Below are 43,870 nucleotides of genomic sequence, written 5' to 3'. Positions count from 1 at the left end.
TTGTCGGCCTCGCGGAGGATCTTGACCATCTGGTCTTCGGTGAATCGGGACTTGCGCATGGGCTCCTCGCTCTGTCGGGAGCCATCCTCTCAACTTTCAACTGGTCCGAAAATCACCCGGCAGGTCAGGGCCACGATATCCAATACGAGGGCGTCGGCCCTGCCCCCCCTCGCTCCCGACCCTTTGCATCTCCCGCCCCACCAGCAAGAATCAGGGCATGCAGCCCGGCCCCCGCCGGGACGGAGCCCGGACCATGGCCAGCGTGCCCGCCACCTTCCCCGCCTTCCGCATCCACAGCGATGACGCCGGCTACCGCGGCGGCATCGAGCCGGTGTCGCTCGACGACCTCGCCCCCGGCGAGGTGGTGGTCAAGGCCGCCTGGTCCTCGGTCAACTACAAGGACGCGCTGGCCGGGACCGGCAAGGGCAAGATCCTGCGCCGCTTCCCGCTGGTCGGCGGGATCGACGTCGCCGGGCACGTGGTCGCCTCCACCGATCCGAAGTTCCGCGAAGGCGATCCGGTGCTGGTCACCGGCTGCGGCCTGAGCGAGACCCGCGACGGCGGCTACGCAGCCTATGCGCGACTGCCGGCCGAGTGGGTGGTCGCGCTGCCGCGCGGGCTGGACCTGCGCCAGGCCATGGTCCTGGGCACCGCCGGCTTCACCGCGGCGCTTGCCCTGTACCGCATGCGCGAGAACCGGCAGCGCCCGGAGCTGGGGCCGCTGGCGGTCACCGGCGCCACCGGCGGCGTCGGCTCGCTGGCGGTGGCGATCTTCAGCCGCGCCGGCTACGAGGTGCATGCGGTCAGCGGCAAGGCCGACCAGGCCGCGTACCTGAAGTCGCTGGGCGCGCGCGAAGTGCTCGGCCGCGATGCGCTGCAGGCCAGCCGCCCGCTCGAGTCGATCCGCTTCGGCGGCGGCCTGGACAACGTCGGCGGGCCGATGCTGGTCAGCCTGCTCGCCCAGACCGCGCCCTACGGCAACGTCGCCGCCGCTGGCCTGGCCGCCACGCCCTCGCTCGACGCGCTGACGGTGATGCCCTTCATCCTGCGCGGGGTGTCGCTGCTCGGCATCGGTTCGGCCGGCACCGCGCGCGACATCCGCGACGACATCTGGGCGCTGCTGGCGGACGAGTGGAAGCCGGCGCAGCTGGACGCGATCTGCACCCGCGAGGCGACCCTGGCCGAGCTGCCGGACGTGTTCGACACGATGCTCGCTGGCGGCTCGCTGGGGCGGACGGTGGTGCGGCTGGACTGAGGGGGCCGCACGCCGGAATCCCGGTCGCGGATGCGGGGTTCCGGGGCCAGCAATCGGCGCCTGGAGCCTCGCGGGCGATGCGCTCCGGCTTATGCGCGACGCTCCGGGGCTTGCGCGCAAGGTTCCGAGGTCTGCGCGCAAGGCAAAAAGCTCCAGCCGCAAGGCTCCCGGCCTTGCGCGCAAGCCTGGAAGCCCGGGCGCAAAGGCTGGAGCCTTGCGATCGCAAGGCAAAAAGCCTCGCGCGCAGGGCTCGACGGCTTGCGCGCAAGGCAGAAAGCCTTGCGGTCGCCCCCGTGGCGGTGCGCGCAAGGCTCCAGGCATTGCAATCGCAAGGCTCCGCGGCTTGTGCGCAAGGGCGCGAGCCTTGTGAATGGGGATTTTTGGCTTGCGCGCCCCCTTCCGGACCTTGCGCGCAAGGCTTTTCGGCTTGCGCGCAACCCTTCCGACATTGCGCGCAAGACTTTCCGGTCTGCGCGCAAGGCTCTGGGGCTTGCGCGCAAGCCACGCAGCCTTGCGTCCGGGGCGGTGACCGGCTGGGTCGGGTTACCGACGACGGTGGCGTTTGCAGGAGCCCCGGCTTGCTGGCGACACGGGGGTCGGAATTCCGGGGGTGTCGCCTGTGCCGACGGCGTCGTGTCGCGGGCGAGCCCGGCTCCTACAAGTGCAGACCCGGGCGTCGGGATTCCGGGGCGTCGCCTGTGCCGAGGGCGTCGTGTCGCGGGCGAGCCCGGCTCCTACAAGGGCCGAGCCGCGATGGGACACGCAGGGGACGCCATCAGGGCTGCAGCAGCGGGTACACCCGCACGTAGTCGACTTCCATCCAGGCCGGAAACGCGGCGTCGTCCACGCCCTGCGCGCCGCCCCAGGTGCCGCCCACGGCGAGGTTCATCAGCAGGTGGAACGGCTGGTCGAACGGCCAGGCATCCGGGCCGGTGCCTTCGTTGGCGAACTCGAACACCGGCGCGTCGTCGATGTAGCCGCGGATCCAGTCCGGGGTCCAGTCCACGCGGTAGCGGTGGAACTTCGTGGCGTGGTCGGCGACGTGCGCCTGCTTGCCGCGCTGGGTCTTGATCGTGTGGTTGTAGGCCTGGGTATGCACGGTCACGTGCACCTGGCCGGGGTCGTGGCCGACGTGCTCCATGATGTCGATCTCGCCCGAATGCGGCCAGCCGCCGTGGCGGTTCTCGGTCGGCAGCATCCACAGTGCGCCCCAGGTGCCGCGCCCGACCGGTAGCCGCGCGCGGAACTCGATGCGCCCGTACTGGAAGTCGCCCTTGCCGCGCGAGACCAGCCGCGCGGAGGTGTAGGTGGTCTTGCCGGCGCGCTTGAAGCGGCGCGCGACGATCGCCAGCACGCCGTCCTCGACGAAGGCGTTGGCCAGCTGGTCGGTGTAGTGCTGCAGCTCCTGGTTGCCCCAGCCCTTGCCGCCGAGGTCGTAGCCCCACTTCGTCGGATCGGGCAGGCCGGGCTGGTCGAACTCGTCCTGCCACGACGGCGTGTCCGCGAACGTCCACGTCCGACCCTGCGTGGGGCGCGCCTCCGCTTCGCCGGCATGGGCCAGCGGCACCGCCAGCGCCAGGAGCGCGACCAGCACCGCCGTGGCCTTGCCCCGGCCCCATCCCGATCCCTCCTCCATCGCGTCCCCCTCCCCTGCCGCGACGATGCGGCGGACCGATTCTAGGCAGCGCGCGCGCCGGTGTCGCCGCGGCGGGGCGAAGCGGGACGGCCCGGCCACGTGCGCCGCCGATCCCGCACCAGCGCCGCGCACACGGGTCCGTCTGGAGAACGCAGCGTGGGCGACTTACCCTGACGGCATGACACGCCTGCATCTTCGCCTGAGCGCCCTCGCCTGCGCCGCCCTGCTCCTCGCCGCCGCCGTGCCCGGCACCGCCACTCCCGTCTCGCCTGCCGCTTCCGCTGCGCCTGCCCCGGCACAATCCGGCTCCGCGTCGCCGCACCCGGCCGCCATCACCCCGCCGCAGGCGATCCTCGTGTTCACCCGCACCCGCGGATGGCGCCATGACTCGATCCCGCAGGCGGTGGACACGCTGCGCGCGCTCGCCGCGCAGGCGGGACTGGATGTGGTCCACAGCGAAGACCCGGAGCTGTTCGAGGACGCCTCGCTGGCGCGCTTCGACGCGGTGGTGTTCGCCAACACCACCGGCGACGTGCTCGATGCCGCGCAGCAGGCGGCATTCCAGCGCTACATCGCCGGCGGCGGCGGCTTCATGGGCGTGCATTCGGCCGCCGACACCCACAAGCAGTGGCCGTGGTACGGCGACCTAGTCGGCGCCTGGTTCAAGAACCATCCGCCGGGGCTGCAGACGGCGCCGGTCCGCTTCGAATCCGGCCGCGGCCCCGGCGGGCTGCAGCGCTGGCAGGTCACCGACGAGCTGTACAACTACCGGCGCAACCCGCGCCCGGCGGTGGAGGTGATCGCCACGGTGGACGAATCGGGCTATGCCGGCGGCACGATGGGCAGCGACCATCCGATCGCCTGGTGCCAAGCCGCGGCAGGTGGGCGCGCCTGGTACACCGGCCTGGGCCACGACCCGGCCCTGTACGCGGACCCCGTGTTCCGCGAGCACCTGCTGCGCGGCCTGCGTTACGCCACCGGCCGGTCGGACGACTGCTAGGCCCCACCCGCCCGCGCAATGTGCGCGCGGTCAAGCTTCGCGGCCACGCGGCAAGGGAGGCTTCCAGCGCCTTCACACAGGCACTACACTCCGGCGTAGGGGAAAACACCGGGGACGCACCATGGCACGCATCCTGATCGTGGACGATTCGCCATCCCAGCTCATGGGGATCCAGCGCATCGTCGAAAAACTGGGGCACCAGACCCTCACCGCCGAAGACGGCGCCGCAGGCGTCGAGGTGGCCAAGGCCGAACTGCCCGACCTGATCCTGATGGACGTGGTGATGCCCAACCTCAACGGGTTCCAGGCCACGCGCACGCTCAGCCGCGAAAGCACCACGCGCGACATCCCGGTGGTGCTGGTCACCACCAAGGACCAGGACACCGACCGCATGTGGGGCATGCGCCAGGGCGCCCGCGCCTACCTGACCAAGCCGTTCTCCGAATCGGACCTGTCGGACGTGATCGGCCGGCTGCTCGGCGACAAAGCGGCCGTGCAGCCGGACGCCTGAGCCACGCTCAGGCGTCGTCGCCGAACGCTTCGGCCAGTTCCCGGTAGGCCTGCCGCTGCGCCTCGCTGGCCGGCGCCGGCGCCTGCACTTCCAGCTCCACGATCTGGTCGCCCGGCTGCGCGCCGGGCAGGCCGCGCCCACGCAGGCGCAGCTTGCGCCCGGCATCGGAACCGGCCGGGATCTTCAGCTCCACCGCGCCGCCCAGGGTGGGCACGCTGACCGTGGTCCCCAGCGCCGCCTGCCAGGCCGGCAGCGGCAGGGTGTAGAGGATGTTGCGGCCGTCCACCTCGAACTGCGGATGGGCCAGGTACTCGATCTCGAGCAGGAGGTTGCCTCCGCCCTGGCCCTGCCCGCCCAGCCGGATCGCCTGGCCGGCGCGGATGCCCTTGGGCACCTTCACCTCGAGCTGGCGGCCGTTGAGGTTGATCCGCACGCTGTCGCCGCGGTAGACCGCTTCCAGCGGCACCGCCAGCTTGGCGCGGGTATCGCCGCGCGGCTGCGGGCCGGCGCCCGGGCGCGGGCCGGCGCCGCGCTGGCGCGCGAACAGGCTCTCGAAGAAGTCGCTGAAGCCGCCGCCCTGGGCGCCGCCGCGGCCGCCCATGTCGCCGAAGATCTCGTCGAAGTCGAAGCCGCCGCCACCGAAACCCTCGGGCGGCGGGTGGAACTCCTGGCCGGGCCGGTAGCCGCGCGCGCGCAGCTGGTCGTAGGCCGCGCGCTTCTGCGGGTCGCGCAGCGCCTCGTAGGCCTCGCCGATCGCCTTGAAGCGGTCCTCGGCGTCGGCCTCCTTGCTCACGTCCGGGTGGTACTTGCGCGCCAGCCGGCGGTAGGCCGACTTGATCTCGGCTTCGCCGGCGCTGGGCTCGACGCCGAGGATCGCGTAATAGTCCTTGAATTCCATCGATTCACCACTGCCAGGCTGCGCCGCCACGCAGGCGTGGCGGCGGAAAGAAAGACGGCCCGCGGCGCAGGCGCCACGGGCCGGATTCTAGGCCTTCGACCGTCGCCGGCGCTAACGCGCCGCGGCGAAGGGGTCCGTCCCGCGTGCGGGACGGACCGGGCGATCGCTGCTCCCGCGGCGCTTACTGCACCTGGATGCGGCGCGGCGTGGCCTGCGGCCGCTTGGGGATGTCGATGCGCAGCACGCCGTGGCGGCCGCTGGCGGTGATGCCGTCGGCGTCGGCGCTGTCGGGCAATGCGAAGCGGCGGTGGAAGGCGCCCCACGCGCGCTCGCGGCGCGAATAGCCCTTGCCTTCCTCGGTTTCCTCGCCGGCGCGCTCGCCCTTGAGGGTGAGGATGCCCTTGTCCATCTGCACCTCGATGTCCTGCGGGTCCACGCCCGGGATGTCGGCGAAGATGACGAAGCGGTCGGACTCCTCGCGGATGTCCACGCGCGGCGCCCACTGGCTGGTCACCACGTCGGACGGATCGGCGCCGGTCTCGCCGAAGAAGCGCTCGAACACCTGGCGGAACTCATCCTGCAGGTGGCGGCCGGAAACGGGGTTGTAGCGGACGATGGCCATGGAGGTCTCCTTGCTCGGGAAAGCCGCGGCGGAACGCGCGGCGATGACCGGGAGATAGGCGCGGCCCGGCGGCTTTCAAGCGCCGCCACGCGGCGGCAACGCGCCGGCGGCTAGACTGTGTTCAGCCACCGGGCGACGCCCGGCCCCCTTCCTTCCAGGAGTACCCCGATGACCATCCAGACCGGCGACCGCATCCCCGAGGTCGTGCTCAAGCGCATCCGCAACGGGGTGGAGAGCGTGGACACGCCGACCCTGTTCGAGGGCCGCAAGGTGCTGCTGTTCGCCGTGCCCGGCGCGTTCACCCCGACCTGCTCGGAGAAGCACCTGCCCGGGTTCATCGCGCGCTTCGAGGATTTCCGCAATCGCGGCATCGAGGTGGTCTGCATGGCGGTCAACGACCCGTTCGTGATGCAGGCCTGGGGCAAGTCGCTGGACGCGCCCGAGGGCCTGCAGCTGGTCTCCGACGGCAACGCCGACCTGGCCAGGGCGCTGGGCCTGGAGATGGACGCCAGCGGCTACGGCATGGGCATCCGCGCGCGCCGCTTCGCACTGTACGCCGAGGACGGCGTCGTGCGCCAGCTGTTCGTCGAGGCCCCGGGCGAGTTCAAGGTGTCCTCGGCCGACTACGTGCTCGAGCACCTCGACTGATCCGGGGCTGCACGGCGCTCAACGCGCGCGCGGCGAATCCACCTGCGGACGCGGCGCGACTCCCGCGCCGCTGGCGACCACGCCGCCACCGGCCTCGCCGGCAGCGGCTTCGGCCACCCCGTCCTGCCCGCCGGCATCGACACCCGCGATGCGGAAGCGGACCTGCGCCCAGGCGCCGCTGTCGGCCAGCGCGGTGAGCACGTGCCCGCCGCGACCGGCGCGGGCGTAGTCGTGCCCGAAGCCGCGCCCGCCCTCGGTGCGCGCGATCGCGCGGCCATCCAGCAGCCACTGCACCGGCTGGCCGGTGCCCAGCGCGCGCACCTGCAGGCGCAGTCCGCGCCGGCTGCCGGGCGGCGGCGCCAGGGTCGCGCCTTCTTCGATGCCGTCGATGCGCAGTGATTCCACCGCCTCGCGCCCGTCGGCGACGCAGTCCGGCGACAGCGGCGGCGGCCGCGAGGCGAGCCGGTCCTCCCGCGGCAGCCAGGGCGAAAGCAGCGCCGGCCAGCGCGCGATCTCGACGTCATGCACGGCATGCGTGCGCGCGCAGTCCGCGGACAGCCGCAAGCCGCTGCCGGCATCGACCTGGAACCGCTCGCGCCCGGCATGCCACAGGCGCGCATCACGCTCGGCGAAGGTCGGCGGCACGTTGCCGTCCAGCCGCCAGGCATCGAGCCGGCGACGGCACAGCGGCGCGGGCGTGTCGTCGGCCGCCAGGCCCAGCGGCCAGCACACGGCCACCGCGTCGACCGTGGCCGGTCGCGGCAGCGGATCGGCATCGCCCGGCGCGCGCGGCAGGCCATCGATGGTTTCCAGCAGCAACGGCAGCGCGGTGAGCGCGCCGTACTGGCCCGGCAGGGGCGTGCCGTCCGGACGCCCGATCCAGACCCCGACCGTGTAGCGTCGGGTGCCACCGACCGCCCAGGCGTCGCGGAAGCCGTAGCTGGTGCCGGTCTTCCAGGCCACCGCCGGGCGCGACCCGGTGTCGAACACGCCACCGGCCTGGCCGGGTCGCGGATTGGACTGCAGGATCTCGCGCACGATCCAGGCCGCGCCCGGCGACAGCAGGCGCCGTTCGACCAGCGGCTCGGCGGGCGTGTAACGCACCTGCGCCGCCACGCCCTGGCGCTGGAAGGCGGCGTAGGCGCCGACCAAGTCCTCCAGGCGCACGCCGGTGCCACCGAGGATCAGCGCCAGGTTCGGCCGTGCCCCGCGCGGGAAGCGCAGCGAGATCCCGGCGTGGTCGAGCCGCGCGGCGAAGCGCGCCGGTCCGACCCGGTCGAGCAGGTCCACCGCCGGCACGTTCAGCGACAGCTGCAGCGCGCTGGCCGCGCTCACCGGACCGTTGAACGCTTCGCCGAAGTTGCCCGGCCGGTAGCCGCCGAAATCCTGCGGCGCATCCACCAGCAGGCTGCCGGAATGGACCAGGCCGTCGTCCAGGGCCATGCCATAGAGGAACGGCTTGAGCGTCGAGCCCGGCGAGCGCCACGCCCGGACCATGTCGACATGCCCCAGCCGTTCGCGGTCGCCGAACTCGACCGAGCCGACATAGGCGCGCGCCTGCATGGTGGCGTTGTCCACCACCAGCAGCGCGGCCGAGGTCCGCGGTGGCAGCGCGGCGAAGTAGGCGGAGACGCGCTCTTCCAGGGCGCGCTGCAGCGGGGCGTCGAGCGTGGTGTCGATCCGCTGCGCACGCGGGTGCGCCTGGCGCAGGCGCTGCGCCAGCAGCGCGGCGTGCACCGGTGGCCGCAGCGAGCGCGCGACCACCGGCTCGATCCGCGCATCGGCGACCGCGTCGTCGGTCCAGTGGCCCAGCGCCTGCATCCGCGCCAGCACCTTGTCGCGCGCCCGCCGCGCCGCCTGCGGATGCCGGTCCGGTCGCAGGCGGCTCGGTGCCTGCGGCAGCACCGCCAGCAGCGCGGCCTCGGCATGCGAGAGCCGCGCGGCGGGCTTGCCCAGGTAGGCCCAGCTGGCGGCCTCGACGCCTTCGATGGTGCCGCCGAACGGTGCGCGCTCCAGGTACAGCTGCAGGATCTGCGCTTTCGACAGCCGCGCCTCCAGCTGCAGTGCGCGCGCCATCTGCAGCAGCTTGCCGCCGGCACTGCGGGTGTCGCGCCCGTCCAGGATGCGCGCGACCTGCATGGTCAGGGTCGAGCCGCCGGAGACGATATCGCCGCTGCGCAGCCACTGGCCGGCGGCGCGCGCCAGGGCGAACGGATTGACGCCTGGGTGGTAATCGAACCAGCGGTCTTCGTAGCCGGTCAACGCCTGCACGTACAGCGGCGAGACGGTGTCGGCCGAAGCCGGATACCGCCACACGCCCTCGCCGTCGGCGAACGCACGCAAGGGGGTACCGTCGGCCGCGGTCACGACGGTGGCGACGCCCCGGCCCGCCCGTGGCAGCGGCGGGGGAAAGGCCAGGTCCAGGGCGAGCACCGCCAGCAACACGGCCACCGTGCCCCAGCGCAGCCACGGCCACGCGCGAGCCAGCGCCACGCGCATGCGTTGCAACCTTGTTGCCCGCCCTGGCACCACCGTCCCTGCTCCACCCTGCGACCGGCCCATTTGAAGCGATTGCGCGCCGGAGCAAAAGCGCCGCGTCGCGCGGACCGCCGGGCCCATGGAGCATGACCCGCGTCCTCGTTCGACCCGCGTCGGTTGCCGCTCCCTGTAGGAGCCCATCCTCATGGGCGACCGGGCGCGAAAACCACGAAGGCGTCGCTTGTGCCGACGACGTCGGGTCGCCGATGAATCGGCTCCTACATGAAGAGCCCCAATGACCCGGCGACCTCGGGCGACCTGGATGGCTGTCGCTTCGTCTGTCAGGCACGCGATGACCCGCGTCGTTTGTCGCTCCCTGTAGGAGCCCATCCTCATGGGCGACCGGGCGCGAAAACCATGAAGGCGTCGCCTGCGCCCACGACGTCGGGTCGCCGATGAATCGGCTCCTACATGAAGAGCGCCCATGACCCGACGTCCTCGGGCGACCTGGATGGCTGCAGAACTCATGAAGGTGTCGCCTGTGCCGGCGGAGTCGGGTCGCCGATGAATCGGCTCCTACATCGAGAACGAACCGACGACCTCGAAGCACTCCGAAGACGCGGTGGGCCGGGGGTGTCGCGGGAGCGGACAGGGATGTCCGCGCCGGATCGTCGGCACAGGGATGTGCCGCCGATCCGGCCGCGACACCCCCGGCCCATCGCGGCTCCCGCCGAAGCCGACCCCCACCGGCGCTCCTGCGGTTGCGGTTGCGGTTGCGGAAAAAAGAAACGGGGCCATGCGGCCCCGTTCCAGGATGCCTCCAGCCGCCGCGCCTCAGCGCAGGCCGGTCTCGCTGCGGGCGATGACCAGGCGCTGGATTTCCGAGGTGCCCTCGTAGATCTCGGTGATCTTGGCGTCGCGGAAATAGCGCTCCAGCGGCATCTCCTTGGAATAGCCCATGCCGCCATGGATCTGCACCGCCTGGTGGGTGATCCACATCGCCGCTTCCGACGCGGTGAGCTTGGCGATCGCCGCCTCGGCCGAGAACGGCTTGCCCTGCCCCTTCAGCCAGGCCGCCCGCAGCGTCAGCAGCAGCGAGGCGTCCAGCTTGCACTTCATGTCGGCGATCTTGGCCTGGGTCATCTGGAAGGTGCCGATCGCCGCGCCGAACGCCTTGCGCTCCTTCACGTAGGCGATCGTGGCCTCGTAGGCGGCCCGGGCGATGCCGATGGCCTGCGAGGCGATGCCGATGCGGCCCGAGTCCAGCACGCCCATGGCGATCTTGAAGCCCTCGCCCTCGGCGCCGAGCACGTCGGCCGGCTGGGCGACGTAGTCGGCGAACTCGATCTCGCAGGTGGCCGAGGCGCGGATGCCGAGCTTGGGCTCGGTCTTGCCGCGATGGAAGCCGGCGCGCGTGGTGTCGACGATGAACGCCGTGATGCCGCGTGCTCCCTTGTCCGGGTCGGTCATCGCGAACAGCACGATGTAGCGGGCGACCGGACCGGAGGTGATCCAGCTCTTCTTGCCATTGATCACGAAGCTGCCGTCGGCCTGCCTGACCGCGCGGCAGCGCATGGCCGTGGCGTCGGAGCCGGACTGCGGCTCGGTCAGGGCGAACGCGCCGATCTCGCGGCCTTCGGCGATCGCGCGCACGTAGGTCTGCTTCTGCTCCTCGGTGCCGTGCTTGAGGATGCCGGCGCTGAACAGCGAGTTGTTGACCGACATGATCGTGGAGTGGGCGGCGTCGCCAGCGGCGATCTCGACCATCGCCAGCACGTAGCTGACCGGGTCCATCCCGGCGCCGCCGTATTCGTCCGGCACCTCGATGCCCATCAGGCCGTTCTCGCCCAGCACCTTGATGTTGTCCAGCGGGAATTCGCCGCTGCGATCGTAATGCTCAGCGCTCGGCGCGATCACATCCTGGGCGATGCGGCGCGCGACGTCCTGGAGCATCAATTGTTCTTCGGTGAAGCTGAGATCCACGGCTGACCCCTCCGGTCATGGGCGATATCGCCAATTGTAACTGTTGCAACCATGCCATTCGCAGGCGTATGTAGCTTGACCGGTCCGACCGCGCGCCGCCACAATATCTCTATATCGCGATGGGAAGATATTTATGGACCTGGAGGACTGGTCGACCCGGCTGAAGGTGTTCGCCGACGCCACCCGCGTGCGCCTGCTGGCCCTGCTGGAACTGGAGGAGCTCACCGTGGCCGAGCTGTCCTCGGTCACCCGCCTGGCCCAGCCGCGCGTCTCCACCCACCTGGCCAAGCTGAAGGAAGCCGGGCTGGTCCGCGATCGCCGCGCCGGCGTGTCGGCCTACTACCGCTTCGACGAGGCCGCGCTGGACCCGGCCCAGCGCGCGTTGTGGCAGGCCCTGAGCACCGGCAGCGACGACCCCCTCCTGCGCCAGGACGCCGAGCGGCTGCCGGCGGTGCTGGCCTCGCGGGCGGCGGACCAGAACTGGGCCGACAGCGTGGCCGGCGACATGGAGCGCCACTATTCCCCCGGACGCACCTGGGAAGCGCTGGCGCGCAGCGCCCTGCCGCTGCTGGAAACCGGCGACGTGCTGGACATCGCCTCCGGCGACGGCGTGCTGGCCGAGCTGCTGGCCCCGCATTCGCACCGCTACGTCTGCATCGACACCAGCGCGCGGGTGGTCGCCGCCGCCAGCGAGCGCCTGCGCCGCCTGGAGAACGTGGAGGTGCGCGAGGCCGACATGCACGCCCTGCCGTTCAAGGAAGGCAGCTTCGACCTGGTCGTCCTGATGCATGCACTGACCTACGCGGCCCGGCCGGCGCAGGCGGTGGCCGAAGGCGCGCGGGTGCTGCGCAAGGGCGGCCGCCTGCTGCTGAGCAGCCTGGCCCGGCACGAGCACAAGGCGGTGGTGGAGACCTACGGCCACGTCAACCTGGGCTTTGCCGCCAAGGAGCTGCGCCGCTTCGCCGAGAAGGCCGGGCTGGAGGTGACCAGCCTGGAAACCGTGACCCGCGAACGCCGCCCGCCGCATTTCGAAGTGATCTCGCTGATCGCCGTCAAGCCCTGAGGCCGCCATGACCCACTCCCTGCCCTGGCTGCATCCCGAGCGCGTCGCCCTGCTCGAACAGGCCCTGCGCGAGCGCATCCTGGTCATCGACGGCGCGATGGGCACCATGATCCAGCGCCACGACCTGCAGGAGGCCGACTACCGGGGCGAGCGCTTCGCCGGTGGCTACGACCACATGCACCACACCGGCCACGAGGGCCATGGCCCCCAGTGCGGCCACGACCTCAAGGGCAACAACGACCTGTTGCTGCTGACCCGGCCGGAGATCATCGCCGCCATCCACCGCGCCTACCTGGAAGCCGGCGCGGACCTGGTGGAAACCAACACGTTCAATGCCACCTCGGTCAGCCAGGCCGACTACCACCTCCAGCACCTGGTCTACGAGCTCAACAAGGCCGGCGCGCGCGTGGCCCGCGAGCAATGCGACGCGGTCGAGGCGACCACGCCCGGCCAGCCCCGGTTCGTGATCGGCGTACTCGGCCCCACCAGCCGCACCGCCTCGATCAGCCCGGACGTCAACGACCCCGGCTTCCGCAACACCAGCTTCGACGAGCTCCGTGCCACTTATGCCGAAGCGGTGGAAGGCCTGATCGACGGCGGCAGCGACACGATCATGGTCGAGACCATCTTCGACACGCTCAACGCCAAGGCCGCGCTGTATGCGATCGAGGAGGTGTTCGACGCACGAGGCGGGCGCCTGCCGGTGATGATCTCCGGCACGATCACCGATGCCTCCGGCCGCACCCTGTCCGGGCAGACCGCCGAGGCGTTCCACGCCTCGCTCGCCCATGCCAGGCCACTGTCGATCGGCCTGAACTGCGCGCTCGGCGCCCGGGACCTGCGCCCGCACGTGGAAGCGCTGTCGGACGTCTCGCCGTTCTACGTCAGCGCCCATCCCAACGCCGGCCTGCCCAACGCCTTCGGCGGTTACGACGAAACCCCGGAGGAAATGGCCGAGGTGCTGCGCGAGTTCGCCCAGTCCGGCCTGCTCAACCTGGTCGGCGGCTGCTGCGGTACCTCGCCCGACCACATCCGCGCGATCGCCGAGGCGGTGCGCGGGTTGCCGCCGCGCGCGCCGCGCGCCGCGCTGGAGCACGCCGCTTGAACGTCGCTGCGCCCCGCTACACCCGCCTGTCGGGACTGGAACCGCTGGTCCTGACGCCGGAGCTGCTGTTCGTCAACGTCGGCGAACGCACCAACGTCACCGGCAGCGCGCAGTTCCGCAAGCTGGTCAAGGAAGAGCGCTACGCCGAGGCGGTCGAGGTGGCGCGCCAGCAGGTGGACAGCGGCGCGCAGATCCTCGACGTCAACATGGACGAAGGCCTGATCGATTCCGAGAAGGCGATGGTCCGTTTCCTCAACCTGATCGCCTCCGAGCCGGACATCGCGAAGATCCCGGTGATGGTCGACTCCTCGAAGTGGGAGGTGATCGAGGCCGGGCTGAAGTGCCTGCAGGGCAAGGGCGTGGTCAACTCGATCTCGCTCAAGGAAGGCGAGGAAGTCTTCGTCGAGCACGCGCGCAAGGTGCTGCGCTACGGCGCCGCCGCCGTGGTGATGGCCTTCGACGAGACCGGCCAGGCCGACACCTGCGCGCGCAAGGTCGAGATCTGCACCCGTGCCTACCGGATCCTGGTCGACCAGGTCGGCTTCCCGCCCGAAGACATCATCTTCGATCCGAACATCTTCGCCATCGCCACCGGCATCGAGGAGCACGACAACTACGCGGTCGACTTCATCGAGGCCACCCGGATCATCCGCCAGACCCTGCCGCACTGCCATGTATCCGGCGGCGTGTCGAACGTGTCGTTCTCCTTCCGCGGCAACGAGCCGGTGCGCGCGGCGATCCATTCGGTGTTCCTGTACCACGCGATCAAGGCCGGCATGGACATGGGCATCGTCAACGCCGGCGCGCTGCCGGTGTACGACGACCTGGACCCGGAGCTGCGCGAGCGGGTCGAGGACGTGGTCCTCAACCGCCGCCCGGACGGCACCGAGCGGCTGCTGGAAATCGCCGAGCAGTACAAGGGGAAGAAGGGCGAGAAGAAGACCGAGGACCTGGCCTGGCGGCAGAAGCCGGTGCGCGAACGCCTGGCCCATGCGCTGGTCCATGGCATCGACGCCTTCGTCGAGGAGGACACCGAGCAGGCACGGCAGCAGGCCAGCCGGCCACTGGACGTGATCGAAGGCCCGCTGATGGACGGCATGAACGTGGTCGGCGACCTGTTCGGCGCCGGCAAGATGTTCCTGCCGCAGGTGGTCAAGTCGGCGCGGGTGATGAAGAAGGCGGTGGCCTACCTGCTGCCGTACATCGAGGCCGAGAAGGCCCGCACCGGCGATGCCGGCAAGTCCAATGGCCGGATCGTGATGGCCACGGTCAAGGGCGACGTGCACGACATCGGCAAGAACATCGTCGGCGTGGTCCTGGCCTGCAACAACTTCGAGGTCGTCGACCTGGGCGTGATGGTCCCCGCCCAGGTCATCCTGGACAAGGCGCGCGAGGTCGACGCCGACCTGATCGGGCTGTCCGGCCTGATCACGCCCTCGCTGGAAGAGATGAGCCACGTCGCCCGCGAGATGCAGCGCCAGGGCTTCACCATGCCGCTGATGATCGGCGGGGCCACCACCTCGCGCGCGCACACCGCACTGAAGATCGACCCGCACTACAAGGCGCCGACGATCTGGGTGAAGGACGCCTCGCGCGCGGTCGGCGTGGCCCAGTCGCTGATCAGCCCCGAGTTGCGCAACCGGTTCGTCGCCGCCAACGACGCCGACTACGCCGACATCCGCACCCGCCATCGCAATCGCGGCGACGCCAAGCGGCTGGTGCCGCTGGACAAGGCGCGCGGGCAGAAGTTCGGCGGCGGCTGGGACGCGTATGCGCCGCCCGCGCCGAACCAGCCCGGCGTGCATGCGTTCGAGGACTGGCCGCTGGAAGACCTGCTGCCGGTGATCGACTGGACTCCGTTCTTCCAGGCCTGGGAACTGGCCGGCAAGTTCCCGGCGATCCTCACCGACGAGGTCGTCGGAACGCAGGCCAGCGAGGTGTACCGCGACGCGCAGGCGATGCTGGAGAAGATCGTCGCCGAGAAATGGCTCACGGCGCGCGCGGTGTACGGGATCTGGCCGGCACACAGCCATGGCGACGACGTGGTGCTGCGGCACGACGGCGGCGAGGCCACCCTGCACTTCCTGCGCCAGCAGGTCGACAAGCCGGTCGAGCGACCGGACTTCTGCCTGGCCGACTTCATCGCCCCGCAGGGCAGCGGCGTGCAGGACTGGATCGGCGCGTTCGCGGTCACCGCCGGCATCGGCATCGAGCCGCACGTGGCGCGCTTCGAGGCCGCGCACGACGACTACAACGCGATCCTGCTCAAAGCCCTGGCCGACCGCCTGGCCGAGGCCCTGGCCGAGCGCCTGCACCAGCGGGTGCGCACCGAGTACTGGGGCTACGCCGAGGGCGAGGCGCTGGACAACGACGCCCTGATCGCCGAGCGCTATCGCGGCATCCGGCCGGCGCCGGGATACCCGGCCTGCCCGGACCACAGCGAGAAGGGCACGCTGTTCGCCCTGCTCGACGCGGGCAGGCACGCGGGCATGTCCCTGACCGAAAGCTTCGCGATGCTGCCCACCGCGGCGGTGTCGGGCTACTACTTCAGCCATCCGGCCAGCCAGTACTTCGTCGTCGGCCGGCTGGGCAAGGACCAGGTCGCCGACTACGCAAAGCGCAAGGGCGTCGACCTGGCGCAGGCCGAGCGCTGGCTCGCCTCGAACCTGGATTACGACCCGGAGTAACGGAACCGGCAAGGCGGGGCCTGCCCCGCTGTCGTGGAACCGGGCTTGCCCGGCTGCTGCGCTGTCGTAGGGCCGGGCTTGCCCGGCTGCCCACGCCTGCGCCGGCGACGGGCTTGAAGCAGCGGGGCAAGCCCCGCTCTACGACATACTCTCGACCACATCGCAGCGGGGCAAGCCCCGCTCTACGGCAGGCTCCGCGCGTCGCAGCGGGGCAGGCCCCGCTCTACGGGTGAATCGGCTCCCCTACAATAGGCGCCTCTCCTTATCCCGGAACCTGCGCATGCAGCCCACTTCCGTCCGCGCCGTCATCACCGGTGGCGTCTCCGGCCTCGGCCTGGCCGTGGCCCGGCGCCTGGTCGCCGATGGCGGCAAGGTCGCCCTGCTGGACGTCAACGACGCCAAGGGCGCCGAAGCCGTCGCCGCCCTCGGCGAGGCCAACGCCCGCTACTTCCGCACCGACGTCACCGACGAGGCCGGCGTGGCCGCCACGCTCGAGGCTGCGCGCGATTTCCTGGGCGGCCTGAACGTCGCGGTGAACTGCGCCGGCATCCTCGGCTCGGGCCGCGTGCTGGGCAAGGAAGGCCCGATGCCGCTGGACGGCTTCGCCCGCACGGTCATGGTCAACCTGGTGGGCAGCTTCAACGTGGCCAAGGCCGCCGCGGCGCTGATCCAGCACAACGAGCCGGGCGAGGACGGCGAGCGCGGGGTGATCGTCAACACCGCCTCGGTGGCCGCCTACGAGGGCCAGATCGGCCAGGCCGCCTATTCGGCATCCAAGGGCGGCGTGGTCGGCATGACCCTGCCGATGGCGCGCGAGCTCTCGCGCTTCGGCATCCGGGTGATGACCATCGCCCCAGGCGTGTTCTGGACGCCGATGGTCGACGGCATGCCGCAGGCCGTGCAGGACTCGCTGGCCGCGACCATCCCGTTCCCCTCGCGCCTGGGCCGGCCGGAGGAATTCGCCGACACCGTCGCCTTCATCCTGCGCACGCGCTACCTCAACGGCGAGACGATCCGCCTGGATGGCGCGACCCGCTTGGCGCCCAAGTGAGGCCGTGATTCGCAATTCGCGATTCGTGGCTGGGGGGCGCGAGCCGCCGCCCTTCCGCGGATCGTCGAATCACGAGTCACGGTTGCGAATCACCCGTCACGAATCACCAATCACGGATTTCCCATGAGAGCCAGCGAAATCAAGAAGGGCAACGTCGTCGAGTACAACAACGGCGTCTACCAGGTCCGCGACATCGAGCGCAGCTCGCCGCAGGGCCGCGGCGGCAACGTCCGCTTCCGTTTCATCATGTACAGCGTGCCCGGGGGCACCAAGCTGGACGCCAGCTTCGACGCCGACGACAACCTGGTCGAGGTCGAGCTGCTGCGCCGCCAGGCGACGTTCTCGTACAAGGACGGCGATGCCTTCGTGTTCATGGACGACGAGGACTACACCCCGTACACCCTGGATCCCGATGCGATCGGCGATGCCGCCGGCTACATCACCGACGGGCTCGCCGGCATCTACGTGCAGGTGATCGACGAGCAGCCGGTGGCGATCCAGCTGCCGCAGCACGTGACCCTGGAAGTGGTCGAAACCCCGCCGGAGCTGAAGGGCGGCACCGCGACCAAGCGCCCGAAGCCGGCCACGCTCAACACCGGCATCGAGATCATGGTCCCGGAGTACATCTCCACCGGCGAACGGATCCTGGTCAACACCACCACCGGCGAGTTCGGCGGCCGCGCCGACTGAGCAAGCCGACCCGAATCGATGCACGCGTAGAGCCGGGCTTGCCCGGTTTTCGCCGCGCCGGATGCGGCCTCGCAGCGGGGCAAGCCCCGCTCTACGGCAACACCCTCCGACGCGCCTCGTAGAGCCGGGCTTGCCCGGCTTCCGCGGCGCCGGATGCGGCGTCGCAGCGGGGCAAGCCCCGCTCTACGGCAAGCCCCTCCGACGCGCCTCGTAGAGCCGGGCTTGCCCGGCTTGCGCGGTACCGGATGCGGCGTCGCAGCGGGGCAAGCCCCGCTCTACGGCAACACCCTCCGACGCGCCTCGTAGAGCCGGGCTTGCCCGGCTTCCGCGGCGCCGGATGCGACCTCGCAGCGGGGCGAGCCCCGCTCTACGGCAACACCCTCCGACGCGACGCCTCGTAGAGCCGGGCTTGCCCGGCTTCCGCAATACCGGATGCGGCGTCGCAGCGGGGCAAGCCCCGCTCTACCGGGCGGCGGCCAGCTCGCGCAGGCGTCCGCTGACCAGGGCGAGATTGGCCTGCGTGCCCTCCAGCGCCGCCCGGCGCGCCGGCGACAGCAGCGGACGGATCGCCGTTTCCAGCGCCGCGACCTGCGCCTGGCGCGAACGGGCGTCGGCACGCACGCGCCCGGCCAGCACCTCGCGCTCGGCCGCTTGCGGCAGGCCGTAGCCGGGTACGTCCTGCAGCCATGTCGCCGGCCGGCTGAAAGCGCCCCCCAGGCGCAGGAAGTCCTGCAGCGGCCCGGCGATGCCAGCGGCGGCGTCGATCGAACGCGCATCGCGCAGCCAGCGGCGCTTGAGCTCGTCGCGCACCAGCACTTCCTGCCGGCGCAACGCCGCCGCTTCCAGCACCAGCAGCGCCGCGGCGCCCTTCAGCCCGGCCTGGCGCAACGCCGGCTCGCGTGCGGCCGGCGGCAGCGCCAGCCACCCCGCCGCATCGTCCGCCGGCAGGTCCAGCTCCCGGCGCGCGACCGCGTACATCTCCTCGAAGCGGGCATTGGCCGGCTCGAACCAGTAGCCGCCCCGCGCCTGCCCTTCCGCATCGGCCGGCACGCCCGCCTCGTCGGTGACGCCGGCCTCGCGCAGACGCGCGAGCAGGCCGTTGGGGCGGATGCTGGCCAGCGGCAGCGCCGCCAGCCGCGGGCTGGCATCGTGCAGCAGCTTGAAGGTCTCCACCGCGCAGTTGTTGCTGATGAAGTAGTAGCGGCCGTCGTAGTTCCAGTGCAGTTGCGCAGCGCGCGCGGCCAGCGCGTCGATCTCCTGGCGCGACAGGGCCAGCGGTACCGAGCGCAGGCCACGCAGTTCGACCCGCGTGTACTCGTCGATCACCTGCCCCATCGGCAGCGCGAACAGGCGCGAGGGATAGGAACCGGTGAGACCCCGCCAGCTGGAGACCTGCACGTCGCCGACGAACGCCCGGAACGACAGCACCAGGTGGTGCTGCAGGTCCAGCCGGCAATCAGGCCCCACGGGCCTGTCCGGGGCGCACACCACCAGGCGCAGCATGCTGTGGCCCCAGGCGCTCATCGGCCGGTCGTTGCCCTCGGCCAGCAGGTAGTCGACCTGGTAGATGCGCGCCGGATCCAGCAGGCGTTGGGGATCGTCCGAGCGCAGGTCGTCGCCGACGAACAGCAGGCCGTCGGCGCAGGCCGGCCGCGCCTGCACGGGCAGGCCGAAACGCGCATCCAGGTGCGCGGCCAAGGCCGGGCGCCGGCAGGCGTAGTCCGGATCGAGCAGGTAGTGCTCGAGGTTGACCGCCACGTATTCCTTCGGCGATTCCAGCTCGTACGGATCGGGCGAACGGTCGCGGAAGTCGTTGCGCGCGCGGCGCCCCGGACCGGCGGCCGCGACCTGCCAGCCGGCCAGGTCGAGCAGCCGCGGATCCCGCGACAGGCCACCGGCGGCGGTACGGTCGTAAAGGTGGGCCAGCTCGTGGAGCAGCGCCGCCAGTGCGGCACGCGTGGCCGGATCGTCGTCGCCCGCGCCCGGCGCGCGCGCCATCCAGGCCTCGAGCAGGCGCCGGTCCAACGCGATCGACCAGTGCCTGGCGCGACCGTGCACGCCATCGGGCAGGTCGTCGCGCCAGGACACGGCGATGGGCCGGTCCAGCGCCGCCGACCACGCTGGCGGCAACTTGCCCGCCGCCTGCGCCAGCAACTGCCCGGTGGCCTGGCGCGCCTCGGCGGACAGGCCATCGGCCAGCCGGAATTGCGGCGTGCCGGCGACGGCCTGGGTGCACGCCAGGCCTATGGCCGCCAGTGCGGCGAGGAGGCGGATCATGGCGTCCTGGCCAACGCGGACGCCCCGCGTGGCCATGCGATCACTCGCTGGCGAGGATCGTCCGCGCCAGTTCCAGGTCGCTGGCCTGGCGCGCCTGCGCGTCGCGCTCGCGCATCACCCGCAGCGCCGCTTCGAGGCGCGCGCTGCGCACCTGGCCTTCGCTGGCGACGAACCCGGCCGCATCCTCGCGCGCCTCGCGCACCAGCTTGTCGTCGCCGCCGGAGGTGCTGTTGGACGAGGCCGAGCTGCCGGCCGAAGACGCACCGGCCGAACTGCCGGCCGAGGTGCCGGCGAAACTGCCGGCCAGGGCGGACGGGGCGAGCACGCAAAGCAGGACCAGCGAAGCGGGAATGGCGAAGGATTTCATCGTTATTCGGTCGTGGATGGCCGCACCTGCGGCGATGGGCGGAAGACTAACCCGGCGGACGCCGGTTCCGGCGGTACTGGATCACCGATCAGGCGTCGAACAGCTTGCCCGGGTTCAGGATCCCGTTGGGGTCGAATACCCGCCGGATGCCGCGCATCAGCTCGATCTCGGCCGCGCTGCGCGTGCTGGACAGGTACGGCTTCTTGACCAGGCCGATGCCGTGCTCGGCCGAGATGCTGCCACCGTGCGCCAGCAGCGCCTGCGCCAGCAGCTTGGTGACCTGCTCGCACTGGGTGACGAACTCGGCGTCGGACGTACCGTCGGGCTTGAGCACGTTGATGTGCAGGTTGCCGTCGCCGATGTGGCCGAACCAGACGACCTCGAAATGCGGGTAGGCCTCCCCCAGCAGGGCCTGGGTCTGGGCCAGGAACGCGGGCATCGCCGAGATCCGCACCGAGATGTCGTTCTTGTACGGCTTGTAGCGGGCCACCGCCTCGGTGATGCCTTCGCGCAGGCGCCAGATCTGCTGCGCCTGTGCATCGCTCTGGCTGATCACGCCGTCGGCGACCCAGCCCTGCTCCATGCAGTGCTCGAACGCGGCCATCGCCGCGGCCTCGGTGGCTTCGTCGTCGCTGGCGAACTCGGTGACCACGTAGTACGGGTACTCGTCCTCGAGCGGCTTCTGCGCGCCGTGCGCCAGCACGTGGCGCAACGCGAGGTCGGTGAAGAACTCGAACGCCTCCAGCCGCAGGCGGCCGCGGAACTCGGCGAACACCTGCATCAGCACCTCGAACGAGGGCAGCGCCAGCAGCATCACGTTGGTCGGCGGCGGCGGGTCGGCCAGGCGCAGGATCGCCTCCACGACGATGCCGAGGGTGCCTTCCGAGCCGATCAACAACTGGCGCAGGTCGTAGCCGCTGGAGTTCTTGACCAGCGCGCGGTTGAGCTCGAGCACCTCGCCGGCGCCGGTGACCACGGTCAGCCCGGCGATCCATTCGCGGGTGTTGCCGTAGCGGATCACGCGGATGCCGCCGGCGTTGGTGGCGATGTTGCCGCCGATCGAGCACGAGCCGCGGGCGCCGAAATCCACCGGATAGACCAGGCCGTGCTCGCGGGCGGCGTTCTGCACGGCCTCCAGCGCCATGCCCGCCTGGACGGTCAGGGTGCGGTCGACGGCATCGAAGTCGAGCACCTTGTTCATGCGCTCCAGGCTCAGCACCAGCTCGCCGTTGGCCGCCACCGCGCCGCCGGACAGGCCGGTGCGACCACCGGACGGCACCACCGCCACGCCGTGGCGGTTGGCCCAGCGCACCACCGCCTGCACTTCGTCGACCGTGGCCGGCAGCGCGATCGCCAGCGGCGCCGGGGTCCAGCGCCGGGTCCAGTCGCGGCCGTAATGTTCCAGGTCGGCGGCGTCGGTCTTCAGGCGCAGGTCGGGCAGCGATTGCTGGAGGTCGGCCAGGCGGGGATCGGTCATGGGGGGGTGGCTGCGATGCATCGCGGAGGGAGCTCTGAAGCGTGCCAGCGGCCGGGCTTTGCGTCCAGCTTGATAAGGGAATTTCGGCTATGAACGTAGCCGCGCGCACCCGGCTTCGGATCGAGTCCGTCGCTGCCCAGGGGCATTGCCCACCCTTCGGGACGACGTCCTGTCTTTACGAAGGGCCGTGGCACATCCTTGTGCCACTTGGGCCATGCCCCTAGGCAACGACGGCCTTCGGGAAACGTCCGGGTCCGTGCCTTCGGCTGCCATCGGTCTGCAGCCATCAAGGCGGAGCGTTTCGCGGGTAACTTTTCGCGTGCTTATTGGTCCGCAGCGCCGCACACGGTGTTCCGCGAGGCGGGCGAAAACACCATGCCGCAGTGCGGAAAAACCGCACCGCATCTGGCATAGTTCGCGGCTCCCGCCACGATTGCAGGAAGCCGACGCGAATGTCGCCCAAGAAGACCTCGTACCCGAAGCAGGACATCCGCGTATTGCTGCTGGAGGGCGTCAGCCAGACGGCGGTGGAGACCTTCAGGGCGGCCGGCTACAGCCAGATCGAGTTCCACGAAAAGTCGCTGCCCGAGGACGAGCTCAAGGCCCGCATCGCCGAGGCGCACATCGTCGGCATCCGTTCGCGCAGCCACCTGACCGCCGAGGTGCTGGCCGAGGCCAAGCGCCTGATCGCGGTGGGCTGCTTCTGCATCGGCACCAACCAGGTCGACCTCGACGCGGCCGAGCTGGCCGGCATCCCGGTGTTCAACGCGCCCTACTCCAATACCCGTTCGGTGGCCGAACTGGTGGTCGCGCAGGCGGTGCTGCTGATGCGCGGCATTCCGCAGAAGAACGCCGAATGCCACCGCGGCGGCTGGTCCAAGTCGGCGGCCGGCAGCCACGAGGTGCGCGGCAAGACCCTGGGTATCGTCGGCTACGGCCACATCGGCACCCAGGTCGGCGTGCTGGCCGAGGCGCTGGGCATGCAGGTAGTGTTCCACGACATCGAGACCAAGCTGTCGCTGGGCAACGCGCGCTCGGCCGGCAGCCTGGACGACCTGCTGGCGCGCTCGGACGTGGTCACCCTGCACGTGCCGGAGACGCCATCGACGAAGAACATGTTCGGCGCCGCGCAGATCTCGGCGATGAAGCGCGGCGCGCACCTGATCAACGCCTCGCGCGGCACCGTGGTCGACATCGACGCGCTGGCCGCGGCGCTGGAATCGGGGCATGTCGGCGGCGCGGCGGTGGACGTGTTCCCGGTCGAACCCAAGGGCAATGCGGAGGCGTTCGTCTCGCCGCTGACCCGCTTCGACAACGTGATCCTGACCCCGCACGTGGGTGGCAGCACGCTGGAGGCGCAGGACAACATCGGCGTGGAAGTGGCGGCCAAGCTGGTGCGCTACAGCGACAACGGCAGCACCCTGTCGGCGGTGAACTTCCCGGAAGTGACCCTGCCCGAGCACGAGGACAGCCTGCGCCTGCTGCACATCCACCGCAACGTGCCGGGCGTGCTGTCGAAGATCAACGAGATCTTCAGCCGCCACGCGCTCAACATCGACGGCCAGTTCCTGCGCACCGACCCCAAGGTCGGCTACGTGGTGATCGACGTGGCCGCCGACGAGGCCCAGGGCGCGGCCTTGCGCGAGGAGCTGGCGGCGATCCCGGGAACGCTGCGCACGCGCGTTCTGTATTGAGCCACGGCGCCGGGCAGGCCGGCATTGCGGAAGCAGCCGGGCAAGCCCGGCTCTACGAGAGATGACGCCGCCGGACTGGGCATGACGTTCCGGCAACCGTCGCATATGGCGACATGTCGCCTGGCGGCACCTGGCCTGCTGACGACACGCCGGGTGATTCGTAGAGCGGGGCTCGCCCCGCTGTCGCTCCGACCGATACTTCAATCGGCTGGGCCTGGCCCTACCCGCCCCAGCCACTTGCCGGCCATCCGCCGCATCGATTCGTCGCTGGCTGGGTCGTCGGCCACGGCGGTGATCTCGCGCCAGGCCAGGTCGTGCGACTCCTCGCTGACCACGAAGCGCTCGTCCGCACCGGCCCGCACGACGTAGCGCACGTCGAAATGCCAATGGCCCGGCACCGCGCCCCGCTCCGGGATCCAGTGCCGGTCCAGGTCGAAGATCGCGCCGTCCTCCAGGTGCAGGCCGTGCACGCCGGTCTCCTCCTGCGCCTCGCGCAGCGCCACCTGAGCCAGGTCGCGGTCGCCGTCGGCATGGCCGCCCGGCTGCAGCCAGCGGTCCAGCTTGCGATGGTGGGTGAGCAGGGTCCGGCGCCCGTCGGCGCTGACCACCCAGGCCGAGCCGGTGAAATGGCCGGACAGCCGGTCACGGACGAAGGGGTCCTGCGGGTCCGACAGCAGCGCCAGGAAAGCCTCCGCCACCATCGCTTCGTCCGGCCACAGACCGGCGTATCGCGCCAACGCGCTGCGAACATCCACGTACTGCATCGATCCTTCCAGTCAGGCGCCCGCCGGAAGCGGCGGCCACGCCGTCCTCCGTTTACGCCGCGGCACAGCTTGTGATCACTCGGGCCGTTTGGCAAGGTACGGCGCTTGGGCCGTCCGCCGGGGGCGACAGCGGCAACCATCCAACTCAGGCGCATCGGACGGCCGCTCTTCCGGGGAAACCACACCTAATGTCCAAGGGACTATTCATCATCAAGCCGGTAGCGCCGGCCGGCCACGTCGACGCGGGCGAGCCGGTCGAGGGCAGCCTGCAGGGCGAGGCCACGCTCAAGCGCACCCTGACCGCGCGCCACCTGGTGCTGCTGGGCATCGGCGCGGTGATCGGCGCGGGCATCTTCGTCCTGACCGGCCAGGCCGCCGCCAACCACGCCGGCCCGGCGATCATGCTCAGCTTCGTGCTGGCCGGCATCGCCTGTGCACTGGCCGGCCTGTGCTACGCCGAGTTCTCCGCACTGCTGCCGGTATCGGGCAGCGCCTACTCCTTCTCGTACGCGACCCTGGGCGAGTTCACCGCCTGGTTCATCGGCTGGTGCCTGGTCCTGGAATACCTGTTCGCCTCCTCGACGGTCGCGGTCGGCTGGTCGAGCTACCTGGTCAGCTTCCTGACCAGCACCCTCGGACTGCCCTTCCCGGCCGCACTGGCGCAAGCGCCGATCGACTGGAACGGCACCGAATTCGTCCGCACCGGGGCGATGTTCAACCTGCCGGCGATCGCGATCGTCGCCGCCGTCAGCGGCCTGTGCTACGTCGGCATCACCCAGTCGGCCACGGTCAACGCGGTGGTGGTGGCGATCAAGGTCGCGGTCATCGCCGCCTTCCTGGGCTTCGGCATCCAGTATGTGGACCCGGCCAACTGGGTCCCCTTCATCCCCGAGAACCAGGGCCCGGGCAAGTTCGGCTTCGAAGGCGTGACCCGCGCGGCGGCGATCGTGTTCTTCGCCTACATCGGTTTCGACGCGGTATCCACCGCCGCCGGCGAAGCCAAGAACCCGCAGCGCGACATGCCGATCGGCATCCTCGGCTCGCTGGCGATCTGCACGGTCATCTACATCGCCGTGTGCGCGGTGCTGACCGGCATGACCCACTACTCGCTGCTGGGCACGGCCAAGCCGGTGGTCACCGCGATCGAGCCGTTCCCCACCCTGTCCTGGCTCAAGACCGCCACCGAGGTCGGCGCCATCGCCGGCCTGTCCTCGGTGATCCTGGTGATGCTGATGGCGCAGCCGCGCATCTTCTATTCGATGTCGCAGGACGGCCTGCTGCCGGGCCTGTTCGGCAAGGTCCACCCGAAGTACCAGACCCCTTACGTGGGCACGATCATCGTCGGCGTGGCGGCCTGCGCGCTGGCCGGGCTGATGCCGCTGAACGTGCTCGGCGAGCTCGTGTCGATGGGCACCCTGCTGGCCTTCGCCACGGTCTGCGCCGGCGTGCTGATCCTGCGCTACACCCGCCCCGAGCTGCCGCGGCCATTCCGCGTTCCGGTCGCCGTCGTGCTCTGCCCGCTCGGCGTGCTCGCGTGCCTGTACCTGTTCTGGCAGCCGTTCACCGAGCACTGGAAGATCTTCGTCGGCTGGACCGTGCTGGGCATGCTGGTCTATTTCGGCTACGGCTACCGGCACAGCAAGCTACGCAACGGCGGCTGAGCCCGCCCACTGCGATGCGGCCGGCCCAGCGCCGGCCGCGTCGCTTCCACCATCCGCATCCCCCGGCCGGGGCCCTCCACTCCAGAGCAGGCGCAGATGAGCGCAACCACCGCACGCAAGATCGGCCCGGTCCTGGCGACCTTCGTCGTCGCCAACAACATGATCGGTTCGGGCTTCTTCCTGTTGCCGGCGACGCTGGCCAAGTCCGGCGGCGTGACCGCGCTGGCCTGGCTGATGTGCACGGTGCTGGCGATGATGCTCGGCGGCGCCTTCGCCCGGCTGGCCAGGCACCACCCGGACCTGCAGTCGCCCGACGACTACGTGCGGCCGTCGCTGGGTCGCGACGCCAGCTTCCTGGCCACCACGATGTACTGGGTGTCCTCCTGGATCGGCAACAACGCGATCGCGGTGGCCGCGTTCGGCTACCTGGTGATCCTGCTGCCGATCGACGACAGCCCTGGCGTGCGCCTGGGCGGCCAGATCGCGCTGATCTGGCTGATGTTCGCGCTGAACCTGCTCGGGCCGCGCCCGATCGCGCGCTTCCAGTCGATGTGCGTGGTGCTGGGCCTGCTGCCGGTGGCGGTGATCCTCACCGCCGGCTGGGCCTACTTCGACCCGGCGCTCTACCGCGCGGCATGGAACGTGTCGGGCCAGTCGGACGTGGCGGTGGTGATGCACTCGCTGGCGCCGATCTTCTGGGCGTTCGTCGGCCTGGAAACCGGGGCGATGGTCGCCGGCGTGGTCGACGACCCCGACCGCAACGTGCCCCGCGCGACCCTGGGCGGCATCGCCATCGCCGGCGTGGTCTACCTGGTGTCCTCGGTGCTGATGATGGGCATCGTGCCGGTGGCCGAGCTGGCCGAGTCCGGCGCCCCGTTCGCGCTGGTGGCCGGCAAGATGTTCGGCGCCTGGGCGATACCGCTGATCGCCGCCGCCGCCGCGCTGAAAGCCACCGGCACCCTGGGCGGCTGGATGCTGGTGACCGGCGAATCCGGCGCGCGTGCCGCCCAGCGCGGGTTCCTGCCCTCGGTGTTCGGCCGGCTGCGCAGCAACGGTTCGGCCGGCACCGGGCTGTTCATCATCGCCACGCTGATGACGCTGCTGGCGGTGGTGACCATGTCGCCGACGGTGTCCGGCCAGTTCGAAACCCTGATCGAGATGGTGGTGATCCTGGTGGTGATGGCCTACGCGGCCGCCGGCCTGAGCCTGCTGCTGGGCACGCCGGAGCGCCCGGCGACGCGGCGCGAACGCGTACTGGGCATGGGCGCGCTGGTGGCCTGCGGGCTGCTGGTCTACTCCACGCCGGGCAAGACCCTGGTCGGCGGCCTGGTGATCGCACTGCTGGCCTGGGCCGCCTACCGCGGGTTCGCGCGCAGGCCAGCTCCGCCGGCGCGGTAGACTGCGCGCCATGAACAAGCCCCTGCCTTACGACCCGGCGGTCCTGCGCAAGCGCGCCGAGTCGATCATCTCCAACGTGCGCGAGCTGGCCCAGCTGGGCTGGACCCCGGCCACCAGCAGCAACTTCTCGCTGCGGCTGGACGGCGCCCATGCGGCGATCACGGTGTCCGGGCGCGACAAGGGGCGGCTGGTCGAGGACGACATCATGGTCGTGGACTTCGACGGCCGCGCCGTCGGCCGGCCGCTGCGCCCGTCGGCCGAGACCCTGCTGCATACCCAGCTGTACCGCCGCTTCCCGGAAGTGGGCTGCGTGCTGCATACCCATTCGCTGGTGCAGACGGTGGCTTCGCGCCTGTATGCCGGCGCCGGGCATATCCGCCTGGAAGGCTACGAGCTGCTCAAGGCTTTCGAAGGCAACAGCACCCACGAGATGGCCATCGACGTGCCGGTCTTCGCCAACACCCAGGACATGAAGATGCTGGCCGCCCAGGTCGACGCCCTGCTGGACCGCCAACCGCTGTGGGGCTACCTGATCGACGGGCATGGCCTGTACGCCTGGGGGCGGACCATGGCCGAGGCGCGCCGGCACCTGGAGGCGTTCGAATTCCTGTTCGCCAGCGAGCTGGAGCTGCGCAAGCTGGGTGCGCGCGGCTGAGTCCCGCCCTGCGGCAGGCGCCTGCCGTTGCGCCGGCGTTGGCGGAGGCGTCGTCCGCAGCTGGTAACCTTTGCGGTCCCCCGGCGCCTCGCGCGCCAACGCAAGCGAGACCCTCCATGAGCCGACTGCGCATCTTCGACGAGAACGACCCGGGCCAGCCCCTGTTCGCCAGCAGCGACGGGCCGGCCATTGCCGCCGAACTGGAGAAGATCGGCGTGACCTTCGAGCGCTGGCAGGCCAACCAGCCGATCGCGCCGGGCGCCACCCCCGAGCAGGTGATGGACGCCTACCGCGCCGACATCGACCGGCTGGTGGCCGAGCGCGGCTTCAGGACCGTGGACGTGGTCAGCATCGCCCCGGACAACCCGAACCGCGGCGAGATGCGCAGGAAGTTCCTCGACGAGCACTTCCACAAGGAAGACGAAGTCCGCTTCTTCGTCGCCGGCTCGGGCCTGTTCACCCTGCACGTGGACGGGAAGGTCTACGAGATCGAGTGCGTGAAGGACGACCTGATCGCGGTGCCGGACGGCACCAGGCACTGGTTCGACATGGGCGAGGAACCGAACTTCGTGGCGATCCGCTTCTTCACCGAACCGGATGGCTGGGTCGGCCACTTCACCGGCACCGACATCGCGCAGAAGTTTCCGCGCTACGCACCCGGCGCGGCCTGAGCCCGCACCGGCACGCCCATCCACGCCCCTCGTCGCCGAGGGGCGCTTCACGCCAGCCGACCCATGACCCAGGCCATCCTCACCGACATCGAAGGCACCACCAGCTCCATCTCCTTCGTGCGCGACGTGCTGTTCCCGTACGCGCGCCGCGCCCTGCCCGGCTTCGTCCGCGAGCACGGGCACGAACCGCAGGTGCGGCAATGGCTGGACGCGGTGGCCACCGAGGCCGGCGGCCTGTGCCAGGACGGGATGATCGTGGAGACGCTGCAGGGCTGGATCGACCAGGACCGCAAGCACACCGCGCTCAAGGCCCTGCAGGGCCTGGTCTGGGAGGCCGGCTACCGCAACGCCGACTTCACCGCGCCAATCTATCCCGACGCGGCGCAGACGCTGCAGCGCTGGCATGCGCTCGGCCTGCCGCTGTACGTGTACTCCTCCGGCTCGGTGCCGGCACAGAAGTTGTTCTTCGGCCACAGCGACGCCGGCGACCTGACCGGGCTGTTCTCCGGCTGGTTCGACACCGAGACCGGTGGCAAGCGCGAGGCCGACAGCTACGCGCGCATCGCCGGCGCCATCGGCGTGAAGGCGCACGACATCCTGTTCCTGTCCGACGTGGTCGAGGAGCTGGACGCGGCGCGCGCGGCCGGCATGCAGACGGTGCTGGTCGATCGTCCCGAGGACTACCCGCAGCCGCGCGCCGGCGACGCCGCGCACGGGCACACCCACGTGGCCAGCTTCCTCGAAGTCGAACTGCCGCTCTAACCGCGGTGGACGCCTCCCGCAACGCGACCCTGGCCGGACTGCTGGCGATCCTGCTGTGGTCGTCGCTGGCCCTGTTGACGGTGGCCACCGACGGCCTGCCGCCGTTCCAGGTGCTGGCGATCGCCTTCGCGGTCGCCGGCGCGCTGGGCCTAGTGCGCGCGGGCCTGCGCGGGAAGACGGGATGGTCCGAGCTGCGCCAGCCGGTGTCGGCGCTGGCGCTGTCCACCGGCGCGCTGTTCGGCTACCACGCGCTTTACTTCGTCGCGCTCAAGCGCGCGCCGGCGGTGGAAGCCAACCTGCTCAACTACCTGTGGCCGCTGCTGATCGTGGTCTTCGCCGGCTTCCTGCCGGGCGTGCGGATCCGCCCGTTGCAGTGGATCGGCACCGGGCTGGGCCTGGCCGCGGCGATCCTGCTGGTGACCGGCGGCCAGCGCCTGGCCGTCAGCGCCAGCCACCTGCCCGGCTACCTGGCCGCGATCACCGCGGCGGTGGTCTGGGCCGCCTATTCGGTGCTCAACCGGCGCCATGCGCAGGTGCCCAGCGCGGCGATCACGGTGGCCTGCGTCGGCGTGGCCGTGCTCGGCGCGTTGGCGCACCTGGCCATCGAGACCCCCGTGGTGCCCACGCCGCTGCAGTGGGGCGCGCTGCTGTTGATGGGCATCGGCCCGACCGGCGCGGCCTTCTGGCTGTGGGATACCGGAACCAAGCGCGGCGACATCGCCCTGCTGGGCAGCCTGTCCTATCTCGCGCCGCTGCTGTCCACGGCGTTGCTGGTGCTGTCCGGCCGCGTGCAGCCGCATCCGGTCCAGGCCATGGCCCTGGCATTGCTGCTGGCCGGCGCCTGGCTGAGCACGCGCTCGCGCCGACAGGGTTGAGATCGCCTCGCGTTCGAACAAGGGCCGGCGTGGCTCGCCAGACTGCGCGCCACGCAGCCAGCCCGCCTTCGCGGACACGCCACGCCAACCCCTTGCCAGCCAGCCTTTCGCCAGCCAGCCGCGCGGATACGCCAGGAGCGCCCCTTCCGGGGCGTTTTGCATGTCAGGGCGCTGCGTCCTGCAGCGAGTACGTGGTGCTCGCCGCCGTCTCGCCCTTCCAGCGGTCGAGCGCCCGCACCTCCACCCGGTGCTCGCCTGCGGACAGGTCGGTCGGCAATGCGCCGCGCCACAGGTGGGTGGATGGCACCGCCTCGGGTGAGCGATCGAAGCCACGCAGCGTCGTGGCCAGGTCGTCGGCCACGTTCTCCACCAGCAGCCGCGGATCGGTGCGCTCCACGCGCCGCATCGGCTTCCACGGCCCACCGTCCACCCGGTACTCCACGCGCGTGTCGGCATCGCCCATGAACACGTTGGCGAACACGCCCCACGCCGGATACGCGCCACGCCGCAGCGCACGCGGCGCGTGCAATGCGATGGCCTGGGTGAACGCGGGCCGGTCGACCGGCGCGCGAGCCGGATGGTAGGCCAGCGAATAGCCGCCGCCCCCGCCCACCGACAGCACCGCGTAGCCGTTCGGCGTGCCATCGGCCATGGTCGCATCGGGAATACCCTGCGCATCCGGCGCGCCGGACCAGAACGCGCCGCAGGCGGCGCCGACGTTGTATTCGTGCAACGGCGCGGCGCCCTGCCAGCCATCCCTGGCCGCATGCCAGTAGTGCTGCTGGACGTGGCTGTGCCCGCTGAGCAGCAGCACGTGCGGCCGGTCCTTGAGCAGCGCGAACAGGCGCGCGCGGTCGGCGGCGCGGAAGGTCTCGCGGCCACCGGCGTCGAACACCGGGATATGCATGCCCAGCACCAGCAGCCGTTCGCGCGGCAGTTGCGCCAGGTAGCGGGCCAGGAACTGGAACTGGTCCTCGCGCAATCCGCCGATGTAGCCCTGGCCCTGCCCGCGCTGCACGATCACGTCATCGAGGAACACGAAGGCCGCATCGCCCTCCTCCACCGCGTAGGTATCCGGACCATAGGTCGCGCTCCAGCTGGCCAGCGAACCGGCATCGGTGGTCGAGCCCGGATCGACGTCATGGTTGCCGGGCACGTGGAACCACGGCACGCCCAGCTGCACGGTGACCGCGTTGAGTGCCGGGTACAGCTGCACCTCGTCGTCGACCAGGTCGCCCAGGCTCACGCCCAGCGCCGCCGGATGCCGGCCGACGATCGGCGCGACGATGTCGCGCCGGTAGTAGTCGATGTCGCGTTCGTCCTTGACCTGCGGGTCGGTGAACAGCAGCACCTGGACGTCGTCGGCGCCGGATCCGCTGGTCGCGCCGCCCGGTCGCGCGCCGCCGGCCAGGCCGAAATCCAGATCCACGATGCCCGCCTCCGGCACCTTGCGCCAGAACGCCGGCAATCCGTCGGCAGCGGCGACGAAGCGATGGCCCGCGGGCTTGATCACGAACACATGCCCGCCTGGATCGGCATCGATGCGGAAACGCCCCTGCGCATCGGTGCGCACGATGTGCGTGCCGTTGGAGACGGCCACGTCCGCCACGCCGTCATCGGCGCTGCCACGACCGGGCCGGCCGTCGCGGTCCAGGTAGACATGGCCCGATACGGCGACCTTCGCGCCGGTGGCGGCCGCCTGCGCGCGCGCGGGCACGACGGGTGCCAGGGCCAGCAAAGCGATGATCAGGGGGCGGGTCCGCATGGCGGCTTCCGGCAAGGGAGCCTGCGATTGTAGGAGCGGGCCCGGCCCGGCAGCCACCTCCACGCCGCCGGCCACGCGCGATACCTTGTCCGTGCGATGTGCCGAGCTCAGCCCCGGTGCCGCAGCGCCAGCACCTCGACCGCATCGGCCAGCGACAGGCCACGCGCGTGCAGCAGCACGGTCAGGTGGTAAAGCAGGTCGGCCGCTTCGCCGAGCAATTGCTCGTCGTTCTGCGACACCCCGGCCAGCGCGGTCTCCACGCCCTCCTCGCCGACCTTCTGCGCGATCCGGCGCACGCCGGCCTCGAACAGGCGCGTGGTGTAGCTGCCTTCCGGGCGTTCACGCGCGCGGCCGGCAACCAGCGCGTCGAGTTCGCCGAGGAAACCCATGTCGGTCGCGACGGCAGTCGGCGCCTGGGCCACGGCCGGCGAGTTCGGAAAGCAGCTGGCGCGCTGCAGGTGGCAGGTCGGTCCGCGCGGACGCGCCAGGACCAGCAGCGCATCGGAATCGCAATCGGTGCCCACGCCGACCAGCTCAAGCACGTGCCCGGAGGTCTCGCCCTTGGTCCACAGGCGCTGCTTGCTGCGGCTGTAGAAGGTGACCAGGCGCTTGGTCAGCGTCGCCTGCAATGCATTGCGGTCCATGTAGCCGAGCATCAGCACCTGCAGGCTGTCGGCATCCTGGACGATCGCCGGCAACAGGCCGTCGCCCTTGCTCCAGTCCAGGGACTCGGGCAGCAGGGTCGGGCCAGCCACCGTGCGCGTGGCGGCGCTCGATGCCGCAGTGGTGACGGGAAAATCAGGCATCGCGCACCTCGATGTCCCGGTCGCGCAGGAACCGCTTCAGGCCGGGGATGGGAATGGCCCCACTATGGAACACGCTGGCGGCCAATGCACCATCGACGTCGGCCTGGTCGAAGACCTCGGCGAAGTGCTCCATCCCGCCCGCGCCGCCGGAGGCGACCAGCGGCACATGGCACGCGTCGCGCGCCTGGCGCAGCTGCGCGATGTCGTAGCCACGACGCACGCCGTCGCTGTCCATGCAGTTGAGCACGATCTCGCCGGCGCCCAGGCGCTGGGCCTCGGCGATCCAGTCCAGGGTACGCACGCCCAGTGCGCGGGTCTTTTCCGGATCGCCGGTGTTGGTGCGCACGCGCCACTGGCCATCGAGCTCGCGGACCGAGTCGATGCCCACCACCACGCACTGCACGCCGAACGCGTCGGCCAGCTCCGACACCAGGAGCGGGCGCTCGAGCGCGGGCGAATTGACCGAGATCTTGTCGGCACCGGCATGCAGCACGCGGCGCGCGGTGCCCACGTCGCGGATGCCACCGGCCACGCAGAACGGAATATCAATCAACCGGGCCACCCGCTCGACCCAGGCATAGTCCACCGAGCGCCCTTCCGGGCTGGCGCCGATGTCGTAGAACACCAGTTCGTCGGCGCCCTGGTCGCGGTAGCGCAAGGCCAGCTCGACGATGTCGCCCATGTCGACATGGTCGCGGAAGCGCACGCCCTTGACCACGCGTCCGTCGCGCACGTCCAGGCAGGGAATGATGCGGCGGCTCAGCACGGCAGCACCTGCTCATCCAGTGCGTCGGCCAGCGAGAGCCGGCCTTCGAGCAGCGCACGGCCGAGCACCGCCCCCGAACAGCCGGCCAGTCGCGCGTTGCGCACGTCGTCGACATCGCGCACGCCGCCGGACGCCTGCACCGCCACGCCCGGGGCCAGCGCGCGCAGGTGCCGGTAGAGGTCCAGGTTCGGCCCGGAGAGCATGCCGTCGCGGTCGATGTCGGTGCACAGCAGGTGGCGCAGTCCCGCGCGCACGTAGACCGGCAGCAGTGCATCGAGGGTGCCGCCGGCATCTTCGGTCCAGCCGTGCACCGGCAGCTTCCAGGTACCGTCGGCATCCTGCCGGGTGTCCAGCGCAACGGTGATGCGCTCGCCTCCGAACTCGGCCAGCCACGCGGCCACCGCTTCCGGCTCGCGCACCGCCAGCGATCCGACCACCACGCGCGAAGCGCCCGCCTCCAGGATCCGCAAGACGTCCTCGCGCGAGCGGACGCCTCCGCCCGTCTGCACCTGCAGCCCGGTGTCGCGGGCGATGTCGGCCAGCAGCGGCGCCAGCGTGTAGCCGCCGGCCCTGGCCGCATCCAGGTCGACCAGGTGCATCCAGCGCGCACCGGCGGCGGCGAACGCCGCGGCGCGCGGCAGGGGGTCGTCTCCGTATTGCGTCTCGCGGGCGTAGTCGCCTTGCGCCAGCCGCACCACGCGGCCACCGCGCAGGTCCAGCGCAGGATAGAGCGTGAACGAACCCATCAGAAATCCATCTCCAGGAAATTGCGCAGGATCCGCGCACCGGTGCCGGCCGAACGCTCCGGGTGGAACTGCGCGCCGCAGTGCCGGCCCCGCTGCACCACCGCGGTGAAGAGCCCGCCATGGTCGCAGGCGGCCACCGTGTCGGCGGTCACCGGCGCGGCATAGCTGTGCACGAAGTAGGCGCTGTCGCCCTCGCCGACGCCGTCCAGCAACGGCGAACGGCGCAGCGGGCGCAGCTGGTTCCAGCCCATGTGCGGCACGCGAATGCCCAGCGCCGGGGTCAGGTGCCGGACCACGCCCGGCAGCAGGCCCAGGCATTCGACTTCGCCTTCGGCCGATCTTTCGTACAGCAACTGCATGCCCAGGCAGATGCCCAGCAGCGGCGTCTTGAGCTGCCGCAACGGCTCGACCAGCCCCTGCGCGCGCAGCCGTCGCATCGCCTCCGGGGCGGCGCCCACGCCGGGCAGGATCACGCGGTCGGCGCCGGCCAGCCCGGCCGCATCGTCGACCACCCGCGGGCGCACGCCGAGGCGCTCGAGCGCGTAGCAGACCGAACCGAGGTTGGCGCCGCCGGCATCGACTACCGCCACCTTACCCGTGGGAACCGCGCTCACAGCACCCCCTTGGTCGAAGGCAGCGCATCGCCTTCGCGGCGTATCGCCTGGCGCAGCGCGCGCGCCAGCGCCTTGAAGCTGGCCTCGATCTTGTGGTGGTCGTTGTCGCCGTCGACGCTGAGGTGCAGGTTCATTCCGGAGGCATCGCACAGCGACCGGAAGAAGTGCGGCACCAGTTCGGTCGGCATGTCGCCCACGCGCTCGCGCCTGAACTGCGCCTCGTAGACCAGGTACGGCCGGCCGCTGAAATCCAGCGCCGCGCTCGCCCGGGTCTCGTCCATCGGCAGGGTGAACCCGTAGCGGCCGATCCCGCGCTTGTCGCCCAGCGCCTCGCGCAGGGCCTGGCCCAGGGCCAGGGCGGTGTCCTCGATGGTGTGGTGCTCGTCGATGTGCAGGTCGCCTTCGGCGTGGATCTTGAGCTCGAAGCCGCCGTGCTTGCCGATCTGCTCGAGCATGTGGTCGTAGAACGGCAGGCCGGTGTGGACCTGCGGATCGGCGGCCCGGTCCAGGTCGACCTCCACCCGGATCCGGGTCTCCCGGGTGCTTCGCTGCACGAGCGCGCGGCGCGGGGCGTCGGCCAGCTCGTGCGCGATTCCGGCCCAGTCCCACTCCCCGCCGAACTGGGGGGTCTTCAGCTGGAAGGCGCGGATCCCCAGGTTGGCGGCGAACTGGTTGTCGGTCGGCCGGTCGCCCACCATCGCCGAGCGCTTCCAGTCGATGCCGCGGTCCTGGATGTAGGGCAGCGCCAGGCCGATGGCCGGCTTGCGGGTCGGGCTGTTCTCGTGCGGGAAGCTGCGGTCGATCAGCACGTCGTGGAAGACGATGCCCTGGCTTTCGAACACCTGCATCATCAGTGCATGCGGGCCGTCGAAGCTGGCCTGCGGGTAGCTGTCGGTGCCCAGGCCATCCTGGTTGGTGACCATCACGAACTGCCAGCCGGCGTCGCGCAGCTTCAGCAGTGCCGGGATCACGCCGCGCACGAACCGCAGCTTCTCGTAGGCATCGATCTGGAAATCCGCCGGCTCCTCGATCAGGGTGCCGTCGCGGTCGAGGAACAGGACCGGGCCATTGATCCCACGCGTGCTCATGCGACGGCTTCCTTGGCATCCAGCGCGGCGAGCACGCGGTCGTTCTGTTCGGGGGTGCCGATGCTGATGCGCAGCGCATCGGACAGCCGCGGCGCGGCACGCTGGTCGCGCACCACCACGCCGGCGGCCAGCAGCCGGGCGAAGGCCGCGTCCGCATCGGCGAAGCGCACCAGCAGGTAGTTGCCGTCGGAGGGATAGACCCGCAGGACGCCGGGCAGCGCCGCCAGTCCATCCTGCAGGCGCACGCGCTCGCGCCGCACCTCGGCCACGCGCGCCGCGGTGCGCGCCAACGCCTCGCCGGCCAGCCCTTCGAGCGCCAGTTCCGCGCACGGCGTGGGCACCGGATACGGCGCCTGGCATGCGCGCAGCACGCGGACCAGCACCGGATCGGCGATCAGCACGCCGATCCGCGCGGCCGCCAGCGCGTGGGCCTTGGACAGGGTGCGCAGCACCGCGATGTTCGCGTTCGCCGCCATCAGTCCGGTGGCCGACGGCTGGTCCGAGAACTCCCCGTAGGCCTCGTCGACCACCACCAGCGCCTGCCCGGCCAGCCGTGCCGCGAGCGCGGCGATCCCTTCCAGCGGCACGCTGCCGCCGGTCGGGTTGGAGGGCGAGCACAGGAACACCAGCTTGGCCCCACCGTGCCCGGCCGCGGTGGCCACGGCATCCAGGTCGACCGCGAATCCGTCCGGCCCGTCGACCAGCGGCACTTCCAGCAACGGCGCACCCTGCAGCCGCCCACTGACCGCGTACATGCCGAACACCGGCGGCGTCACCACGATCGCGTCGCGACCGGGTGCGCACAGGGCGCGCACCAGCAGGTCGATCGCCTCGTCGCTGCCGCGCCCGACCAGTACCTGCGCGGGATCGCAGCCATACAGGCGGGCCAGCGCCTGGCGCAATGCCGGCGGCTGCGGCTCCGGATAGCGGCGGCTGCTGCCGGTGGCGTCGGCCGGGTTGGGCCACGGGCTTTCGTTGGCGTTGAGCCAGACCTCGCCGCGCAGGTCGGTCGTGCGTGCCGACGCATAACCGCCGAAGCCGCGCAGGTCCTCGCGGACGAGGCCGAGCAAGCTGCCCGGATCCATGGGGCTGCTCATGCGTCCGCCGCCTCCAGCCGCAACGCGACCGCGTTGGCATGCGCGTCCAGCCCCTCCGCCCGCGCCATCGTTACCGCGCAACCGCCGATGGCGAGGATCCCCTCGCGGCTGGCCGCCTGCACGCTGACGCTGTTCTGGAAGCTGGCCACGCTGACCCCGCTCCACGCCCGCGCCGCGCCGCTGGTCGGCAGGACGTGGTTGGTGCCGCTGCAATAGTCGCCCAGCGCCTCGGGCGTCCAGTCGCCGAGGAAGACCGAACCGGCGGCCTCGACCCGGTCGAGCCAGGCACGCGGTTCGCGCAGCGCCAGGATCAGGTGTTCGGGCGCATAGGCATTGCTGATCGCGAACGCGTCGGCCAGCGAATCCACGCGAACCAGGCGCGAGGCCGACAGCGCGCGGCGCGCGATGTCCGCGCGCGGCAACGCGGCCAGCTGCGCGTGCAGCTGCTGCTCGACCCGGTCGACCAGCGCGGCGCTGTCGGACAGCAGCAGGACCTGCGAGTCCGGCCCGTGTTCGGCCTGCGAGAGCAGGTCGGCGGCGACGAAGGCGGCATCGGCCCCGGCGTCGGCGATCACCAGCACCTCCGAGGGACCGGCGGGCATGTCGATCGCCGCGGCACCGGACTGGGCCACCTGGCGCTTGGCCTCGTCCACGTAGCTGTTGCCCGGCCCGAAGATCTTGTCGACCCCGGGCACGCTTTCGCTGCCGAAGGCCATCGCCGCGATCGCCTGCGCGCCGCCGAGCTTGAACACCCGGTGCACGCCCGCCAGCCGGGCCGCGACCAGCACCGCCGGGTCGGCCGTGCCGTCGCTACGTGGCGGCGTGCACAGCACGACCTGCGGGCAGCCGGCCAGCGTGGCCGGTATGCACAGCATCAATGCCGTCGACGGCAAGGGAGCGCTGCCGGCAGGCACGTAAAGACCGACCCGCGGCACGGGGCGGATCATCCGTTCGCAGACCACGCCCGGCGCGGTCTCCACCGCATAGCCGGCGGACATGCCGGCGCGGTGGAACGCCTCGATCCGCTGCGCCGCCTCGACCATGGCCTGGCGCAGCGCGGGCGCGACCGCTGCCTCGGCCGCGGAGAACTCGGCCGGCGCCACTTCGAAGGCATCCAGTTCGACCCGGTCGAAACGCAGGGTCAGCTCGCGCAGCGCCTGGTCGCCACGCCCGCGCACGTCGGCGAGCACCGCGGCGACCGCCTCGCGCGTGGCCGCGGCCACGACCTGCACCGGACGGGTCAATGCACGGGCGCGAGCGGTTTCATCGAGCGCCGACCATTCCAGCCGGCTCCAGGGCAGGGTTTCATCGGCGGCGCGCGCGCTCATGCCAGCGACCTCTCGACCGCGAGCACCATCAGCCCGCGTGCACCGGCACGCTCGAGCTCTTCCAGCCGCTGCCAGCTGACGGCACCGTCGCACATCGCCTGCAGCGACAGGGCGCCGTTGGCGCCCGGCAGCTCCACCAGCGGCCCGGCGTCATGCAGCAGGCGGGCCAGGGCCGGCACCGATTCGCGCTCGGCGCTGAACATCAGCAGCTTGCGGTCCTTCATCTGCAGCACGCCGTCGACCCGGCGCAGCAGCATCTGCGCCAGCCCGGCGCGCGCGTCGTCGAAGCCGCCGGCCGGACCGGCCAGCACCGCTTCGCTGTCGAGCAGGGTTTCCACCGGCTTGAGGTGGTTGGCGGCCAGCGTCGCACCGCTGGATACCAGGTCGCAGATCAGGTCGGCGGTGCCCAGGCGTGGTGCGATCTCGACCGAGCCGGACAGCTCCACCACCTGGGCATCGATGCCCTGTCCTTCCAGCCACTGGCGCAGGATCGCCGGGTAGCTGGTGGCGATGCGCAGGCCCTGCAGCTGTTGCGGGCCCTGCCAGTCCCAGTCCTCGGGAACGGCGAGCATGAGCCGGCACTGGCCGAAGCCCAGCCCGCGCAGCGCGCGATAGGCCGGCGCCAGCCCGTTGCGCTCGCGTTCGCCAGCCTGCTCGTCCAGTTCGTTGCGACCGACCACGCCCAGGTCGCAGACGCCGTCGGCGATCAGGCCGGGGATGTCGTCGTCGCGGACCAGCAGCAGGTCCACCGGCAGCGATTCGCCATAGCAGAACAGCTTGTCGCGGCTTTCGCGCCAGCTAAGGCCGCAGGCCGCCAGCAGGCTGCGCGCCGGTTCGGCCAGGCGGCCGCTCTTCTGGATCGCGATGCGCAGGCGGTCGCGCGAGGCGGTGCCGAGGGGGGGATTCATGGGGATTCCTTGCGGACGGTCGCGCTCGCGTTGGCCGGCAGTGCCAGCGCATAGCCGCCGGCGCCCCGCTCCAGGGTGCGTGCGACCCGGCCGATGGTAGTGACGCTGACCTGGGTCAGGTCGTGGATTTCGCGGTACGGCATGCCCTGCTGCAGCAGCGGCACGACCCGCCAGCGGTCGGTCATGGCCTCCAGCTCGGCCGGCGTGCACAGGTCGGTGAGGAAGGCCTGGAACGCCTCCGGCCCGCGCAATCCGGCCAGCGCCACGGCCAGGGCTTCGAGCCTGGCCTCGCTGTCGTCTGCAGTGTCCCGGGTCCGCCGCTTCATGGCTGGTTTGCCTAATGTATTAACGTGCTAATACATTAGATGACGAACGGGCCACTGGTCAAGCATCGTGGCCGCTACACTGCGCCGGTCGCCCAGGGCGATGGGGCACAGGCCTTTCCGGGGAGCGCATGGAGCAGCGGAAACACGCCAAGAGTCGGGCCCGGCGCGGGATCGCCGTCCTGCTCGCCTGGCTGCTGCTGGCCGCCGCCCTGCCGGCTATGGCCGCGCCACCGGCACCCGAGCCCTTGCGCCTGGAAGCGGAACAGGGACAGCGGCCGCTCGGCACGCACACCCGCTACCTGCATGACGGAGACGGACGGATGACGGCCGCGCAGGCGTGGCGGCAACTGGATGCCGCCGGCTTCGAGCCGCTGCCCGACGCCGGCGCGGCATTCGGCTTCCAGCAGGGCGCCTACTGGTTCCACGTGCCGGTGGTGAACCGCGCCGGCACCCAGCCGCACTGGCTGCTGGTCCAGGAATACCCGCTGAGCGACCGCCTCGACCTGTATCTGCGCTACGCGGACGGGCGCATCGTGCACCGCAGCGGCGGCGACCACCTGCCCTTCGGCGCCCGCAGCGTCAGCTACCGCTATCCGAACTTCATGCTCGAGCTGCCGGTCGGCGAACGCGTGGACGTACTGCTGCGGGTGCAGAGCCAGAGCTCCATGCAGGTGCCGCTGACCTTGCACACGCCCACCGCCTTCATCGAGATCTCGCGCGATGCGCAGTTCGGCATCGGGCTGTACTACGGGATCCTGATCGCCCTGTTCGTCTACAACCTCGTGCTCTGGCTGGCGCTGCGCGACGCCAGCTACTTCTGGTACCTGTTCCACCTCAGTGCGTTCGGCCTGGTGCTGATGACGCTCAACGGCCTGGGCTTCGAGTACCTGTGGCCGGACTCGCCATGGCTGGCCGACCTGTCGGTGCCGCTGTCGATCTGCCTGGCGCAGATCGGCATGCAGCAGTTCGCCCGGGTGTTCCTGCGCCTGCGCACCGTGTGGCCGGCGGGCAACTGGATATCGATCGCGGTGATCGCGTTCTACATGGCCCTGGGCATCGCCTCGTTCTGGCTGCCGTACCGGATCGCCACGCCGCTGGCGGCCGCTTCGGTTTTCCTGAGCATCGCCTGGATCCTGACCGTGACCCTGGTGGCGTTCCGCCGCGGCGACCGCTCGGCGCTGCTGTTCCTGCTGGCCTGGGGCATGTTCCTGCTGGGCACCGGCATGTTCACCGCGCTGGCCTTCGGCCTGCTGCCCAAGTCGTTCCTGACCGTCTACGGCGTGCAGATCGGCTCGGCGCTGGAGATGCTGCTGCTGTCGATCGCGCTGAGCTACCGCTACGCGGCGCTGCGCAACGAGAACGAGCGGATCGTGCGCCGGGCCAAGCTGCAGCTAGAGTCGCAGGTGCTCGAGCGCACCAGCGAGCTGCGCACCGCGCTCGAGCAGCTGGAAACGGCGCACTCGCGGCTGCGCGAGGCCAGCCGCCACGACGCGTTGACCGGCCTGTACAACCGCGGCTGGTTCCGCGAGCGCTTCGAATCGCTGCTCGAGGCCGCCAAGGCCCAGGGGCAGCCGCTGTCGCTGATGATGATCGACCTGGACCACTTCAAGCAGATCAACGACCGCCACGGACACCTGGTCGGCGACGACTGCCTGCGTCGCAGTGCGCGGCTGGTGGAGGGCGTGCTGCGGCCGCATGGCGCGCTGGTGGCGCGCTACGGCGGCGAAGAGTTCATCGCCGCCCTGCCCGGCATCGACGTGTACCACGCGCGCGAGATCGCGGAGGACATCTGCACGCGGCTGCGCGAGGAGCCGTTCCGCACCCGCGGTCCGCTGGTGACCGTGACCGCCAGCATCGGCGTGCATGCGGTCGACACCGGCGCCGACGAGCACGCCGCCACGGACATGGCCCTCCAGGTCGTGGACAACGCCCTGTACGCGGCCAAGTCCGGCGGCCGCGACCAGGTCCGCGTGGCCGGCGGCTAGGCCGGCGGCGCCTGCAGCAGCGCGCCGGAGGCGACCAGCGCCACCATCGCCGCCACTTCGCCGTCCATCGCGCGGTCGCGGTCCAGGAACGGCACCTCGGCGCGGATCCGGGCATGGGCGGCCGCTACCGCGGTACCGGGATGGAACGCATCGGCGCCGGCGAGCTGGGCGCGCAGCGCCTCCACCTCGCCGAGGAAACCCTCGCGTCCGGGCGCACCGGCGGCGGGGCCGCCCTGCACCTTGGTCGCCAGTGCCGCGGCATCGGCGCCACGGGCCAGGGCCCGTGCGGCGTTGATCATGTCCCGGCGCAGGTCCAGCGCCTGCGCGGCGGTGTACAGTTCCAGCGCCAGCACCTTGCCCAGGTCCTCGACCATCGCCAGCACGTGGCGCGCCTCGTTGGCGCCCATGGACACGTGGTCCTCGGCATTGGCGCTGGTCGGCACCGAGTAGACCGAGGCCGGGTGCGCGCGGCTGGCGAGGTCGTTGACGATCGCCGCGGCCGTGTACTGCACGATCATGTGGCCCGACTCGGTGCCGTCCTCGTTGCCGATCAGGAATGCCGGCAGTCCGTCGTTGGTCGCCGGGTCGACCAGCTTGTTGAGCCGGCGCTCGGAGATGGAAGCCAGGGTCGGGATCGCCGCCTTCACGTAGCTCAGCGCCAGCGCCAGCGGCATGCCATGGAAATGCCCGGCCGAGATGACCTGCTCCTCCACGTGCGTCGCATCGGCCTTGTCCGGGAACACCAGCGGGTTGTCGGTGACCGCGTTGAGCTCGATGTCGAGCACGCGCGCGGCCTGCGCGGCCGCGTCGCGGACCGCGCCGTGCACCTGTGGGATGCAGCGCAGCGAATAGCTGTCCTGCGGCTGGTGCTTCTTGCCGCCGCGGAACGGCAGGAAGCGCAGGTAGAACTTCTCGCGGCCATGGCGCTGGTCGGCGGGTACCCAGTCCCAGCCGATGTCAAAGCGCAGCGCCTGCGCGTCGGCGCCGGCCTGCGGGAACGGCGACCAGCTCGACGGCAGCCACTGCCGGAAGCGTGGCACGAGGTGGTAGGCGATGTCGGCCAGGGTCGAGCCTTCCAGCAGCCGGCGCAGGTTCGCCGCCACCTGCACCTGGCCGGGGTGCGGACGCAGCGCATGCACCTCGGCGGCGAACGCGCCCAGCCGGCCGGCGAACGCATCGATGGTCATCGCCGCGGCCAGGTCGGCGGTGTCGAGCATCTGCTCGAGGCGGTGCAACGCCAGCACGCCCATCGCCAGCATCTGCGCGGTGCCGTTGTTCAGCGCCAGGCCTTCCTTGTAGGACAGCGAGACCGGCGCCAGGCCGGCGCGCTGCAACGCCTCGGCGCCGGCCATGCGCCGGCCTTGGAAGAACGCCTCGCCACCGCCGAGCAGGACGATCGCCAGGTGCGACAGCGGCGCCAGGTCGCCGGAGGCGCCGACCGACCCGAGCTGCGGTACCACCGGCACGATGCCGGCGTTGAGCATCGCGGTGAGCGCCTGCAGGGTTTCCACGCGGATGCCCGAATGGCCCTTGAGCAGGGTGTTGATGCGGATGCACAGCATCGCCCGCACCACGTCGGCCGCCATCGGCTCGCCCACGCACACCGCATGGGTGACGATCAGGTTGCGCTGCAGCTCCTCGTGCAGCGACCGCCCCGAGGGCATAGCGCCGGGCAGCTCGTCGCGCAGCGGATGGGCGCCGAGCAGCTTGTCGGCATTGCTGCCGAAGCCGGTGGAGACGCCGTAGATCGGTTCCTGGCGGCGCACCTGTTCGGCGAGGAAGTCGGCCGCGCGCCGGACCGCGTCCAGCGCGCGCGGATCGAGCTCGACCGCCGCGCCCGCGGCGACGGCGACGAGGCGGTCACGGGTCAGGGACTGCCCGTCGAGTCGGATGGTCTGCATGTTCGTGTTCCGTGTTGCGTGCCTGGGCGGCCGGCTCAGCGGCCGGCCAGGGCGCGGGCCTGTTCCAGTTCCACCCGCAAGGTGCCGGCCAGTTCGTCGCGGGATACCTCGAACTGCTGCTCGCGGAGCAGGTCCTTCACCGCGACCACGCCGCGCGCCAGCTCGTCCGCGCCGGCCAGCACGACGAAGCGGATGCCCGCGCGCGAGGCGTACTGGAACTGCTTGCCGACCTTGCGCGCCTCCATCTGCACTTCGGTGTTGATCCCGCCGGCGCGCAGGTGGCGCGCGATGTCCAGCGCCTCCGCCAGCTGC

General features: G+C 71.1%; 37 protein-coding genes and 1 pseudogene (1 of these 38 running past the window's edge). 17 read left to right on the top strand and 21 right to left on the bottom strand.

Annotated elements, in window-relative coordinates; genetic code table 11:
- Positions 1-253: 253 nt before the first annotated feature.
- Positions 254-1,255: a YhdH/YhfP family quinone oxidoreductase gene (locus tag CSC66_RS14030; RefSeq protein ID WP_162378034.1), complete on the top strand. Its 1,002-nt coding sequence runs from the start codon at positions 254-256 to the stop codon at positions 1,253-1,255.
- A 775-nt stretch (positions 1,256-2,030) separates the two neighbouring features.
- Here CSC66_RS14030 and CSC66_RS14025 read toward each other — a convergent pair.
- Entirely contained in the window at positions 2,031-2,891 is an 861-nt protein-coding gene (locus tag CSC66_RS14025) for a glycoside hydrolase family 16 protein (RefSeq protein WP_162378033.1), read from the bottom strand.
- Positions 2,892-3,069: 178 nt separating this feature from the next.
- Between CSC66_RS14025 and CSC66_RS14020 the strand changes: the two genes are divergently transcribed.
- Positions 3,070-3,891 (top strand): ThuA domain-containing protein, encoded by an 822-nt coding sequence (locus tag CSC66_RS14020; RefSeq protein ID WP_162378032.1) that lies wholly within the window; start codon positions 3,070-3,072, stop codon positions 3,889-3,891.
- A 121-nt stretch (positions 3,892-4,012) separates the two neighbouring features.
- A complete protein-coding gene (gene pilH, locus CSC66_RS14015) occupies positions 4,013-4,402 on the top strand; it encodes a twitching motility response regulator PilH (protein ID WP_162378031.1) in 390 nt (129 codons plus the stop codon).
- Positions 4,403-4,409: 7 nt separating this feature from the next.
- Here the strand turns inward: pilH and CSC66_RS14010 are convergent, their stop codons facing one another.
- Together CSC66_RS14010 and CSC66_RS14005 are read right to left on the bottom strand one after the other, a co-directional pair.
- On the bottom strand, positions 4,410-5,300 hold the full coding sequence (locus CSC66_RS14010; protein ID WP_162378030.1) for a DnaJ C-terminal domain-containing protein: 891 nt from the start codon (positions 5,298-5,300) through the stop codon (positions 4,410-4,412).
- Between the two features lie 181 nt (positions 5,301-5,481).
- On the bottom strand, positions 5,482-5,922 hold the full coding sequence (locus tag CSC66_RS14005) for an Hsp20/alpha crystallin family protein (RefSeq protein ID WP_162378029.1): 441 nt from the start codon (positions 5,920-5,922) through the stop codon (positions 5,482-5,484).
- A gap of 168 nt (positions 5,923-6,090) precedes the next feature.
- Between CSC66_RS14005 and CSC66_RS14000 the strand changes: the two genes are divergently transcribed.
- Positions 6,091-6,570, top strand: a complete 480-nt coding sequence (locus CSC66_RS14000; protein WP_162378028.1) for a peroxiredoxin — start codon at positions 6,091-6,093, stop codon at positions 6,568-6,570.
- 147 nt (positions 6,571-6,717) lie between these two features.
- Here CSC66_RS14000 and pbpC read toward each other — a convergent pair.
- Positions 6,718-9,069 (bottom strand): annotated as a pseudogene (gene pbpC, locus CSC66_RS13995) (penicillin-binding protein 1C); the annotation flags it as partial.
- An 813-nt stretch (positions 9,070-9,882) separates the two neighbouring features.
- The gene (locus CSC66_RS13990; RefSeq protein WP_162378026.1) at positions 9,883-11,031 is read right to left on the bottom strand and encodes an acyl-CoA dehydrogenase family protein; all 1,149 of its coding nucleotides are present in this window, start codon (positions 11,029-11,031) and stop codon (positions 9,883-9,885) included.
- Positions 11,032-11,164: 133 nt separating this feature from the next.
- On the opposite strand from CSC66_RS13990, the gene CSC66_RS13985 reads away from it, so the two are divergent.
- The 5 genes from CSC66_RS13985 (at position 11,165) to yeiP (ending at position 17,627) form a co-directional block, all read left to right on the top strand.
- Positions 11,165-12,094 (top strand): ArsR/SmtB family transcription factor, encoded by a 930-nt coding sequence (locus CSC66_RS13985; protein ID WP_162378025.1) that lies wholly within the window; start codon positions 11,165-11,167, stop codon positions 12,092-12,094.
- 7 nt (positions 12,095-12,101) lie between these two features.
- Positions 12,102-13,199, top strand: a complete 1,098-nt coding sequence (locus CSC66_RS13980; protein WP_162378024.1) for a homocysteine S-methyltransferase family protein — start codon at positions 12,102-12,104, stop codon at positions 13,197-13,199.
- A complete protein-coding gene (gene metH / locus CSC66_RS13975; protein WP_162378023.1) occupies positions 13,196-15,886 on the top strand; it encodes a methionine synthase in 2,691 nt (896 codons plus the stop codon). The genes CSC66_RS13980 and metH overlap by 4 nt, the downstream gene beginning before the upstream one ends.
- 280 nt (positions 15,887-16,166) lie before the next feature.
- Positions 16,167-16,937 (top strand): SDR family NAD(P)-dependent oxidoreductase, encoded by a 771-nt coding sequence (locus tag CSC66_RS13970; protein ID WP_162378022.1) that lies wholly within the window; start codon positions 16,167-16,169, stop codon positions 16,935-16,937.
- A gap of 123 nt (positions 16,938-17,060) precedes the next feature.
- Entirely contained in the window at positions 17,061-17,627 is a 567-nt protein-coding gene (gene yeiP / locus CSC66_RS13965; RefSeq protein WP_162378021.1) for an elongation factor P-like protein YeiP, read from the top strand.
- A gap of 462 nt (positions 17,628-18,089) precedes the next feature.
- Here the strand turns inward: yeiP and CSC66_RS13960 are convergent, their stop codons facing one another.
- The 3 genes from CSC66_RS13960 to CSC66_RS13950 all read right to left on the bottom strand — a co-directional run bounded on the left by CSC66_RS13960 (position 18,090) and on the right by CSC66_RS13950 (position 21,748).
- Positions 18,090-19,904 (bottom strand): DUF7844 domain-containing protein, encoded by a 1,815-nt coding sequence (locus CSC66_RS13960; RefSeq protein WP_162378020.1) that lies wholly within the window; start codon positions 19,902-19,904, stop codon positions 18,090-18,092.
- A 40-nt stretch (positions 19,905-19,944) separates the two neighbouring features.
- Complete coding sequence (locus tag CSC66_RS13955; RefSeq protein ID WP_338016026.1) at positions 19,945-20,256, bottom strand: DUF2388 domain-containing protein; 312 nt, start codon at positions 20,254-20,256, stop codon at positions 19,945-19,947.
- Between the two features lie 103 nt (positions 20,257-20,359).
- A complete protein-coding gene (locus CSC66_RS13950; RefSeq protein ID WP_162378018.1) occupies positions 20,360-21,748 on the bottom strand; it encodes an FAD-binding oxidoreductase in 1,389 nt (462 codons plus the stop codon).
- Between the two features lie 452 nt (positions 21,749-22,200).
- On the opposite strand from CSC66_RS13950, the gene serA reads away from it, so the two are divergent.
- Positions 22,201-23,442, top strand: coding sequence for a phosphoglycerate dehydrogenase (gene serA / locus CSC66_RS13945; RefSeq protein WP_162378017.1), 1,242 nt, complete (start codon positions 22,201-22,203; stop codon positions 23,440-23,442).
- Positions 23,443-23,642: 200 nt separating this feature from the next.
- Here the strand turns inward: serA and CSC66_RS13940 are convergent, their stop codons facing one another.
- Positions 23,643-24,206 (bottom strand): NUDIX hydrolase, encoded by a 564-nt coding sequence (locus CSC66_RS13940; RefSeq protein WP_162378016.1) that lies wholly within the window; start codon positions 24,204-24,206, stop codon positions 23,643-23,645.
- Positions 24,207-24,394: 188 nt separating this feature from the next.
- On the opposite strand from CSC66_RS13940, the gene CSC66_RS13935 reads away from it, so the two are divergent.
- The 6 genes from CSC66_RS13935 to yddG all read left to right on the top strand — a co-directional run bounded on the left by CSC66_RS13935 (position 24,395) and on the right by yddG (position 30,228).
- Complete coding sequence (locus CSC66_RS13935) at positions 24,395-25,867, top strand: amino acid permease (protein WP_162378015.1); 1,473 nt, start codon at positions 24,395-24,397, stop codon at positions 25,865-25,867.
- Positions 25,868-25,963: 96 nt separating this feature from the next.
- Positions 25,964-27,265: an amino acid permease gene (locus tag CSC66_RS13930; protein ID WP_162378014.1), complete on the top strand. Its 1,302-nt coding sequence runs from the start codon at positions 25,964-25,966 to the stop codon at positions 27,263-27,265.
- Positions 27,266-27,275: 10 nt separating this feature from the next.
- Positions 27,276-27,920, top strand: coding sequence for a methylthioribulose 1-phosphate dehydratase (locus CSC66_RS13925; protein WP_162378013.1), 645 nt, complete (start codon positions 27,276-27,278; stop codon positions 27,918-27,920).
- A gap of 116 nt (positions 27,921-28,036) precedes the next feature.
- A complete protein-coding gene (locus tag CSC66_RS13920) occupies positions 28,037-28,591 on the top strand; it encodes a 1,2-dihydroxy-3-keto-5-methylthiopentene dioxygenase (protein WP_162378012.1) in 555 nt (184 codons plus the stop codon).
- Positions 28,592-28,654: 63 nt separating this feature from the next.
- A complete protein-coding gene (mtnC, locus tag CSC66_RS13915) occupies positions 28,655-29,353 on the top strand; it encodes an acireductone synthase (RefSeq protein ID WP_162378011.1) in 699 nt (232 codons plus the stop codon).
- A 5-nt stretch (positions 29,354-29,358) separates the two neighbouring features.
- Positions 29,359-30,228 (top strand): aromatic amino acid exporter YddG, encoded by an 870-nt coding sequence (yddG, locus tag CSC66_RS13910; RefSeq protein WP_162378010.1) that lies wholly within the window; start codon positions 29,359-29,361, stop codon positions 30,226-30,228.
- A 163-nt stretch (positions 30,229-30,391) separates the two neighbouring features.
- Here the strand turns inward: yddG and CSC66_RS13905 are convergent, their stop codons facing one another.
- The 10 genes from CSC66_RS13905 to CSC66_RS13860 all read right to left on the bottom strand — a co-directional run bounded on the left by CSC66_RS13905 (position 30,392) and on the right by CSC66_RS13860 (position 39,672).
- Positions 30,392-31,993, bottom strand: a complete 1,602-nt coding sequence (locus CSC66_RS13905; RefSeq protein ID WP_162378009.1) for a calcineurin-like phosphoesterase C-terminal domain-containing protein — start codon at positions 31,991-31,993, stop codon at positions 30,392-30,394.
- Between the two features lie 107 nt (positions 31,994-32,100).
- Positions 32,101-32,799, bottom strand: a complete 699-nt coding sequence (gene hisIE / locus CSC66_RS13900) for a bifunctional phosphoribosyl-AMP cyclohydrolase/phosphoribosyl-ATP diphosphatase HisIE (RefSeq protein WP_162378008.1) — start codon at positions 32,797-32,799, stop codon at positions 32,101-32,103.
- A complete protein-coding gene (hisF, locus tag CSC66_RS13895) occupies positions 32,792-33,565 on the bottom strand; it encodes an imidazole glycerol phosphate synthase subunit HisF (RefSeq protein ID WP_162378007.1) in 774 nt (257 codons plus the stop codon). Before hisF ends, hisIE begins: the two co-directional genes overlap by 8 nt.
- Positions 33,559-34,311, bottom strand: a complete 753-nt coding sequence (gene hisA, locus CSC66_RS13890; protein ID WP_162378006.1) for a 1-(5-phosphoribosyl)-5-[(5-phosphoribosylamino)methylideneamino]imidazole-4-carboxamide isomerase — start codon at positions 34,309-34,311, stop codon at positions 33,559-33,561. The genes hisF and hisA overlap by 7 nt, the downstream gene beginning before the upstream one ends.
- Positions 34,311-34,901: an imidazole glycerol phosphate synthase subunit HisH gene (gene hisH, locus CSC66_RS13885; RefSeq protein ID WP_202935657.1), complete on the bottom strand. Its 591-nt coding sequence runs from the start codon at positions 34,899-34,901 to the stop codon at positions 34,311-34,313. Before hisH ends, hisA begins: the two co-directional genes overlap by 1 nt.
- Before the next feature lie 20 nt (positions 34,902-34,921).
- Complete coding sequence (gene hisB, locus CSC66_RS13880) at positions 34,922-36,013, bottom strand: bifunctional histidinol-phosphatase/imidazoleglycerol-phosphate dehydratase HisB (protein ID WP_162378004.1); 1,092 nt, start codon at positions 36,011-36,013, stop codon at positions 34,922-34,924.
- The gene (gene hisC / locus CSC66_RS13875; protein ID WP_379655891.1) at positions 36,010-37,098 is read right to left on the bottom strand and encodes a histidinol-phosphate transaminase; all 1,089 of its coding nucleotides are present in this window, start codon (positions 37,096-37,098) and stop codon (positions 36,010-36,012) included. The genes hisB and hisC overlap by 4 nt, the downstream gene beginning before the upstream one ends.
- An 8-nt stretch (positions 37,099-37,106) precedes the next feature.
- Positions 37,107-38,438 carry a histidinol dehydrogenase gene (gene hisD, locus CSC66_RS13870; RefSeq protein ID WP_162378002.1) on the bottom strand — a complete coding sequence of 444 codons (1,332 nt, stop codon included), beginning with the start codon at positions 38,436-38,438 and terminating at the stop codon, positions 37,107-37,109.
- Positions 38,435-39,346, bottom strand: a complete 912-nt coding sequence (gene hisG, locus CSC66_RS13865) for an ATP phosphoribosyltransferase (protein WP_162378001.1) — start codon at positions 39,344-39,346, stop codon at positions 38,435-38,437. Before hisG ends, hisD begins: the two co-directional genes overlap by 4 nt.
- The gene (locus CSC66_RS13860; RefSeq protein ID WP_162378000.1) at positions 39,343-39,672 is read right to left on the bottom strand and encodes a YerC/YecD family TrpR-related protein; all 330 of its coding nucleotides are present in this window, start codon (positions 39,670-39,672) and stop codon (positions 39,343-39,345) included. Before CSC66_RS13860 ends, hisG begins: the two co-directional genes overlap by 4 nt.
- Positions 39,673-39,800: 128 nt before the next feature.
- Between CSC66_RS13860 and CSC66_RS13855 the strand changes: the two genes are divergently transcribed.
- Positions 39,801-41,657, top strand: a complete 1,857-nt coding sequence (locus CSC66_RS13855; RefSeq protein WP_162377999.1) for a sensor domain-containing diguanylate cyclase — start codon at positions 39,801-39,803, stop codon at positions 41,655-41,657.
- Here the strand turns inward: CSC66_RS13855 and CSC66_RS13850 are convergent.
- Together CSC66_RS13850 and hisS are read right to left on the bottom strand one after the other, a co-directional pair.
- Complete coding sequence (locus CSC66_RS13850) at positions 41,654-43,558, bottom strand: HAL/PAL/TAL family ammonia-lyase (protein ID WP_162377998.1); 1,905 nt, start codon at positions 43,556-43,558, stop codon at positions 41,654-41,656. The two genes, CSC66_RS13855 and CSC66_RS13850, sit on opposite strands and share 4 nt — an antisense overlap.
- Positions 43,559-43,593: 35 nt before the next feature.
- On the bottom strand, positions 43,594-43,870 hold the 3' end of the coding sequence (gene hisS / locus CSC66_RS13845; protein ID WP_162377997.1) for a histidine--tRNA ligase. The gene runs 1,148 nt beyond the window's last position; the window shows 277 of its 1,425 coding nt (coding positions 1,149-1,425); its start codon lies off the right edge, out of view; its stop codon occupies positions 43,594-43,596.

The sequence above is a fragment of the Pseudoxanthomonas kaohsiungensis genome, from assembly GCF_010211765.1.
Taxonomy (GTDB): Bacteria; Pseudomonadota; Gammaproteobacteria; order Xanthomonadales; family Xanthomonadaceae; genus Pseudoxanthomonas; species Pseudoxanthomonas kaohsiungensis.
The sequence above is the reverse complement of the archived record's forward strand: the minus strand, read 5'-3'. Positions and strand labels throughout refer to the sequence as shown.

What these genes read in the sequence shown, in the direction of transcription:
- CSC66_RS14030 (WP_162378034.1), top strand. Translation starts at nt 254, where the DNA reads ATGGCCAGCGTGCCCGCCACCTTCCCCGCCTTCCGCATCCACAGCGAT.
- CSC66_RS14025 (WP_162378033.1), bottom strand. Translation starts at nt 2,891, where the DNA reads ATGGAGGAGGGATCGGGATGGGGCCGGGGCAAGGCCACGGCGGTGCTG.
- CSC66_RS14020 (WP_162378032.1), top strand. Translation starts at nt 3,070, where the DNA reads ATGACACGCCTGCATCTTCGCCTGAGCGCCCTCGCCTGCGCCGCCCTG.
- pilH (WP_162378031.1), top strand. Translation starts at nt 4,013, where the DNA reads ATGGCACGCATCCTGATCGTGGACGATTCGCCATCCCAGCTCATGGGG.
- CSC66_RS14010 (WP_162378030.1), bottom strand. Translation starts at nt 5,300, where the DNA reads ATGGAATTCAAGGACTATTACGCGATCCTCGGCGTCGAGCCCAGCGCC.
- CSC66_RS14005 (WP_162378029.1), bottom strand. Translation starts at nt 5,922, where the DNA reads ATGGCCATCGTCCGCTACAACCCCGTTTCCGGCCGCCACCTGCAGGAT.
- CSC66_RS14000 (WP_162378028.1), top strand. Translation starts at nt 6,091, where the DNA reads ATGACCATCCAGACCGGCGACCGCATCCCCGAGGTCGTGCTCAAGCGC.
- CSC66_RS13985 (WP_162378025.1), top strand. Translation starts at nt 11,165, where the DNA reads ATGGACCTGGAGGACTGGTCGACCCGGCTGAAGGTGTTCGCCGACGCC.
- CSC66_RS13980 (WP_162378024.1), top strand. Translation starts at nt 12,102, where the DNA reads ATGACCCACTCCCTGCCCTGGCTGCATCCCGAGCGCGTCGCCCTGCTC.
- CSC66_RS13970 (WP_162378022.1), top strand. Translation starts at nt 16,167, where the DNA reads ATGCAGCCCACTTCCGTCCGCGCCGTCATCACCGGTGGCGTCTCCGGC.
- yeiP (WP_162378021.1), top strand. Translation starts at nt 17,061, where the DNA reads ATGAGAGCCAGCGAAATCAAGAAGGGCAACGTCGTCGAGTACAACAAC.
- CSC66_RS13960 (WP_162378020.1), bottom strand. Translation starts at nt 19,904, where the DNA reads ATGATCCGCCTCCTCGCCGCACTGGCGGCCATAGGCCTGGCGTGCACC.
- CSC66_RS13950 (WP_162378018.1), bottom strand. Translation starts at nt 21,748, where the DNA reads ATGACCGATCCCCGCCTGGCCGACCTCCAGCAATCGCTGCCCGACCTG.
- serA (WP_162378017.1), top strand. Translation starts at nt 22,201, where the DNA reads ATGTCGCCCAAGAAGACCTCGTACCCGAAGCAGGACATCCGCGTATTG.
- CSC66_RS13940 (WP_162378016.1), bottom strand. Translation starts at nt 24,206, where the DNA reads ATGCAGTACGTGGATGTTCGCAGCGCGTTGGCGCGATACGCCGGTCTG.
- CSC66_RS13935 (WP_162378015.1), top strand. Translation starts at nt 24,395, where the DNA reads ATGTCCAAGGGACTATTCATCATCAAGCCGGTAGCGCCGGCCGGCCAC.
- CSC66_RS13930 (WP_162378014.1), top strand. Translation starts at nt 25,964, where the DNA reads ATGAGCGCAACCACCGCACGCAAGATCGGCCCGGTCCTGGCGACCTTC.
- CSC66_RS13925 (WP_162378013.1), top strand. Translation starts at nt 27,276, where the DNA reads ATGAACAAGCCCCTGCCTTACGACCCGGCGGTCCTGCGCAAGCGCGCC.
- CSC66_RS13920 (WP_162378012.1), top strand. Translation starts at nt 28,037, where the DNA reads ATGAGCCGACTGCGCATCTTCGACGAGAACGACCCGGGCCAGCCCCTG.
- mtnC (WP_162378011.1), top strand. Translation starts at nt 28,655, where the DNA reads ATGACCCAGGCCATCCTCACCGACATCGAAGGCACCACCAGCTCCATC.
- CSC66_RS13905 (WP_162378009.1), bottom strand. Translation starts at nt 31,993, where the DNA reads ATGCGGACCCGCCCCCTGATCATCGCTTTGCTGGCCCTGGCACCCGTC.
- hisIE (WP_162378008.1), bottom strand. Translation starts at nt 32,799, where the DNA reads ATGCCTGATTTTCCCGTCACCACTGCGGCATCGAGCGCCGCCACGCGC.
- hisA (WP_162378006.1), bottom strand. Translation starts at nt 34,311, where the DNA reads ATGGGTTCGTTCACGCTCTATCCTGCGCTGGACCTGCGCGGTGGCCGC.
- hisB (WP_162378004.1), bottom strand. Translation starts at nt 36,013, where the DNA reads ATGAGCACGCGTGGGATCAATGGCCCGGTCCTGTTCCTCGACCGCGAC.
- hisC (WP_379655891.1), bottom strand. Translation starts at nt 37,098, where the DNA reads ATGGATCCGGGCAGCTTGCTCGGCCTCGTCCGCGAGGACCTGCGCGGC.
- hisD (WP_162378002.1), bottom strand. Translation starts at nt 38,438, where the DNA reads ATGAGCGCGCGCGCCGCCGATGAAACCCTGCCCTGGAGCCGGCTGGAA.
- hisG (WP_162378001.1), bottom strand. Translation starts at nt 39,346, where the DNA reads ATGAATCCCCCCCTCGGCACCGCCTCGCGCGACCGCCTGCGCATCGCG.
- CSC66_RS13860 (WP_162378000.1), bottom strand. Translation starts at nt 39,672, where the DNA reads ATGAAGCGGCGGACCCGGGACACTGCAGACGACAGCGAGGCCAGGCTC.
- CSC66_RS13855 (WP_162377999.1), top strand. Translation starts at nt 39,801, where the DNA reads ATGGAGCAGCGGAAACACGCCAAGAGTCGGGCCCGGCGCGGGATCGCC.
- CSC66_RS13850 (WP_162377998.1), bottom strand. Translation starts at nt 43,558, where the DNA reads ATGCAGACCATCCGACTCGACGGGCAGTCCCTGACCCGTGACCGCCTC.